The sequence below is a fragment of the Actinokineospora pegani genome (genome assembly GCF_009745975.1).
Lineage (GTDB): Bacteria > Actinomycetota > Actinomycetes > Mycobacteriales > Pseudonocardiaceae > Actinokineospora > Actinokineospora pegani.
In genome coordinates, this window is sequence record NZ_WHOL01000039.1 from 1 (window position 1) to 56,426 (window position 56,426).

The following is a 56,426-nucleotide window of genomic DNA, read 5'->3' on the forward strand; positions in this document are numbered from 1 at the left end:
TTGGCGGATTCGGTGCCGCTACGCGGTGACGGGGCTCAGTCCACCGGGTCGAGGGGCGTCACCGGGGGCTTTCCCACATAGGGCCCGGAGCAGACGCTGTCGTAGCGGTAGCAGGTGAAGTATTCGAGGCCGTCGTAGGGATCTGCGCTGGTCATCCAGACGTTAACCCGGGTGGACCCGCCTTCGACGTCTGCGTCGAGGGGAAGGGATGCGGGCCCGGACCTGTCGGTCCAGGTGCTGGAACTGTTCCAGTCCAGCCAGGTCCTGCCTGACCACGCCTGCGCGTAGATCCGCCGTTCCCCGACGGCCTTGAACGCCCCGTCGACGCCGACCGACCGGTTGTACCAGGTGACCGTGCCTTTGTAGTAGCTCGCTCCGACCTCGATCGAGAAGGTGCTGGTGGGGTAGGCGGTGGTGGTGGCGGTGGCGGGCGCCGCCGCGAGAACCATCCCGGCAACCGACGCGACCGCGGCCACGGCCACGCCGACCTTTCTCGTTCGGTCTTTCGCCGGCGTTCTGTTCTGCGGACTCACCATGAAGACCACTCCTGATTCTCCCGGCAATGGGTGTCCGGAGGCTCCGGCCCCGCCACCGACACTCGCCTGGCGCGTCGTCTTTGTTGAGTGCTGGACGGTGAGTTCACTCGGATGCGCGACTGGTTCATACGCGCGACGGCAGGGGCACGGCTGCCACCCAGCCCGACAACTCGACACCATCACCGACAACCAGGTCCGGGCACCGACAAGTTCGGCCGGGCAGGACATCCTCGTCACCGCGGCCCACGGCACCCCTCTCCCGCCCTCGCCGCTCTCCTGGCAGGCTTCCACCGGCCCGGCCACCACCGACACCCCTGCCCCGCCCTCGTCGTCAGCGCGAAGGCGACCCGGCGACACCCCGCGCAGACCAGGCGGCCACGCGCCTGCCCCGCCCTGGGACGTGTCCTCGGCTACCCCAAGGTGGCCCCACGGAGCAGCAGGAAGTCGGCGACGAAGCACCCGATGGCGTCGGCGTCGGTGAAGCAGGCATTGCCGGAGTCGACGCCGAAGCCGTGGAACCGGTCACCGGACAGGGGGCGCGGTCGTCGCCGGGGCGCAGGGCGGGTTCCCAGGTGGCGACCGGGTCGGGCGCGATGACCAGGCGGGCGGCGGCGACCCCGGCGAGGTCGGGGTTGGCGGTGAACCGGACCACCGCCAGCTCCACCCGGTACTCGCCGGGCTCGACGGTGGCCAGGAACGGCTTGGCGCCGGAGAGCCAGCCCGGGTCGTCGACCACCACCCGGCCGCTGCGCAGCCGCACCACCCCCGCCGGGACCACCTCGCTGACCACCTCGTGCCCGTCGTCGGGCAGCACCCACCGCAGCCCGGGCCGCAGCACCTCATCGATGTTGCTCGGCCCCAGCGGCAGCGGCACCGTCCACGGTGCGGGGGCGGTCTCGTCCACCTCCGGGTCCACCCCGTCGACCACCTCGTCGTCCACCAGCGCCGACCAGTCGCCGAACCGCAGCGGCGCCTGGGTCAGCGTGGCCAGGTCGACCTGCCGGTCCCATGAGCGGGCCCCACCCCACCGGCCCGAGGGGGAACTGCTGTTCCTGACGCGGCCGCCGCCCCTGTGCTCCACCTCGATGAGCCCGGCCCGCTCGTCGTCCAGCTCCGCGGTCTCCGCGTCCGGGTAGGTCCACTCCCGCATGCGCACGAAGTACAGCAGCCCCTTGTGCTCCCGCCACTCCACCTCGCGCCGCCTGCGGCCCACGTCGTCCACCCGCCAGCAGCGCGCGAAGCCCGCCGCCAGCTCCAGCACGGCCTCCACCCGCTCCCCGTCGAGCAGGCACACGGCGTACTGCTCCCCGCGTTCATGGCGCGCGCGGGCACTGGCGGCGGCCATCCGCCCGACGACCTCCCCGGTCCCCGGATCGCGGCCCTCGCAGTACACAGCGGTCAACGACTTCGTCATGCCGAGGACGTTAGTGGCCCGGCCCAGAACGTTCACCCCGTCTCGACCCGCCCGCGACGCGCCTGACCGAGTTGCCGAAACGACCGAGTACATCCAGTACGCGATCGTTTCGGCGCCCCGCCCAGACACGCCGATACACGGCGAACGCTCTGAGCCGAGCCACTAGCGCCAGGCACCGACAATTCGGGGATTCCCGAGGTCAGCCCACGAGCGCCACTTCCGCGGGCGTCTTGCGCGAGGACGGCGCGGGGGTCACCGGCCCGTCGCCCCGGTCGGTCACCATCGGCTCCCGCACGACGTTCGTGCGCACCTCGGAGTCCACTGTGAACACATAGGCCCCGGTGTACCCCGCGTGCGACTCGCCGGAGAAGGCGAACGGGGTCATCCCAGGGCCCTCGAGCTTCCCGGACTCGAACGCCGCCAACAGCTTCGAGCGCGTCAGGTCGCGCCCGGCCTCCTTGAGCGCCTGCGCGAACGTGTAGGCCTGCGCCATGCCGAAGACCACCGTGTCGGTCAGCGCGACGTCCGGGATGTACTTGGCGTGGATCTCCTTGAACAGGGTGGTCCACGGGTCGTCGGAGTCCACGTCGGGCAGGTACCCGGCGCCGACCATGCCCGAGAGCAGCGCGGGCACCGACACCTCCGCCCCCGCGCGCTTGCCGAAGTCGGCGAGCAGCCCGGTCAGCGTCGTGACGTCGGCGCCGATGCTGCTGACGACGAACTGCGGCTTGTAGCCCAGCCGGGCGGCGGTGAGGATCGCCAGCGCGGTGAAGGCGGGCACGCACTCGCACACCACGACCTCCGCGCCGGACTGGCGCAGCGCGGTCAACTGCGGCAGCACGTCGGCGTTGGCCGGGTCGTAGGGCTGTCGGGAGACGATGGCGTCCTTGATGACCCGGTCCAGCCCGGCCATGCCGTCGCGGCCGACGTCGTCGTTCTGGTGCAGCACGCCGACCTTGCGGCCGGGCATCGCCTCGGCGATGTGGGTGCCCAGGATCTTGGCCTCGCGGGTGTAGTCGACCTGGAAGCCGAAGGTCATCGGGCTGCCCTGCGGGTCGTCCCAGGCCAGCGCGCCGGAGGACACCAGCACGTCGGGCACGCCCTCGGCGGTGAGGAAGTCGACCACCTTGCTGTGCGTGGGGGTGCCCAGGCCGCCGACGAGGGCGAAGACCTTGTCCTGCAGGACGAGCTTCTTCACCACCTCGACGGTGCGCGTGGGGTTGTAACCGTCGTCCTCCACCCGGTAGTCGATCTTGCGCCCGTGGATGCCGCCCCCGTCGTTGACGTAGGAGTACACCGCCTGCGCGCCCTTGCTGATCGTCGCGTACCCGGGGGCGGCGGGCCCGGTCAGCGGTTGGTGGGTGCCGATCAGCACGGACGTGTCGGTCACGCCCGCGGTCTCGTTCCGCACCCCCGCCGCCGAGTCCCCGCTCTCCCCGGCCCCGCCACAGCCCGCGAGCAGCACCGCCACCACGCCTAGCGCCAAGATCCTCATACCGTGCTTTCCTTCCGTCGCCGGGAGAACTTCCGGAGCACCCCGTGCACGCCGTTGGGCAGCACGAGGACGACCACGATCAGCACCACGCCGTAGACCGCCTGCGGCAGGAAGTTGGCGACGTCGGTCGGCAGGTCGAACCCGTGCGCGAACTCCTCCGCCCCGGCCTGCAGGTAGACCAGCGCCACCGCGCCCCACAGCGCGCCCCACAGGCTCCCGGTCCCGCCCAGCACCACCGCCGCCAGCAGCGCCAGCGACAGCGCGGGGGTGAACGACCCCGGCGCCGCGGTGCCCAGCAGGAACGCCTGCAACCCGCCCGCGAGCCCGCCGCACACGGCGCTGATCAGGAACGCCAGCACCTTCGTCCGCCCGACCCTGACCCCGGCCAGCGCCGCGGACACCTCGTCGTCGCGGACCGCGCGCATCTGCCTGCCCAGCGGGCCAGTGGTCAGGTTGGCCAGCACGACCAGCGCCAGCAGCGCCGTCGCCCACACCACCCACGCCTGCCACCGCGTCGTCGGCACCACGCCGACCAGGCCGGGCGGCAGGCTGGACACGGTGAAGCCCAGGCCGTTGCTGCCGCCGAGCAGTTCGGGGAAGCGCTGGGTCACCGCGGGCAGCCCGACGGCCAGCGCCAGCGTCGCCCCGGCCAGGTAGGGGCCGTGCAGCCGGGCGGCGGCGGCCCCGGTCAGCGCGCCCGCGATCCCGCTGACCGCCGCGGCGGCGAGCAGGTCGACCCAGATCGGCAGCGCGGGGGCGTGGATCACCAGCAGGCCGACGGTGTAGGCGCCGAGGAACAGGAACGCCCCGTGCCCCAGCGACACCTGGCCGGTGAGGCCGGTCAGCACGGTCAGCCCGGCCACGGCCAGCAGGTAGTAGCCGACGCTGGCCAGCCGCACGTTGGTGAACGGGTCGATCACCAGGCTCAGCGCGACGACGAGGACGAGGGCGAGCAGCGCCCACAGCAGGTGGCGCACCAGGGCGGGCATGTCAGACCCTCCTCGCGACGCTGCTGCCGAACAGCCCGTGCGGGCGCAGCGACAGCACCAGGACCAGCACCGCCAGCGCGGCCAGCGTCACCAGCTCCGGCCCGAGCAGCCCGGACACGAACGACAGCGCCACCCCGAGCACGAACCCGCCGAGGATCGTGCCGACCGGGTTGTCCAGGCCGCCGATGACCGCCGCGGTCAGCGCGTAGACGAACACGGTGTCCAGCACGGTCGGCGACAGGAACGGCGGCGCGGCCAGCACCCCGGCCAGCGCGCCGACCACCGCCGCCAGCACCCAGCCGATGGTCAGCATCAGCCCGACCCGCACCCCGAGCAGCCCGGCCACGTCCGGCCGCAGCGCCGCCGCCCGCAGCCGCAGCCCCAGCGGGGTCGCGCCGAACAGCAGCAGCACCGCCCCCGCGACCACGACCACGGTCACCACGACGAACACCGAGGCGGGGGAGAAGGCGCCCCGGAAGTCGAAGGCGTAGGGGAACGAGCGCGGCTCGGCCGACCAGATCATCCCGCAGACCGCCTGCAGCACCAGGAGCAACCCGAGCGTGACGATCACCGGCGCCAGCTCGTTGCCGCGCGAGCGCAGCGGCCGGATCAGCAGCCGCTCGGTCAGCGCGCCCAGCACCGCCCCCGCGACCAGCGCCACGAGCAGGCCGAGCCAGTAGCCGCCGGTGGCCCGGTTGACGGTGAACGCCAGGTACGCGCACACCAGGGCCAGCGCCGGCTGGGCGAAGTTCACCACCCGGGTCGCCCGGAAGATGATCACCAGGGCCAGTCCCAGGGCGGCGTAGACCGCCCCGTTGGTCAGGCCGCCCATGGCGAGGGTGAGCAGGTCGGGCATGGGTTCTCCCTGCCTAGAAACCGAGATACGCGTGCCGGAGTTGATCGTCTGCGAGCAGGGTGTCCGCGTCCGCCGAGGCGACGACCCTGCCCTGGGCGAGCACGTAGCCGTGGGCGGCGACAGCGAGCGCGCCGCGCGCGTTCTGCTCCACCAGCAGCGCGGTCAGCCGCAGCTCGCGCAGGGTGGTGAGGATGGCGGCGGTGACCGTGGGGGCCAGGCCGAGGGAGGGCTCGTCGAGCGCGAGCGCCTTGGGCTCGCTCATCAGCGCCCTGCCGATCGCCAGCATCTGCCGCTCCCCGCCGGACAGCGTGCTGGCCTGCCTGGGCAGCCTGCCGGCCAGCGGCGGGAACAGGTCGAGGACCTCGCCGTGCGAGCGGCGCTGGTCGGCCTTGGGCCGCCACAGCCCGCCCAGCCGCAGGTTTTCCGCGACGGTCAGCTCGGCGATCACCCCGCCGTGCTCGGGCACGTGCGCCAGGCCGCGGCGCACGACCCGGTCCGGCGGCCAGCCGGTGATGTCCTCGCCGTCGAACACCACCCGCCCCGCCTCGGGCGCGACCAGGCCGCTGATGGTGCGCAGCAGCGTGGTCTTGCCCGCCCCGTTGGCGCCGAGCACGGCGGTGACCACGCCCCCGGCCGCATCGAGGTCGACGCCGTCGACCGCGGGGACCGGCCCGTAGGCGGTGACCAGACCCGTGACCGTGAGCATGCTCAGCCCGCCGTTCCGAGGTAGGCGGTGAGGACCGCGGGGTCGGCGCGCACGACCGCGGGCGGGCCGTCTGCGATCACCCGGCCGAAGTCCAGCACGGTGATGTGGTCGCAGACCCGCATCACCATGTCCATGTGGTGCTCCACCAGCAGCACCGAGGTCCGGTCGGTGAGCCCGCGCAGCAGCGCGACCAGGTCCTCGATCTCCACTTCGGACAACCCGGCGGCGGGCTCGTCGAGCATCAGCAGCTCCGGCTCGGCCACCAGCGCCCGCGCCAGCGCCACCCGCTTGCGCACCCCGTGCGGCAGCACCCCGGGCAGCGCGCCGCGCCACCGCGCGATGTCCAGCTCCGCCAGCACGGCCTCGGCCCGCTCGGCGAGCCGCCGCTCGTCCCGCGCCGAGCCGGGCAGCCCCAGCAGCGCGCCCAAGGCCGACGACCGCTGGTGCCCGCGCGCGCCGACGAGCACGTTCTCCAGCACGGTCAAACCACCGAACAGCCCCAGTCCCTGGACCGTCCGGGCGATGCCGAGCCCGGCCAGGTCGTGCGGGCGGGTCCTGCGCAACCGCTTGTCCCGCAACATGACCGCGCCCTCGGCGGCGGGCACGAACCCGCACACGACGTTGAACAGCGTCGTCTTGCCCGCGCCGTTGGGCCCGATGACCCCGTGCACGGTCCCGGCCGCCACGTCCAACGAGACGCCGTCCAAGGCCGTCACGCCGCCGAAGCGGACCGTGACCCCCTCGACGCCGAGCAGTCGTGCCGAACTGGCGCGCATAGCGGCTCCCACCGGACTTCGTCGTCCTGTCGGTCTGCAACATTTCGCCGATCTGTTGCAGATCTTCCGGTCAGCCCGTGCGAACGTCAAGGGGCCTTTCGGCCTACCCCCTCCTGGTGGCGTGTACGGGGCAGTAGTGCCTCGGGTCGTCGTGGTCGCGCGGCAGGAAGCGGGTCGGTGTGTGGATGAGCGGGGTGGACTCCGGGATGCGTCCAGATGCGCGATCAAGGCCGTCGCGCGCCCTGGGGTGCTTGCGCATCCGTTGCGGCACCAGGCGGAACGCGGTGGCGATGGTTGACCCGACGACCCGGTGGACCCGCTCGTCGCGGGCCGACCAGGTGTAGCCGAGCAGGTCCCGCACCGACTGGTCGTACATCCCGACCGTCAGCCAGACGAACCCCTTGGCGATCCCGGCCCGCAGCGGCCGCCACGCCCAGTCCGGCAGCCACCGCGCCCGCGGCGGTCGCGGCAGCGTGGTCAGGTCCAGGACTTCGCGGGTGGCCTTGTTGTCTTCCAGGACTTCCCGGCACGTGCGGTCCCAGTACTCCTGGAAGTCCTCCCAGGTCTCCGGGACGGGGCGCATGCTGACGCCGTAGCGGGCGTACCAGTCCCGGTGCTCGTCGAACAGCCGCCGCTTCTCGGCCTCGCTGATCCCGCCGCAGAAGTTCTGCGCGGTGAGGATGGTGCCGACGAAGAAGGTCGCGTGCGCCCAGTAGAAGACGTCGGGGTCGAGCGCGTGGTAGCGCCTGCCCTGGCTGTCGACGCCCCTGATGTCGCGGTGGTAGTCGCGCACCTCGCGCCCGGTCCGCTCGGCCAGCGCGCCGTCGAAGACCACCCCGCCGATCGGGTAGAGGGACCGGAACAGCCGCGCCCACCGCTCCTCGAAGAACTCGGAGTGCTCCTCGACGGCGGCCCCGAGCTTCGGGTGCATGTTCTGCATGGACCCCGCCCACAGGCCCTGCAGCATGCCCCGCCAGTCGCCGAAGTACTTCCAGGTCACCGATCCCGGTCCGATCCGGTCCATGGTCCGCCCCTCACCTGCGCTGACAACGGATGTTGTCACAGTAGGAATTGACAACGGTTGTTGTCAATTCCTGCCTGACGGCCGGATAGTTCAGCCTTGGCTGTAATACAGTGTTCGCTGTATGGTTTCGCCCATGCTGAAGTGTGAGGTGCGCGGGGACGCGCTGGCCCGGCTGGGAAAGGCGTTGGCCGACCCCACCCGCTGCCGCATCCTCGTGGCTGTGCTGGATGGGATCACCTACCCCGCCCAACTCGCCGAGCACCTGGGCCTGACCAGGTCGAACGTGTCCAATCACCTGTCCTGCCTGCGTGGCTGCGGCCTGCTGGTCGCCGCCCACGAGGGTCGCCAGGTCCGCTACGCCCTGGCCGACGCCCACCTGGCGCGGGCGCTGGGCGAGCTGGTCGAGGTCGTGCTCGCCGTGGAGACCGCCGAACCGTGCCTCAACGACCGCGACGGGCAGCCCGCGACCACCCCGACCTCGGCCCAGGTGCTCAGGTGAGCACCGACCACGGCCGGATCGACCTGCCGCTGACGTCCGCGACCGCTCCGGGGCCCGCCGGGGACGGCTGCTCGGACGGGTGCCGCGCGACGGCGGGCACCGACGAGCCCCCGCCTTCTCCACAGCGGCACGCGGTGCTCACCCGCTGGGTGCGGTTGCTGGTCGCCGCGACGATCGCCTACAACGTGGTCGAGGCGGTCATCGCGATCACCGCCGGGAGGATCGCCTCGTCCGCGGCGCTGGTCGGCTTCGGCCTGGACTCCGTCATCGAGGTCGCCTCCGCCACGGCGGTGGCCTGGCAGTTCGCCGGCCCCGACCCCAAGGCGCGCGAGCGGACGGCGCTGAAGGTCATCGCGGTGTCGTTCTTCGCGCTGGCGGCCTACGTCGCTGTCGAGTCGGTGCGGTCGCTGCTGGACGCGGCCGAGGCCGGGCACTCCGCGGTGGGCATCGTGCTGGCGGCGGTGTCGCTGCTGGTCATGCCGGTCCTGTCGGCCGCGCAGCGCCGCGCCGGGCGGGAACTGGGTTCGGCCAGTGCGGTCGCGGACTCCAGGCAGACCCTGCTGTGCACCTATCTGTCCGGTGTCCTGCTGGTCGGCTTGGGGCTCAACTCCCTGTTCGGCTGGTCCTGGGCCGACCCGGTCGCTGCCTTGGTCATCGCCGCGGTCGCGGTCAGGGAGGGCCACCAGGCGTGGCGGGGCGAGCTCTGCTGCTGAACCGCGCCGCTGCACCCCCCGCTCCGCGGCGTCGCGGCGGCAGCGGTGCGGATGGGTGACAATGGGCCGATGGGGACGACGTTGGCCGACCGGCGGGCCTCGCGGCGGGTGGCGCTGGTGGCGGCCGGGATCGCGCTGCTCGGCGACCCGGCGCGGCCCGGTGTCTCGGTGCGGGCGGTGTGCAGGCTCGCGGGGCTGACCGAGCGGTACTTCTACGAGGGGTTCGCCGACCGCGACGAGTTCGTGCGCGCCGTCTACGACGAGGTGGGGGCGCGGGCGCACGCCGCGTTGTCGGCCGCCGCCGGGTCGCCGCGGGGGGCTGTGGAGGCGTTCGTGGACGTGGTGGTGGGGGAGCCCGCCGCCGGGCGCGTGCTGTTGGTGGCCCCGCTGACCGAGCAGGCGCTCAGTGGGCGTGGGCAGGAGTTGGTGCCTGCTTTCGTGGCGCTGGTGCGTGCGCGGCTGCCCACCGATGACGAGGTGGAGCGGCAGATGGTGGCGCTGGGGGTCGTGGGCGCGTTGACCGCCGTGTTCATCGCGTACCTGGACGGGACGCTGGTGGTGTCGCGGGAGCGGTTGGTGGAGCACTGCGTCGGGCTGGTCACCGCCGCTGTGCGGGGCTGACGCGCAGGAGGGCCGCGGGGCCCCGGGTGAGGTGCGCGGTGTGGAAGAAGCGGCGGAAGGCGTTGTCGTCGAAGGGGATCAGGGCGTCGAGGCGGTCGAGTACCACTGCGCGAGCCGGGCGGGCAGGGGAGTGGGCCGGGGGTCCCAGAACGCGTCGGCGGTGGCGGCCATCGCCCACGGCAGGGCGAGGGCGCGGGCGATCCCGCGCTGGAAGCGGGCCTCCAGGCCGCGCGGGAGGTCGGCCTGGGTGGCGGCGACGGTCATCCCCTGGCCGTAGACGGGGTTGAGGGTGCACACGGCGTCGCCGAGGGCGAGCAGGCGTTGCGGCCAGCGCGGCATGCGGTGGTAGAGGGTCCAGTGGCTGTCCAGGCGGGCCATGCGGTGGGCCGGGCCGCGCGGCGGCGACCAGGTCGGCGAAGTCGGGGCTGAGCAGGGTGCGCGCGTAGTCGAGGAAGCCCTCGTCGTCGGTCGGGGCGCGGTGGCCGTCGCATCCCATCAGAGTCACCAGCTCGTCACCGGTCTCGGTGACCAGCATGACGCCGCCGCGCGGACTGCCCGGCGCGCGGGGGAACTCGGCCAGTGTTGTCCACTTCGGACTGACCAACGGCCGGAACACGCGTGAGGTGTGGACGCAGCCGCCGACCACGGAGATCCGGTCGGGGCGGGGGAAGTTGGCGTCGCGCAACCAGGTGGGCAGCTTGCTGGTGCGACCGCTCGCCGCCACGACCAGGTCCGCGTCCATCTCCTCGCCGTCCCCGGTCACCCCGACGACCGTGCCACCGGCGCGGACCAGGCCGTCCACGGTGGTGGGACGCAGCTCCGCGCGCTCGACGACCCGCCGCCGCGGTCGGGGTCCGGCACCGCGCCACCTCGCCGAAGTCGCCGCGTGCGACCAGCTCGGCGCCGAGGCCGGGGAACAGCGAGGCCAGGAGCTGCGACCCCCGCGCCAGCAGTGCGTGCGCGTGGTGCGATTGCGGGGTCCCGCGCCGGTGCCGGGTCTGCGGGCCCACCTCATCGCGGTCGAGGACAAGGACCTCGGCGTAGTGGTCGGCGAGCACGCGGGCGGCCAGACCCCCGCCGATCACGACCGCTCGCATCTCCCCAGCCTGACACCTCGCGGCCGCCAAGTGTGACCCGCGCCACCCGGGCAGAGCAAGACGGCGGTACCTCGAGTACCGGCGCCTCGTGGACCGCTAGCCCGCGAGCAGCCCCGTCGGCTCGGCGAGGGCGGCCAGTGCCTTCTCCACCGTCTGCGCCGACACGGCGACCTCGTCGAAGCTGGCGGTCAGCTCCATGTGGTCGCGGGTGCGGACGGCGAAGACGGTGATGCCCTCCGGGCCGGTCGACGGGCTGAAGCCGAAGAAGCGCTTGGGGCCGGTGTCGAGCCAGTTGAGCTCGGCGAGGCCGGGCAGCGTGGGCATCGAGTTGAAGGTCAGCACGATCTCGTCGGTCGGGGCGGAGTGCGGGCTGGGCGGGCGCGGGGTGCGCACCGCGCCGGTGACGGCGCCGACGACGGTGGCGGGCAGGGCGCGGCCGGTCGTGCGGGCCCGCTTCATCGCGGCCTCGACGGCGGCCGGGTCGGTCAGGTCGGCGGTGAGGAACAGGCTCTTGGACAGGTTGCCCCACCGGGGTCCCCCGTCGCCGAGCAGGCCGCGGATGTCGATGAGGGCCCAGGTGCCGCCGGAGTGCAGGGGCACGCCGTGGGCGGTGAGGGCGCGGTGGGTCAGCGTGGTCAGCACGCTGGTGATGGACACGCCCTTGGCGTTGGCGTTGCGCCACTTGGTGATCTGGGCCAGCGCGGGCCTGCCGATGACGGTGCCGGTGAACGCCGGGCGGGCGGGCTGGTGGTCGGCGACCTCGCGCACGGTCGGCGGGCCGGTGCGGTTGCGCAGGTAGTCGGCCCACTCGCGGTGGTGGGCGGGCAGGCCCGCGCGCAGGGCGCGCAGCGTCGACCCGATGCCCGCCCGAGTGGCCAGCGCCTCCAGTTCGGCGGCGTCGGCGCTGCTGAGCGCCATCGCGAGCCGGGTGAAGGTGGACGCGTCGCCCAGGGCGTGGTTGATGCCGGACAGCACCGAGGTCGGGCTCACCGCCACCCACACCGGCAGGTCGGGGGCCTGGTCGAAGTGGGCGCGCACGTGCCCGGCCAGGTCGTCGAGGTCCGGGTCGGGGGCCTCGACGACCACCCTGGCCGCGTGCGCGGCCCGCTGCGACCTCGGCACCGGCAGCCACCGGCCGTGGACCGGGTCCAGCCTGCAGGCGATCGGCGAGTCCGGGTGCCGGTCGAGGAAGTCGGCGAACGCCGCGCGCACCGCGTCGAGGTCCGCGGCCACCGGCGCGGCCAGCATCACCGAGTGCTGCCCGAGCCACGGCCGGTCGAGCGGGGCGACCCGGCGCGGGCGGTGGGCCGATCCCGCGCCGGGCGCGTGGACGGGACGGGGGGTCGTGGTCATGGCGGTGCCTCCTGGGGTGCGGTGCGCGGCGCCTGTTCCCCCGAGGGCGGCGCGGTAGACGGCGATGGTGTCCTCGGCGATGCGGCCCCAGTCCGGCACGTCGGCGCGGGCGGGGCCCGGCTCGGCCAGCGCGGCGCCCACCGCCGCGGCGACGGCGGCCGGGTCGTGCCCGGTGACCAGGCGGGTGCCGCGGTCGAGGTGGCGCGCGGCGAGTTCGCGGTGGGCGGGGATGTCGCTGAGCACGGCGTGCGCGCCCGCGGCGGCGGCCTCGGCCGGGGCCATGCCGAAGGCCTCGTGCTCCGACAGCGACACCAGCGCCGACGCGGTGCGCAGCCACCGGCGCACGGCCTCGTCGTCGACCCCGCCCGCGAACCGGACCCGGTCGCCGACACCCAGGTCGGCGGCCAGCGCCCGCAGCGACGCCGCCGCCGACCCGGTGCCCACCACGACGACCTGGACGTCGGCGGGCAGCAGCGGCACGGCGCGCACCAGCGCGTCGACCCGCTTGTACGGCTCGAGCCTGCCCAGGCTCAGCACGGTGCGCGGCTCGCCGGGGAACGGCTCCGCCGCGCGGATCGCGGCGACGTCGACCCCGTTCGGCAGGATGGTCACCTTCTCGCGCGCGTGCGGGAAGTCGGACACGAGGGCCGCGCTCTCGGCCGCGGACACGCAGATCACCGAACGCGCGGCGCGGAAGATCGCCCGGCCGACGAACCGGTAGGCCACGTGCAGCGCCGAGGCGCCCGCGGTGTGCCCGCCGCCGTGGTAGTGCGGGGTGAACACGACAGGCCCGGAGAACCCGCGCAGCGCCGCGAACCCGCAGGCGGCGTGGTAGCTGTGCACGTGCACGACGTCTGACCCGCGCACGCGCAGGCCGTCGAGCAGCAACCCGGGGGAGACCGACAGCGCCGTGGTCGACCAGGCCGGGTGCACGCGCACCGGGACGCCCTCGCGCACCTCCTCGACCGGGCGGCGCAGCCCCCGGCGCGCGGTGCGCACGCGGACGTCGACCCCGCGCGCGGCCAGTTCGCGGGCCAGGCTGCCCACGTGCGCCTCGACCCCGCCGCGCACGGGCGGGTACCCGGGGGTGACCAGGGTGACCCGCAGGCCCGTCCCGCTCATGGGCGCCTCACGCGATGTGCGCGGCGCGCACGACCCGCTCGGCGATCAGCGTGTGGCCGTGCACGGTGGGGTGCACGTCGCCGACCGAGCAGAAGTGGGTGAACTCGCACGCCTTGGCGACCGCCTGCGGGACGACCCCGTGGGCCGGGTCGGTCGTCGTCGCGTCCAGGGGGGTGTACGCGCCGGTGGCGGCGGTGATGTCGACGAACTCCGCGCCGACCTCGGAGTACTCCTCGCGCAGCGCGGTGTTGAGCCGGTCGCGGAAGACGCCGACCGACGCCGCGGCGATGTCCTTGCCCCGCTGGCCGTCGCGCAGCCACGCGCCGAGGAGCATGTCCGGGTAGGTCAGCCCGATGATCGGCACGTCCGGGCCCGCGGCCGCGCGCAGCTCGGTCAGCAGCTCGGCCAGGTTGCCGCGCAATCGCGAGACCGCGTCGTCGACGCAGTCCAGGGCGTCGTCGCGCAGCGGGGCGCCGATGGGCAGGCACGGGCGGATGTCGTTGCCGCCGACCACGACGGTGATCAGCCCCACCCGGCCCCGGTGCTCGGCGACGAACCGCGTCGCCGCCCGCGCCTGGGGGAGCCCGCCGTAGTCGGCCGGGTCCGGGCCCAGGGCGGCCGGGTCGCAGCCCGGCTCGTCGAGCACCTGCCCCGAGGTCACCCCGGAGCAGCCGAAGTTGGCCAGTCGCATGGGCACGCCGTGCACGCGGGTCTTCTCCGCGACCTGGTAGGCGAACCCCTCGGTGGAGGTGGTGCCCGAGGTCGCCGAGGTGGGCTGGTAGCCCGCGGCGTACGAGTCACCGATGGAGACGTAGTACCGCTCACCTGACTCGGCCGGACTGCCCGTGGTCGAGCAGCCCGCCACCGCGGCGAGGGCGGCGAAAGCCGCCACGACATGGCGGATCGTCAACCGGCACATCCCTTCCGACCTCCGGTGCGGCGGACGCCCCCGGGGCGACAGATCAGTCGGCGCACATATCGGACATCGATTCACATTTGCATTGAGTTCGCTGGTCGCAGCGTACTACGAACTTCCGGCGGAGTAGTGCCGCCAACCACTGTGAACCTGTTTACAGTCCGGAGTGGACATTCTTGTCAAGCCGAATAGACCGCTACCGGCTACATTGCAGTACGTAAAAGCTCCAGCTAGAAATCACTCTGCGACGTGAGTCACCCCCGCTCAAAACTGCTCAGATACGTCTAGATTGCACACAGAGTATGTATACGTCCCGAAAGTTCTGGGAACGGTCACCGTAGGGTGACATAGTGCTGGTGTCACTCGAACGAGTGAAACAGCGCACTTTGCAATGGCCACGGGTAACGCCCGTCAGCTCTAATCCGAAATGTTGTTCGTAGCGCGCAAGCGATGCTGTGATGAAGTGGGAGAACAGATGGTGCACCTCTCCATCGTGATGCCGGTGTACAACGAGAGCGCGACCATCAGATCCGCCATCGAGCGTGTGCTTTCCGTCGACTACCCGTGCCCGGTCGAGCTGATCGTGGTCGACGACGGCAGCACGGACGGCACGCTCGACATCCTCGACGAGCTGGCGGCGCGGGGACCCCGCGTCGTGGCCCACCCGCGCAACCTCGGCAAGGGCGCCGCCGTGCGCACCGGAGTCGCCGAGGCCAGGGGCACGCACATGATCATCCTCGACGCCGACCTCGAGTACACCCCGCACGACATCCCCGCGATGCTGCGCCCGGTCGTCGACGGCCGCGCCGACCACGTCTTCGGCGCCCGCGTCTTCGGGCTCAACACCCGGTACCAGTCGTTCCGCTTCGCCGTCGGCGGCCGCGCGCTGACCCTGGCCGCGAACGTGCTCTACGACTCCTGCCTCACCGACATGCACACCTGCCTCAAGCTGCTGCCGGTCGCCGACTTCCGCGCCCTGTCCCTGCGCGAGAACGGCTTCGGCCTCGACACCGAGCTGACCGCCCGGCTCATCCGCGGCGGCGTGCGCCCGTTCGAGGTGCCGGTCAGCTACGTCGGCCGCACCTTCGCCGACGGCAAGAAGATCGGCTGGCGCGACGGGCTGCGCTGCCTGTCCATCCTGACCAGGGTGCGCGCCGAGCGCCACCCGCAGGAGCTCTCGCACGCCACCGCCACGCGCGTCCCGCACGTCCCGCTGCCCGCGGTCGTCCCGGCGGTCGGGGACGAGCAGCTCGCCGTGGCCGCGACCCACCGCGTCCTGCCCCGCCCGGTGCAGGCCGTCGGCGGTGACGAGACCCCGGTGGCGATTTGAGCATGGCCGGTGATCCCAGCGCGCCGGGGCGCAAGCGCGTGTGGCTGGTCGGCCCCGGGTTCGAGTTCCTCAGCGGGCTGTCGGTGTACACGTGCAGGCTGGCCAACGCGCTGGCCGAGGACCACGACGTCTCGGCGGTGCTGCTGGGCAAGCTGATCCCCGCCCGGCTCTACCCCGGCGGCGCGCGCGCGGGCGATGACCTGACCAGCCTGAGCTACGACAGCCGGGTCCGACTCGTCGGCGAGGTCGACTGGTACTGGGGCGACCGGCTGCGCCGGGTCGTGCGCGCGCTCAAGCGCGAGCGCCCCGACGTGCTCGTGCTCCAGTGGTGGACCGCGGCGACCCTGCACACCTACCTGGCGCTGGCCCGCGCCGCGCGGCGGGCCGGGGTGCCGGTGGTCATCGAGTTCCACGAGGCGCAGGACACCGGGGAGGCGGCGGTGCCGCTGGTGGCGGGCTACTGCCGCCGGGTGCTGCCCAGGCTGCTGGCGATGGCCTCCGGCGCGCTCGTGCACAACCAGCACGACCTGGACCTGCTGCGCTCGGCGCACGGCCCCGCCTTCGACCACCTCGCCGTCGAGGTCGCCCCGCACGGCCCCTACGACCACCTGCCCGAGCCCGCCGCGGTCGCGGCGGGAGAGCCGGAGGTGACGCGGCTGCTGTTCTTCGGGCTGATCCGCCCCTACAAGGGCGTCGAGGACCTGGTCTCGGCGTTCAACGCGCTCACCCCGGAGCAGGCGTCCCGGTTCCGGCTGACCGTGGTCGGCGAGACCTGGGAGGGCTGGACCAAGCCCGCCGAGCTGATCGCGGCCAGCCCGCACGCCGACCGGGTCGAGTTCGTCAACCGCTACGTCAGCGACGCCGAGGCGGGCGCGTTCTTCGCCGCCGCCGACGCGCTCGTGCTGCCCTACCGCCGGGGCTCGGCGAGCGGGCCGCTGCAGATCGCCATGAGCCGGGGCGTGCACGTGCTGCTCTACGCCGTGGGCGGCCTGGTCGAGGCCGTCGCCGACTACGCGGGCGCCCGGCTGCTGCCCCCCGACGACGTCGACGCCCTGCGCGCGGCGCTGCTGGAGTTGGCCCCCCGGCGCGGCGAGCGGTTCGCCGACCCGCACTCCTGGTCGGCGACCACCGCCGCCCTGGGCGCGCTCGCCGTCCGCGTCGGCAGGCCCGCGGACCTCCCGGCCGCCGCATGACCGACGCCCCCACACAGCGGATCGCCCGCGTCACCGACGAGGCGCCGACCGAGCGCATCGACCTCGGCGCGGCCGAGACCCAGGTCATCGAGCCGATCCGCGAGTCCACACCGGACGTCCCGGAGCCGCCGCCCGCCCGCGTGCGGTGGTGGACGTCCTGGCCGTTCATCGTGGCCACCTCCGCCCTCGGCATCCTCGTCGTCGGCCTGTCCTACCGGCTGGCCGAGGAGGGCGGGAACGCCAACATCCGCTACGGGGTGTTCTGGGCCGGGATGCTGCTGGCCGCCATCCCCGTGACCGCCCGCGTCGCCACCGGCGACCGGGCCGGCGGGGCGTGGGGCGTGGCGCTGCTGGGCGTGCTCACCTACGTCCCGAAGTTCCTGCGCAACCCGGACGGCCCCGCCTACCACGACGAGTACGCGCACTGGCGCCAGGCGCTCGACGTGCTCGGCTCCGGGCAGTTGTTCCGGCCCAACTCGATCATCCCGATCGTCCAGTACTACCCGGGCACCTCCGGCATCACCGCCGCCGTGCACGAGCTGACCGGGCTGTCGGTCTTCTCCGCGGGCCAGTTGGTCCTGTTCACCTCGCACATGCTGGTCCTGTTCGGCATCGTCGTGCTGGCCCAGGTCCACCTGCGCTCGCCGACGGCGGGCGCGCTGGCGGCGCTGGTCTACGCCCTCAACCCGTCGGAGATGTACTTCGACACCCAGTACGCCTACGAGGGCATCGCCATCGCGCTGTTCGTCTGGGCGCTGGCGCTGACCAGCATCGCCGCCAGGAGCACCGGCAGGCGGCGGGTCGCGGCGCTGGTCACCGCCCTGCTGTGCACGGCGGCCTGCCTGGCGACCCACCACCTGACGACGCTGTTCATGGTGCTGCTGCTGGTGGTCGTCGTGGCCGTGGTGTCGGTGCGCGGCTGGCGCACGCGCCGCCGCGAGGGTCGGGTGCCCGAGGGCGTCGCGGTCTGGTGGATCCTGTTCGGCGGCACGGTCGGCATGGGCGCGCTGTGGACGACGTTCGTCGCCACCCCGACGCTGACCTACCTGTCGCCGTACTTCGGCGGGTCCGTGGAGCAGCTCTCCGACATCAACACCGAGCAGGACACCAGCCGCGTCGTGCTGGCGCCCTCGCCGCAGCCGCTGTGGGAGCGCGGGCTGACCGCCCTGGCCCCGGTGGTCGTCGGGATCATCTGCCTGGCCGCGATCCTCATGCTGCGCAAGGTCCTCAAGCAATGGCGCGCCGACACGCTCGTGCTCATGGCCTATGGCCTCATGTACTTCCCCGCCGTGCTGTTCCTGCTCGCGCCCTCTGGCGCGGAGGGCGCGCGCCGGTCGTGGGCGTTCACCTACCTGGGCATCGCGCTCATCGCCGCGTTCGTCATCCCGCGCTGGCGGGCCCGGCGGCCCGTCCGCTGGTGGTCGCGCGGCCCGGTGCTCACGCTGGCGTTCGTCGTCGTGCTCGTGGGCAACGTCGGCGGCGGGCTCAACGACCCCTACCGGTTCCCCGGCCCGTTCCGCTGGGGCACCGACACCAACTCCGCCAGCGCCGAGGCGCGCACCGTCGGCGAGCAGCTCGCCGCCCGCGCGGGCCGGGTGCGCGTCGTCGCCGACCGGTACACGGCCCTGCAGCTGGTGGGCTACAGCGGCCTGCGGGTCGCCGCGCCGTCCGAGGGCTTCCCCGCGTGGGAGCTGGTGCAGACCGGCGCGGACCCCAACCCCAGGCTGGCGGCCGACCTGCGCGGGTCCGGGTTCGACTACCTCGTCGTCGACACCCGCATGGCCGAGGAGGCGTCGTTCATCGGCGACAACTACGGCCCCACCGACCCGCTCATCGGCCAGGCCACCCCGCGGGAGAACCTCGACCGGCTCGACCGCGTCCCGTGGGCGAGCCGCATCATCACCACCGAACACCTGCGGGTCTACAAACTCGACCTGTTCCTGCTCGGCGCCAACCTGGTCGAGGACGGACCATGAGGACTTTCCTGCGCGGGGTCACGCCCGCGCTGCTCGCGGGTGTGCTGATCGCCACCGCGCTCGTGCTCTTCCAGGCGCCCGCCCCGGTGCGCGTCCTAGCCTTCGCCGTGCTCGCGCTGGCCGCGGGGCTCAGCGCGTCCCGGATCGTGCGGGGCCGCGCGGGGCTCACCGACGACGACGCCGACGTGGGGTACTCGCTGCCCGGTGTCGTCGTGCTGGTGCTGATGCTGGCGGTCGTGCTCGCGCTGTCCGTGCTCGGCATCGCCATCGACACGCCGGGGATCGCCTGGGCCACCGGCGCCTCGGCGTTCGCCCTCGTCGTCGTGGCGCACGTCGTCGCCGGTCCGCCCGCGTGGCCGACCGCGCCGCGCCGGGCGCTCGGCCCCGTCCTGGCCGTGGTCGTGCTGTGCGCGGCCGTCGCGGGCGCGGCGGCCATGCGGCCCGCGCAGGTCGAGCGGTACACCCAGTTGTCGGTGGACGAGACGCCCCCCTCGGTGGGCGGCGGCGAGCGGGTCTCCCTGGGCTGGACGCTGTTGGGCTACGGCTCGGCGCTGCCCGCGGCCGAGCCGCCGGTCGAGGTCGTCATCGGCGGCAGGCGGTTGCCCGAGGTGGACGCCGAGACCGGCGCCGTCACCGCCACCGGGGTCCAGGGCGCGGTCGACCAGCGCCGCGGCACGGTGGCCTTCACCGCCCCCGACGGCGCCGGGATCTACGACGTGCACGTCAAGGTCGGCGCCGCGGACTGGTCCGAGATCGTCGTGCGATTGGTCGTGAACCAGTGACCACGAGCCCGGCGGCCACGGCCCCGCGGTCGCTGCGCGAGCGGCTGGCGGGCGACACGATGCTGCGCAACTCCATCGCGATCATGGCGACCACCGTCGTCACCTCCGTGCTGGGCTACGCCTTCTGGCTGGTGGTGGCCCGCACCTCCAGCCCCGAGGTCAGCGGCGCGGGCGCGGCGGCCACCTCGGCGCTGCAGGCCGCGGCGCTGTTCGCCGCCGTGGGCGCGGCCGCCGCCATGGTGGAGTGGTTGCCGCGCAGCGCCTCCACGGCGCAGTGGCGCACCAGGCTGACCGTCGGCGTGGCCGTCGCGGTGGTCGGCGGCGTTGTCGGCGGGCTGTTCGTGGTGGTCCTGCTCGGGCACCTGCTGGGCACGCTCCCCGCGCTCACGACACCGGTCGGCGCGGTGCTGTTCTGCCTCGGCACGGTGTTCTTCGCCGTGGGCACCGTCTACGACTACGCCGCCGTGGCCGAGCGCCACGGTGTGATGATGCTGGGCCGCAACGCCCTGTTCACCGGTCTGCGGCTGCCGCTGGTGGTCGTGCCGTGGCTGCTGCCCGGCACCGGCGACCAGATCCTCACCGCGTGGGCCGCGGGCGCCGGGCTGTCGCTGCTGCTGGCGCTGGTCGGCTTCCGGCGCAGCACCCACGGCCGCCACCTGCGCCCGTCCACCGCGGGCTTCGGCGACGCGCTGCGGCAGATGCGGACCTCGCTGCTGGGCCAGCACCTGATCACCGTCGCGGCGATGATGGGCGCCTACCTGCTGCCGATCCTCGTCGTGGCCAGGGTGTCGGCCGAGGCCAACGCCTACTTCTACGCCACCTGGATGCTCGGCTCGGTGTTCTTCATGGTCAGCCCGGCCGTGTCCACCTCGCTGTTCGCCGAGGCCGCGGGCTCGCCGCGGGCCGCGGCCGCGGCCGCCACCCGCAGCCTCAAGATCATCGGCGCGCTGCTGGTCGTCCCGGTCGTGGTCTACCTGCTCGGCGGCGGGCTGCTGCTGTCGCTGTTCGGCCAGGACTACCCCGGCCAGGGGCGGCTGCTGCTGGTCCTGCTGACGCTCTCGGCGATCCCGGACGCGCTGACCAACATCGCCGTCGCCGTGCTCCGCGCGACCGAGCGGATGCGCGCCGCGCTGTGGCTCAACTCGGCGATGCTCCTCGCGGCGCTGATCGGGTCGTGGCTGCTGCTGCCCTCGCTCGGCATCGTCGCCGTCGGCTGGTCCTGGCTGGGCGCGCAGACCATCGGAGCACTGTGGACAGTGGTGTGCTGGCGCCGGATCACGGCGGCCTGACGTGCGCGTCCTGCAGGTCACCGACAACTACGCGCCCGCCACCGGCGGCCTGGAACGGGTCGTCCAGCTCCTCTCGCACGAGCTGTCCGCCCTCGGCCACACCGTCTCCGTCGCGACCCTGGACCGCCCGGACGCGCCCCCGACGTCGGTCGACGGGGACGTGACCGTCCACCGGCTCGCGGGCCTGACCCGGCACCTGCGCCGCTTCTCCGCCGACCCGCAGCACCAGTTCCACCCCACCGCCCCCGACCCGGTCCTCATCCGCAGGCTGCAAGAGCTGGTCGACCGCACCCGGCCCGACATCGTGCACGCCCACAGTTGGATGCTGCACTCCTGCCTGGCCCTGCGCCTCCCGCCGGGCAGCAGGCTCGTCGTGTCCATCCACGACTACGGCCTCGTCTGCGCCAAGAAGACCCTGGTCCACGACGAGACCCTGGACACGACCTGCTCGGGCCCGTCGCCGCGCAAGTGCCTGTCCTGCGCCTCCGGCTTCTACGGCCGCGCCAAGGCCACCGCCCTGGTCCTGGGCCTGGCCGCCACCCGCTTCGACAAGGTCGACCTGTTCCTGCCCGTCAACGAGGCCGTGGCCCGCGCGACCCTCCCCGGCGTCGCCCCCACCCGGATCCGCTGCGTCCCCTCCTTCGTGGCCGACTCCATCGTCTCCACCGGCCCCCGCCCGGACTTCCTGCCGGACGACGCCTTCATCCTCTTCGTCGGCGCCCTGGGCGAGCACAAGGGCCTCGGCCTCCTGGCCACCGCCCACCAGCGGATGACCACCGCCGTCCCCCTGGTCGCCATCGGTCCCCGCCGCGCCGACACCCCCGCCCTCACCGGGACCCCCGAGCGACCGGTGTCCGTGCACGACCCGGTGCCCCACCCGTCCATCATGGCCGCGTTCGCCGCCGCCGCGGCGGTCGCCGTCCCGTCGCGCTGGCCGGAGCCCCAGGGCCTGGTGGTCACCGAGGCGATGGCCGTGGGCGCCCCGGTCGTGGCCTCGTCGATCGGCGGCCTGCCGACCCTGGTCGAGGACGGGGTGACCGGGTCGCTGGTGCCCCCGGGCGACGCGGACGCGCTCGCCGCCGCCCTGGACTCGCTGCTGGCCGATCCCGCCACGCGGCAGCGGCTGGGCGCGGCGGGGCGGGTGGCCGCCCGCCGGTACTTCGCCAGCGCGGTCGTGCCGGAGGTCGTCGACGCCTACGACTCGGTGCTGGCCCGCCCCCGGGCGTCCGCCGCGCGGTGACGGCCGCCTGCTCGCCATCGCGGGGACTCGGCGCGCCACCAGGCAGCCACGGCTCCGGGTCGCTGCTCGCGCACACCCGTGAACGCCTTGACCGCGGCTCATCGAAAACCGGTCGCGGGCGCGGTCCCCGGCTGCTCCTGCTGAGCGCCTGCGGCGGCGAGGTGGCCGACCTCTCCGACGCCGCGGGGGGTGCGTCGAGAATCGGCGCCTACCGCTTGCTGGCGGCCCGAGCTCGGGTGTAGGCCATGCGGTGGGCCGGTGGCGTGCCGGCCGCGGTTTCGAGCCGCGTGCGTCTCGACGCCCGGCTGGTCCCCCTGGGCTCGCGCCGGCCGCGTGGGTCTCGTACGCGTGGTGTGCCCACGCTGGCGCGGCGACGAGGTGGTCGTTTCCGCCGCGCGTCTGGGCTCACGGGCCGGTGGTGGCCCGAGCGTCTGCCATGCGGCGCCGGAGGTCGGCGGCGCCCTGGTCGCGGCCCTGGGCCTCGTACATCCCCAGGGCCCGCTGCCACGCCCGCGCCGCCCCCGCCGCGTCGCCGAGCGCCGCCCGCGTGTCGCCCACCGCCTCGTGCACGTCCGCGGCCTGGTACGGGATCTCCAGGGCCTCGAAGCCCGCGATCGCCAGGCGGTGGTGGTGCAGGGCCCGCGGGAAGTCGCCGGTGTGGTGGGCGATGAGGCCGAGGGAGGCGTGGGCGTCGGCGATGCCGGTGCCGTGGTCGTGCAGGCGGAACAGGCGCAGGGCGGCGGTGCACCGCTCGCGGGCCTGGGCGTACTGGCCCAGTCGTGAGTGGAACACGCCCGTCGCGTTGAGCATGTCGGCTTCCAGCACCGGTTCGCCCAGGGCGCGGTAGGACTCGCGCAGCCGCTCCAGGTGCTCCAGGGCCTCGGCCAGGCGGCCCTGTTCGCCGAGCGTCCAGGCGATGATGCGGCGGGTGTCGGCCTCGACGCGGTCGTCGTGGGCCCGCTGGGCCAGGGTGAGGCTGGTGCCCAGGTGGCGCAGCGCACCGTCCAGGTCGCCCAGCCTGCCGTGGGCCTGGCCCAGGCAGCGGTGCGCCAGCGCGCGGTCGGCGGTGGCGGCGACCTGGTCGGCCGCCTCGACGCCGAGGGTCCAGCAGGCCAGCGCGTCGTGCGTGCGGCCGAGGCGGAAGTGGTGGGTGTCCAGGGCCCAGGCCAGCGGCCAGACCACCGCGGGCATGCCGGTGCGCGCGGCCCACTGCTGGACGGCGAGCACGTTGGCGTGCTCGGCGGCGAACCAGCGCATCGCGTGCGCCTCGTCGGCGGGCTGGGTCGGGCGCACCAGCGCGGCCCGCGCGGGCAGCACCACGGGCCTGCGGTGCGCGGCCAGCATCCGCTCGCACGCCCAGGCGCTGTGCAGGTAGAACTCAGCCACCCGGCGCAGCGCGGGCCGGGCGTCGTGGCTGCCCGCGGTGCGCGCGTACTGGCGCAGCAGGTCGTGCATCCGGTACCGGCCGGGCGCGTCCTGGCTCAGCAGCGACGCCTGCTCCAGGCCGCGCAGCAGCGTCGTGGCGTCCGCCGGGGCCACCCCGAGCAGGCTCGCGGCGGCGGGCAGGCCGATGTCGACCCCCGGCGCGGCGCCGAGCAGTTCGAACGCCGAGGCCTGCGCCGGGGTCAGCAGCCGGTACGACCAGGACAGCACCTTGGGCAGGCTCGCGGTCGGGTCCTCGTCGTCGAGCGCGCCGAGGCCGGTGTCGCGCAGCTCGGCGGCCAGGTCCGCCAGCGGGGTCCGCGGCCTGATCCTGGCCCGCCCGGCGATGATGCTCAGCGCCAGCGGCAGGCCCCCGCACAGCTCCACGATCTCGTCGGCGGCCGCCCCGTCGTCGTCGGCCACCCGCCGCGCGCCCAGCCGGTCGACCAGCAGCGACCGCGCCTCGGTCTCGGGCAGCGCCGCCACCGCGACCGGGTGCGCGGCGTGGCCGGTGACCAGCCCCAGCAGCGGCGCCCGGCTCGTCACCAGCACCGCGCACGTGTCGCTGCCCGGCAGCAGCGGCACCACCTGGGCGCTGTCGACGGCGTTGTCCAGCACCAGCAGCATCCGCCTGCCCGCGAGCTGGCTGCGGAACAGCGCCGCGCGCGCGTGCGGGTCGGTCGGCACCCGGTCGGCGGGGGTGCCCAGCGCCTCGAGGAACCCGCGCATGGCCACGTCCGGGCTCATCGGCGCCTCGTCCGGGCTGAACCCGCGCAGGTCGACGAAGAGCTGCCCGTCGGGGAACCGGCACAGCTCCCGGTGCGCCCAGTGCAGCGCCAGCCAGGTCTTGCCGATGCCGCCGGTGCCCGCGATGACCGCCGTCCCGCCCCCGCCGAGCGCCGCGTCGAGCTCGGCGAGGTCGGCGTCGCGGCCGGAGAACGGGGCGGGCCGGGCGGGTAGCTGCCTGGCCACCCCCTGGTGCGGGGACAGCGCCGGGTCGTCGGTGAGGATGTGCTCGTGCAGCTTGCGCAGCGCCGGGCCGGGGTCGCAGCCCAGCTCCTCGGCCAGGCGGGCGCGCAGCCGCTCGAAGTGCGCCAGCGCGTCGGTGGGGCGCCCGGCGCGGTGCAGGGCGAGCATGTACTGCCCGGCCACCCGCTCGTCGACGGGGTGCTCCAAGACCCGGGTGGACAACGCCGTCAGCAGCTCCGGCAGGCCTGAGCCCACCCGCAGCCGGGCGTCGGCCAGGTCGCACTCGGCGGCGAACCGCAGCCGCCCCAGCCGGGCCCGCTCCTCGGCGGCCCACTCGCCGTCCACCCCGGTCAGCGCCTCGCCCGCGCACAGCGCCAGCGCCGCCGAGAGCAGCTCCACGGCCCGCTCGCCGCCCGCCCCGCGCGCCTGGTCGCACAGGTCGCCGAAGCGGCGCAGGTCCACGGCCAGGTCCTCGCCCAGCAGCACGAACCCGCCGGAGCGCCGGACGATGTCGGTCCCGGTGCCCTTGAACACCTTGCGCAGCCGCGACACGTAGCTGGCCAGCGTGTTCGCCACCCGCGCGGGCGGGCGCACGCCCCACACCCGGCCGATCAGTTGCTCGTCGGGCACCACCCGGCCCAGGTCCACCGCCAGCGCGGCCAGCACGCACCGCTGCTTGGCCGCCCCGACGTCGACCGCCGCACCGCGCACCCGGGCCGCGATCTCCCCGAGCAGGTCGACCTCGACGCCCACCCCGGCCCCCAGACGGTCGATCACCACCGTAGGGATACCAACGTGGACTGGTCCGCGCAAACGCGCCACCCTGAATCACACAATAAGACGCACAACGCCCGGTCCGGCGGACCGCTCAGCGCAGGCCGTTGCGGCGGGCCACCGCCACCAGCAGCGCGGGGTCGTCGCTGATCAGGCCGGTGACGCCGAGATCGATGACGCGCTGCATCGTGGCCTCGTCGTTGACCGTGTACGGGACCACCTCGAGCCCGTACCGGTCCCGAAGGGTGGACACGTCCGGGCCGGAGTAGTAGGCGGGGTCCGTCCGCAGGTACCAGTCGTCGTTCGCCGACTTGGCCTGCGCCGGGTCGTGCACCTGCCAGTTGGCCGCCACGGTCGAGGCGCCCGAGGCCCGCACCAGGGCGCCCAGGTCGCGGTACCGCCACCAGTCCAGGCCGCCGGTCCACGGGCTCTTGACCCCCGGGTCGCCGTAGACCGCCCGCAGCGAGCACTCGTCGGCGAGCGCCCGGCACTCCTCGGGTCCGTACTGCCAGACCAGCGCGACCGTCTCGATGCGCGGGTCGAGCACCTTGGCCAGCCGGATCGTGCGCCAGTCGAAGGACTGCACGGTCGCCCGCCCGGCCATGCCCGACAGGTGCAGCGCGGACACGAGCTGCACGGTGAACTGCTGGTACGACGCGGTGTCCCGGGCGGTCGGGCTGAGCTTGGTCTCGATGTTGAGCCGGACGTCGTCGCGGCCGCTGCGCTTGACCAGGGCGAGCACCTCGGCCAGCGTCGGGATGCGCGCACCGGGCACGGGCCGCTGCTGGGGCAGCTCCGGCAGGACCTTGCTGCCGCAGTCGAGCGTCTTGACCTGCGCCAGCGTCAGCTCCCGCACGGTCTTGCCGACGTAGGGGAACCGCGGGTCGCCGGGGCGCACCGGGGCGGTGTCGAGGCAGTGCGAGCCGTTGACGGTGCGGTCGTGCGTGACCACCACGCGGTTGTCGCGGGTGATGCCGATGTCCATCTCCAGGGTGGAGATGTCCCTGTCCGCCAGCGCGTTGGCGAACGCGGCGAGGGTGTTCTCCGGCAGCACCGCGCGACCGCCGCGGTGGGCCTGGACGTCGAAGGGGGGGGCGTACGCGCGGGGCAGCGCCATGCCGCGCCGGGCGAGCACGGTGCGCAGCCGGTCGGGGTAGTCGGTGATCAGGCCGTCCACACCGTCGTCGACCAGCTTGGCCATCGTCGCCGGGTCGTTGACCGTCCACGGGACGACCTTGACGCCCTTGGCGTGCGCGGCGCGCACCATGTCCTCGGTGACGTAGGGCTTGTAGTCCGGGTCGCTGACCTTGCCGCCCTGCGGGGACCCGTGCACGGGGGAGAAGGCGTTGGCGCCGAAGGACTTCACGGCCGCGATCGGGTCGCCGCCGAAGTCGTCGACATCGATCCCGCCCAGCCACGGCGAGCGGCCCGGCTGTCCGGTCTGCAGGAAATCGATGTTGGTCAGGGCGACGATCGGCAGCCTCGGCGAGACCTGGCGCATCAGCATCAGCGCGCCCCAGTCGAAGCTCTGCACGCTGACCCGGTGGCCCACGCCCGCGTCGGCGATCTCCTGCGCGGTGACCTGGACGAACTGCTCGCGCGGCGCGGTCTCGTGCGGCGCGCCCGCCTCGACCTTGGTCTCCACGTTGAACCGCACGTCGTCGGCCCGGTAGCGCTTCACCAGGTCGAAGACCTCGCGCAGCAGCGGCATCGTCGAGCCGGGCGCGAGCACCTGGCCCGGGTGCTCCGGCAGCGCGCTCGACCCGCAGTCGAGGGTCTTGACCTGCGCGAGCGTCAGGTCCTTGACGAACGAGCCGACGTAGGGGAAGCGCGGGTCGCCGGGGGTGGCGGGCGCGGTGTCGCGGCACTTGCGCGCGTCCACCCTGCGGTCGTGGGTCACCACCGCCTGCCCGTCCGCGGTGATCTGCACGTCCAGCTCCAGGGTGCTCACCCCGACGCGCAGGGCGTTGCCGAACGAGCTCAGGGTGCTCTCCGAGCGCAGCCCCAGCCCGCCCCGGTGCGCCTGCAGGTCGAAGGCCCGGCCCGCGGGCCCGGCCTGCGCCGTGGTCAGCGGGACCAGGACCCCCGCCGTCGTCATCGCCGCCAGCAGCGCCACTCCCGCACGTCTCATACCGGGGATGCTGCCAACCGGCGCACACCGCGAGAACGGCTCACGGCGAGCGTTCACCCAGCCTTCCGCCGCTGGTCACCGCCATCCGCCGCTGGTGCACCACCCCGTAGCCGACCAGCGCCAGGAACGCCCCGGTCACCGCCCCGATCGAGGCGAAGACCAGCCCGGCGTGCACCTGCCCCGGTGTCGGGTCGGCGACGCCCGCGGCCATCACCCGGCTTACCCCGACCAGCACCGGCTCCTCGCCGGTCCCGGTGATCCCGCGCAGCGCGTTGCCCACCGCCAGCGCCCCGGACACCACCACCACGGCCAGCACGGGCAGCCACGGCCTGCGCGCCGGGGCGAACCTCCCGGGCACCGGGCGCGGCCGTGCCCTGACCAGCCACCACACCGACCACAGCGCGAGGGCGGCCAGCCCGACGCCGGTCAGGGCCATCTGCAGGAAGTGGGTGGTCGGCACTCCCGGGGAGACCTCGCCCCGCAGGGCGGGGATCAGCGCCACCATGAGCCCGTCGGAGTGGGTGAACGAGTCCAGGAGCAAGTGCGTCATGCCGCCGACCAGGACCGAGACCACGACCCACAGGTCCGCCTTCGGCGGTTCGGCCACCGCGGCCAGCCGCTCCCTGACGAACCCGGGTGCGAGCGCGAGCACGGCCGGGACGACGAAGGCGTGGAACACCAGCAGCAGCACCAGCGACACGGCCAGGTCGACGGTGACCAGCCCGGCCCAGGAGTGGGTGAACTCGCTTTCCAAGGGGCGCAGGGCGGCGAAGTAGCCCAGGTCCGGCGACATCGAGCCGATCGCCAGCGCGGACCCCGTCAGCGGTGCGCGGGCCAGCGGCAGCACGGCGGCGATGTGCGAGATCGTGAACGGCATGATCCCGACCATCCCGAGATCAGTGCAGCTCTGCACGGCTGAATCGGTCCAGCTTTCCGCTCATTACCGCGCCGGCGCTGGTCAGCGCGCGAAAACGATCTTCGAGATACCGGGGGTGTTCCCACTCTGCGGACCGGCGGGTTGTCCACCCGCGGCTGTTGCGCATCGTCGAAATCGGACCGCTTGCGGTTGAACAGAAGTGCGCGTCCTCGACTGGCCTCAGTGGACAGAGCGGGCGCGCGACGACGTGCCCCGCCAGCGCCCTGCGCTATTCTGCGCCGTGCGCACGCTCCTGGTCGACAACCACGACTCCTACACCTACAACCTGTTCCACCTGCTGGCCCGGGTGAACGGGTCGGAGCCCGACGTGCGCGCCAACGACGACACCCGCCCGCTCGACCTGGCCGCCTACGACAACGTCGTGCTCTCGCCCGGCCCCGGCCACCCCGGCCGGGCGCGCGACTTCGGCCTCTGCGCCGACGTGCTCGCCCGCGCGCGGGTCCCGGTGCTGGGCGTCTGCCTCGGACACCAGGGGATCGCGCTCGCCCGCGGCGCGGACGTGGTGCGCGCCCCGCGACCCAGGCACGGGCACATCGATGTCGTGCGCCACTACGGCGACCCGCTGTTCGCGGGCATCCCCGCCGAGTTCGAGGCGGTGCGCTACCACTCGCTGTGCGTGGCCGAGCCGCTCCCGGACGGCCTGGTCGTGCTCGCCCGGTCCGCGGACGGGGTGGTGATGGCGCTGCGCGAGGTCGACCGCCCGCGCTGGGGCGTGCAGTTCCACCCGGAGTCGGTGGCGTCCAGCTTCGGCCTCGAGCTGATCGCCAACTTCCGCGACGCGACACCCGCCGCCGCCACCGCCGCCACCGCGGAACCGATCGCCCCAGCGGCACCGGCAAGCCCGCCCCGCTACCGGACCAAGGTGGCCGTCCTCGACGCCGCCGTGGACACCGAGTCCGCCTTCGGCAGGCTCTACGGCGACTCGCCCACCGCGTTCTGGCTGGACAGCGCCCGGGTCGAGCGGGGGACGTCCCGGTTCTCCTTCCTCGGCGACGCCTCCGGCCCGCTCGCCGAGACGCTGACCCACCGCGTCGACGAGGGCCTGGTCCGCGTCGACGGCGTCCCCGTCGGCGGCGGCTCGGTGTTCGACCACCTGCGCGCCGAGCTGGCCCGGCGCACCGTCGAGGTCCCCGACCGCCTGCCCTTCGACTTCGTCGGCGGCTACGTCGGCTGGTTCGGCTACGAGCTGGGCTCGGCCACCGGCCGTCGCGCCGCCACCCCGGACGCCGCCTGGCTGTTCGCCGACCGCTTCGTCGCCGTCGACCACGAGGCCGACCGCACCTACCTGGTCGCCCTGGCCACCGGCCCGGCCACCGAGGCCGCCGCGGTGGACTGGCTGGCCGAGACCGCCGCCGTGCTCGCCCTCCCGCCGGAGCCGTCGCGGGTGGACGGCGGTGGCGCTAGCCGCGCCGGGGCGGGCGCTGGACCACCCCGATCACGGCTCGCACCGAACGGACTCCCGGAACACGGCCTGGCCCGCACCAGGGCCGACTACCTCGACGACGTCCGCGCCTGCCAGGAGCTGCTGCGCGCGGGGGAGAGCTACGAGCTGTGCCTGACCACCGAGGCCCGCGTACCCGCCACCGAGCCCGCCCTGGACACCTACCGCAGGCTGCGCAGGATCAACCCGGCCCCCTACGCGGCGTTCCTGCGCCTGGGCGGGGCCGAGGTCGCCTGCTCCTCGCCCGAGCGCTTCCTGCGCGTCGGGGTCGACCGGGTGGTGGAGACCAAGCCGATCAAGGGCACCGCCCCGCGCGGGGCCACCCCGGCCGAGGACGCCGACCGGCGCGCCGCGCTCGCCGCCGACCCCAAGGCCCGGGCGGAGAACCTGATGGTCGTCGACCTGCTGCGCAACGACCTGGGCCGGGTCTGCCGGGTCGGGTCGGTGCACGTGCCCAGCCTGATGGCCGTGGAGACCTACGAGACCGTCCACCAGCTCGTCTCCACCGTGCGCGGCGAGCTGCGGCCGGGGCAGGACGCCGTGACGTGCGTGCGGGCCTGCTTCCCCGGGGGCTCGATGACCGGCGCCCCCAAGGTCCGCGCGATGGAGCTGCTCGACGCCATCGAGGACCGCCCGCGCGGGGTCTACTCCGGCGCGCTGGGCTGGCTCAGCGCCACCGGGGCCGCCGACCTCGCCGTGGTCATCCGCACCATGGCCCTGGTGGACGGCCACTGGCACATCGGCGCGGGCGGGGCCGTCGTCCTGGACTCCGACCCCGCCGCCGAGTACGACGAGATGCTGCTCAAGGCCGCCGCGCCGATGTCCGCGCTCCCACCCGGACACGCCGGGCGGCGCCGGTCGGACGAGCGCTCGGCGCCCGTCTCCGGGCCGGGTCACCCGCCGCTGTCGTGAGTCCCCTCGGGCCCGCCGCGCTGGCGCAGCCCGTCGCTCATCGTCCGCGCCAGCCACTCGGCGGCCTCCCCGGCCACCTCCTGCCCGGTCGCCCCCGACACCACCCGCACCCCGGCCCGCCCGGCCATCGCGGCCGCCGCCGTCCGGTTCAGCTCCGCCACCGCCGGGTCGACGCCGTCGACGAGCATGAGCACCGGCGACCGCACCTGCTCCACCGGGTGCCTGGCCAGCTCGGGCCGCCCGTTGACCGACACGACGGCCGAGACCGTCGGGCTCTGCGCGGCCACCGACAGCGCGGCCCCGGCCCCGATCCCCTCGACCAGCAGCCCCACCGGCCCGACCGTCATCTCCTCCCGCACCCACGTCACCGCGGCCGCCAGCCGGTCGGTGAGCAGGGTGACGGCGAAGCGCCGCTCGGCCTCGGCGTGCGGGTGCACGTCCGCGACGACCGTCGCCAGCCCCTCGCCGTGCAACGCCGCGATCAAGGCCTGGGTCTCCGGCCCGTGCCGCGTCCAGGTCGCCCCCGGAACCACCACAACCACCGCGCGAGCGCCCTCGGGCACCCACACGTCCGCCGGGCACTCGGTCCCCGGCACAGTCACCGTCGTCGTCGACATGCTCACCACGTACCCCGCCCGCATCCAGTTCGGACACTGGTCGCCCGATCGAGATGCCCAGTGTGTGTCATCTATTGACTATGCCCTATCTGGAAATACCGCGGATAGGTTTATCGCGGTTCCGCCTCCCGGGCGGCAGGGAGGAACAGCGCGCCGGCGCTAGCGGCGGCGAGGATCGCGGCGATCGCCAGGAACGCCGCCCCGTAGTCCGTTGTGCTCGACGCGATGGCCGCCAGCCCGAGCCCGGCCCCCGTCTGCTTCGCCGTGGCGAGCAGCCCCGAGGCGGCCCCGGTGTCGGCGGGCCGCACCCCGGCCAGCGCGGTGGCCGTCAGCGGTGTGTTCAGCAGCCCGCTGCCCAGCGCGATCACCACGGCGGGACCGGCGATCCCCGCCCAGTAGCCCGCGCCGGGGTCCAGCGCCGACTGCCAGACGAAACCCGCCGCCGCGGTGAGCGCGCCGATGACCACCAGCGGGCGCGCGGGGAACCGGTCGAGCAGCCACGGGGTGAGCCGGACGCCGACCACGACGCCCAGGACCGTGTGCGGCAGCAAGCCCAGCCCCGTGCCCAGCGGGCCCAACCCCAACTCGTCCCGCATCGCCAGTGCCAGGTAGAACCACATCGGGTTGAGCGCCGCACCCGCCAGCAGCACCACCACGTTGCCGACCGCCACCGACCTGGTCCGCGCCACCCCGGGCGGCACCAGCGGCGCCCGGGCCCGCGTCTGCCACACCGCGAACGCCCCGATCAACCCCGCCCCCGCCGCCGCGACCACCCAGTCCCGCGAGATCCCGTAGCCGAGCGCGCCCAGCCCCGTCGTCGCCATCACCGCGCCCAGCACGTCCACCCGCGCCGCCCCGTCGCGCTCCCTCGGCAGCCCCCGCGCCCACCAGAGCGCGACCACGCCGACCGGGACGTTGACCAGCAGGGTCGACCGCCACCCCAGCGTCTCGGTGAGCAGCCCGCCGACCAGCACCCCGGCCGTCCCGCCCGCCGTGGCGACCGCGGTCCAGGCCGCCAGCGCCCGGGTCCGCCCCGCGCCCCGCCCGGACGCGACGATCGCCAGCGTCGTCGGCGTCACCACGGCGGCGCCGAGGCCCTGGGCCGCCCTGGCGGCCACCAGCAGCGCCGCCGAGTCGGCCATGCCGCCCACCGCGCTCGCGGCGGTGAACAGGCCGACCCCGCCCACCAGCGCCGCGCGCCGCCCCAGCACGTCGCCCAGCCTGCCGCCGAGCAGCAGGAGCCCGGCGTGGGCGAGGGCGTAGGCGTTGACGACCCAGTGCAGGTCGGCGTCGGAGAACCCCAGCGAGGAGCGGACCGCGGGCAGCGCGACGTTCACCACCGACACGTCCAGCACGACCATGAACTGAGCCGCGCAGGCCAGGGTCCGGGAGCGCACGATTTTCACTGTACAGATGTATAGTGAAAACATGCCACGGGTGGTCGACCACGAGCAGCGCCGCGCCGGACTCGCCGCGGCGGTGGTGCGCGTCGCCGCCCGCGACGGGCTGCACGCGGCGACGATGCGGTCCGTGGCGGCCGAGGCGGGAGTGTCGTTCAGCCTGGTCCAGTACTACTTCGACACCAAGGCCGCGCTGCTGCGCGCCGCACTGGACCACCTCGAGGCCGAGGCGGTCCGGCGCTGGGCCGACCGGTTGGCCGCGCTGCCCGAGCGGTCCCCGAGGGCCGTCGTCGAAGCGTTCCTCGACGAGGCGCTGCCCACGACGCCGGATTCCCGGGCGCACCACGTGGTGTGGACCGCCTACGCCGCGCTGTCGATGACCGGGACGGGGCTGCCCACGCACGCGGGACCGGACCGCCGGGAGCGCGAGCTCGCCGGGTACCTCGAGGGCGCCGTCGACGACCCGGGGCTGGAGGCTGCCCGGTTGCTCGCGCTCGCCCACGGCCTGGGCACCTCTGTGCTGATCGGCCGGATGGGGCCGCCGCGGGCACGGGCCGTGCTCGCGCTGCACCTGGACGCGATCTTGTGAGGGGCGCCGCCCCCGACCGGCGGCAGGGTCAGACCGTGGCGAGGACGCGCTCGGCGAAGGTGCGGCCGGTGGTGGCGGCGAGTTCGTGGGCCGCCGTCTTCGACTGCTCGGCCAGGGGGATCAGGTCGGCCATCGACGGGTTGGCCGCGGCCATGGTCAGCTCCGCCTCGACCACCGTGACGTCGCCGCCCCAGACGTCGCCGAGGATGCGGCGGAGCCAGCCCGTGGCGTGGTCCCAGCCGTGGCGGGGGGTGCCCTCGGCGTAGCCGCCGCCACGGGCGACGACCAGGGCGACCTGCTTGCCCGCGAGCGGCGCGGCGCCCGGGGCGAAGCGCTCGTCGAGGATCAACAGGTCGATCCAGGCCTTGAGGAACTGGGGGACGCCGAAGTTGTACAGCGGCGCGCCGATCACGACGGCGTCCGCGGCGGCGAGTTCGTCCGCCGCGGCGGCGACCAGGGCCAAGGCCTCGGCCTGCTCGGGGGTGCGCTGGTCGGCCGGGGTCTGGCCCGCGCCGATGGCGGTGGTCCACGCGGTGGCCGGGATCGGGTCGGCGGCCAGGTCGCGGCGCTCGACGGCGCCCCCGGGGTGGGTCTGCCGCCATCCCGCCTCGATCGAGTCGGCGACGGCGCGGCTGACCGAGCCCTCGGTGCGGATGCTGCTGTCGACGCGGAACAGGCTCACAACTTCTCCTATGTGATGCGAACAAGATGTTCTGCCGTGCAGACTATCTCATCATCAGAGGATGTGTCCTGTCCAGGCGTCCCCTATATTGGGACGCATGCGGGCGGAAGCGGTCGAGGCAGACCTGGGCTGGGCCCTGGGCACTGTCTTCCGCGGCTACCTGCGTGCCACCGAGGAGGCGCTCGCGGGGCTGCCCGGCGGCCCGCGCGGCTACCAGGTGCTCACCTCCGCCGCCCGGTGCGAGCCCACCCGCCAGTTGGTCATGGCCCAGCACCTCGGTGTCGACCGCACGGTCATGACCTACCTGATCGACGACTTGGAGAACGCGGGCCTGGTCGAGCGGCGCCCCGACCCGGCCGACCGCCGCGCCCGGCTGCTCTCGGCCACCGAGCGGGGCCTCGCCCGCCTCGTCGAGGCCAATCGCGCGATGCGCGCCGCGGAGGACCGCGTCCTCGGCGCCCTCGACCCCCGCGAGCGCGACCGCCTGCGCGAGCTGCTGCGCAAGGTAGCCATGGCCGACGCCGCCCCGGACAACCCGTGCGCGGTGGTCCAGGAGGCCGCCGCGCTCGACGGCACTTGCTGATCAAGGTCACGATCCACTCCCGACCGCGGACTCCGCTCGTCCCGCGGTAACGCCTTCCCATCGACGCCGATGTAGTGGCGACAATCGCGTATTCCTGGGGAGTGGTTATCAATGTGGAACTCATCGTCCGGTTTGGCCATGACGGCGGCCGAGGTGGCCGTGACCGTGACGCGGGAGGAGCACCACCAGGACGTGCTGTCCCGGTGGGCGCACCTGGCGGGCTCGCCCGAGGTCGTCGCCGCCGAGCTGGGCTGGTGCACCATCGCCGCGGGCAAGTACCGCGGCGAGAAGGGTGTCGAGGTGCTTGTGGACGGTCGGCGGGTGGGGGAGCTGACCTACCTGATGTCGCGGCGGTACGCGCCGCTGGTGTCCAAGGTGCTGGTCGCGGGCGCGCGCCCGGGGTGCGAGGCGTTCGTCCACCACGGCAGCCGCGGCCTCGAGATCACCTTGCGCCTGCCGAAGGACCCGGACACCGTGGCCGCGCTCCCGATGCTGCCCGCCCCCTCGCCCACCCCGCGCCGCGCCGCGATCCCGCCCCAGCCGACGTCCCGCCCCACCCCCCAGCGGGTTGCCGCGGTCGACGCCACCCCGCGGCCCGTGGCCCCCGCCGCGAACTCGACCAGGAAGCCCCTCCTGGTCGGCGGCGGCATCTTCGCGGGCCTCGCCCTGCTCATCACCATGGTCAGCTGCGGCAGCACCCCCGACACCCCCGTCGGCGCCTCCTCCGCTTCGGCCACCAGCACGGCCATCACCACCACGGCCCCCACGACCTCAACCACCACCGAGCCCCCGGCCGGCACCACGACCACCGAGGCCCCGGTCGTCGCCGCGCCCCCCGCCACCCCCACGACGACGACCACCAAGAAGGTCACCCGCACCACCGAGGCGCTCCCGCCCAAGCTGACGCGGACCACCGCCGACAAGCCTGCCGCGGCGGGCTGCAACGCCAACTACAGCCCCTGCGTCCCCACCGCCAGCGACGTCGACTGCGAGGGCGGCAGCGGCAACGGCCCCGCCTACGTCAAGGGCCCGGTCACCGTGACCGGCAAGGACGTCTACGGCCTCGACCACGACAAGGACGGCGTCGGCTGCGAGTGACTTCACCCGGGTCGCCTCAGTCGGAGACGGCCTGCGGCACCGGGGCTTGCACGTCGCGGGCGCGGGCGAGCTGCGTGACGCCGTAGGCGGCGATGGTGGCGCAGGCCAGGGCGATGACCACCTCCACGTGCGAGGTGGCCAGCTCCTCGCCGAGGAACACGACGCCGATGGCGGTCGCGCTGGCGGGGTTGACCAGGTTGGTCACGGCCAGCGGGGCGCCGAGGCCCTGGCGGTAGGAGCGCTGGGTCAGCACGGTGGCGGCCATGGCGAAGGCGACGATCGCCAGCACGGTGAGCAGCGACGGCACTTCGATGAGGACGTCGGCGCCCTGGGTGTCGATGTTGCGCACCACGGTCTGGCACAGCGCCGAGCACACCGCGAACGCCAGCCCGCCGCCGACGGCCTCCCACAGCGGGGACGCGCCGCGGCTGAGGCCCTTGAGCGAGAGCAGGCCCACCAGGACGGTCGTGGCGATGAGCAGGCCGGTCAGCTCCGGGCCGGTCAGGGTGTCCGAGCGGCCGCCGGTGGTGATGAGCATGGTGAGCCCGGCCAGGCCGACGACGGTGCAGGCCATGCCGGTGGCCTCGAGCCGGGTGACCCGGCGGTGGGCGGCGACGGCGGTCAGCGGGACGGCGATGACCAGGGTCAGCACGCCCAGCGGCTGGATGAGCGACAGCGGCCCGAAGTTGAGCGAGAGCACGTGCAGACCCGCGCCGACGACGTTGAGCAGTTGCGCGAGCCACCACACCGGCACCGACAGCAGTGAGCGGACGGTCATGTGCCCGTGCCTGGCCTGGATCAGCGCGGCGATGGCGTAGACAATGGCCACGAGCACGCACAGCGCGATGGTGATGATCAGGTCTGTCACAGGCGCCGCCCCAGTTCCCCTCGCCCGGCTTTGCGCCGAACGATAGCGGTTCACCCACTGTGACCGGGCGGTTCCAGCGAAACCGCCGAGCCGCCCGTCCCCGGCGGCTCGGCGGGAGTGCGCCTAGGCCGTGTTTCGGAAGCCGCTGTTCGCGATAGCCGCGCCGGATGCCACCCCGATCACGACTCTCAACGAACGAGACTCCCGAAACACGGCCTAGCCCGCCTGGTAGGTCAGGCAGTTCGCCGCGTGGTCGTCCTGGCCCGCGCCGATGCGCACGCCGCCGGATGCGGTGCACTCGAGGTTGGCGTTGAACGTGCAGTCGGCCCGGGAGCAGGCGCCGACCTGGGCGACGACCTTGGGCAGGCCGCCCTTGGTCGACAGCGGGACGAACGTGCCGCAGTCGGCGGAGCCGTTGGACCCGCCGACGGTGATCGCGAAGGCGTGGCAGCCGTCGTGGTTGTACGAACAGCCCGTGACGGTGCAGGAGTGCACCGCGGGCATCTCCATCGTGGTCATGTCGTTCTCCTCGTGGTGGGAGGGCTTCGGTGGGTCGACGCTCTCACCGGCCCACGGGGGGCCGCAACCGGATGGCGATAAGGGCAGGCTAACCTCTAAACCGTTGTGGCAGAAGGAAAGCCCTGTGTCGCAAGGGGATCGTCCGGGGCGGGCTCAGGCGGCCGGAACCGGAGTTGACCCGTTCGGGGAACGCGCCAGCAGCGACACCCCGGCCACCGCGAGCCCGGCGACGCTGAGCGCCACCCCGACCCACGCCGTGGCGGTGTAGCCCCAGCCCGCCGCGATCGCCAGCCCGCCCAGCCAGGCGCCCGCGCCGTTGGCGACGTTGAGCGCCGAGTGGTTCGACGACGAGGCCAGCGACGGCGCGTCCGGGGAGGCGTCCATCAACCGCACCTGCAGCGCCGAGGCGAGCAACTGCGAGACGAACCCGATCAGGAGGACGAAGGCGAACAGCGCCACCGGGTTCGACGACGTCAGCCCCAGCAGCGCCAGCACCACCGCCATCGCGCCCAGCGAGCCGAACACCGAGCCCATCACCGACCGGTCGACCAACCGCCCGCCCAGACCCGCGCCGACGGTCATGCCCAGGCCGAAGGTGGCCAGCACCCACGGCACCACCCCGCCGGGCAGCCCGGCGACCTCGGTCGTCAGCGGGGAGACGTAGGAGTACACGGCGAACATGCCGCCGAAGCCGACCATGCCGACCAACAGCGCGAACCACACCTGCGGGCGGCGGAACGCGCGCAGCTCCGCGACCATGCTCGCGCCCTCGGCCGCGGGGATGCGCGGCAGCCTGCCCGCCAGCGCCACGGCGGTGACACCCGCGATGACGGCCACCGCCAGGTACGCCGCGCGCCAGCCGATCTGCTGCCCGGCCGCGGTCGCCACCGGCACCCCGACCAGGTTGGCCACCGTCAGCCCGATCATCACCCTGGCCACGGCGGTGCCCCGCCGGTGCGGCGGAACCAGCGACTGCGCCACCACCGCGGCGATGCCGAAGTAGGCGCCGTGCGGCAGCCCGGCCAGGAAGCGCGCGGCCAGCAGCGAGGTGGTGTCCCAGGCCAGCGCCGAGAGCCCGTTGCCCAGCGCCAGCGCGATCACCAGCGAGATCAGCAGGCCCTTGCGCGCGACCCTGGCGGCCAGCCCGGCGATCAGCGGCGCGCCCACGACCACGCCGAGGGCGTAGAGGGTGATCGCGTACCCCGCTGTCGGGATGGAGATGTCGAAGGTCGCCGCGACCTGGGGCAGCAGGCCCATCGTGGCGAACTCGGTCGTCCCGATCGCGAAGCCGCCGAGGGCGAGGGCGAACATCGCCCCGGCCAACGCCCCCCTGGACAGGGCGGGCGTGGCGGACTGCTCGGCCACCGCGGTCATCGACACGCTCCCTAGATCGATCCAGCAGAGGTCTGCCAGACGACCACAACACCCCGGGCCATGTCGCGATTCCGCGCGTGGGCGTGCCAGGTGTCACAGCTCAGCTGTGGAAGCGGTCCAGCCCCACCAGCACCAACCCGATCACGGCGACCGCCGCGCTGGTGAAGGTGACCAGCCCGGACTCGGTGGCCGCCCCGCCCCACAGCGCGGGCTGCAGAACCGGCAGGACGGCGGCGGCCAGCGCCACCACCGCCCCGACCGCCAGCATGATCACACCGACAACCCCTGTCTTGCCCATGGACCCGAGGCTAGAGCACGGTGATCATCACAGCGTCGACGATCACCGCCCCCGCCGCCGGGGTGACGATCACCGGGTTGAGGTCCACCTCGGCGACCCGGTCGTCCGCGGCGAACCACGCGGCGAACGCCACCGCCAGCCTGACCAGCGACTCGGTGTCGTGGACGCGGCCGCGGGCCCCGTCGAGGACCCGGCCGACGCGCAGCCCGCCGAGGGCGGCGCGGACCGCGTCCGGGGTGGTCGGGCACGGCAGGAAGACGACATCGTCGAGCAGGTCGGTGAGCACGCCGCCCGCGCCGAGCATGACCAGCGGCCCGAACGCCGGGTCGCGCAGCGCGCCCAGGATGACCTCCGCGCCGGACACCTGTTCGGCCACCAGCACCCGCGACACGTCCGGCTCGGCCAGCAGTTCGACCGCCGCCGCGGCCACCTCGGCGGGCCCGGCCGTCCCGAGCCGGACCAGCCCCCGGTCCGACTTGTGCACGACCCCCTCGGCCAGTCCCTTGAGCACCACCGGCCACCCCAGCGCCCCCGCCGCGGCGACCGCCTCGTCCGGCGACGCGACCACGGCCTCCCGCGTCACCGGCAGCCCGGCCGCGGCCAGCACGCGCTTGGCCTCCGCCTCGTCCAGCACCCTGGTCGGCCCCGCCGCGACCGGCCCACCCAGCTCGACCGGACCAGGCGGGAGCTCGTTCCAGTACCGGTGCGCCCCGGCCAGGGCGGCCACCGCCGCGTCCACGCTCTCGAACGACGGCACCGACGACCCGCGCAGGATGCGGCGCACCGGCTCGGTCAGGTCGTCGGCCCGCCACGCCGAGACCACGGCGGGCTTGCCCACCCGCGCGGCCGCGGCCAGCATCCCCGGCAGCAGGTGCTCGGCGTCGCGCCCGCCCCAGGTCGGGATGGACAGCAGCACCTGGTCGAAGACCTCCTGCCCGGCGAACACGCCGAGCACGTCGTCGAGCAGCGCCGCGTCGCCGATGACCTTGCCGGTGGCGTCGAGCGGGTTGCCCGGCACGCCCAGCGCCAACATCGCGGCCAGCTCGGCGCGGGCGGGCTCGGGCAGCTCCGGCAGCTCCAGGCCGACCGCCCCCGCCCGGTCGGCGGCGTAGCTGTTGTCGCCGCCGGACGGGGAGAACACCCCGAGCCGGTTGCCCGCCGGGCGCACCCCCGAGGCCAGCAGCCCGGCGGTGTCGACCAGCTCGTCGACCGTGTCCACCAGCAGCACGCCCAGGTGGCGCATCAGGTCGGCGAAGACCCGGTGCTCGCCCGCCAGCGCCCCGGTGTGCCCGGCGATGCTGCGCCGCGCCGCCGCCGACCGCCCGACCTTGAGCGCCAGCACCGGCTTGCCCGCCGCCCGCGCCCGGCCCGCCGCGCGGGCGAACCCGGGGCCGTCGCGGAGCTGCTCGACGAACAGCGCGACGACCGAGGTGCGCGGGTCGTCGACCAGGGCGTCGACCAGCTCCCCGACCTCCACATCGGCCTCGTTGCCGGTGCTGACCATGGCCCGCACGCCGATCCCGCGCCCCTGGGCCCGGTTCAGGATGGTGACGCCCATGCCGCCGCTCTGGCTCAGGATCGTCACCCCGCCCGGGGTGAACGCCGTGGTCACGTTGAACGTCGGCACCGCGACCACGTTGTCGACGACGTTGAGCACGCCGATGCAGTTGGGCCCGACCATCCGCGCCCCGGCCGCCCGCACCCGCGCGCGCAGCGCCGCCTGCTCGTCGGCGCGGCCCAGCTCGGCGAACCCGGAGGTGCACACGGTGATGACCTTGACCCCGGCGTCGAGGCACTCGTCCACCGCGGCGGCGACCTTCGCCGCGGGCAGCAGCACGTACGCCGCGTCGACCGGCCCGGGCACCGCCCCGATCGACGGGTGGCAGACCAGGCCGTCCAGCGAGGTGTGCCGGGGGTTGACCGGGTGCAGCTCCCCGGCGTACCCGGTGCGGCGCAGGTTGGCCAGGCAGCGGCCCGCGTGCCCGGCGTCGCTGGCCGAGGCGCCGATGACCGCCAGGGACTTCGGGGCGAGCAGCGCGCCCAGGTCGACGGTCACGCGTCCGCCCCGAGGTGGGGCAGGACCTCGGTGCGGAACAGGTCCAGGGTGCGCAGCACCTGCTCCTGGGGCAGGTCGTACCACTGCGCGCGCAGGATGACCCGGTTGACGCCCAGCCCCGCCAGCGCGTTGAGCTCGGCCACGGCGGTGGCCGGGTCGGTGAACAGGTAGGACTCGTCGGCCACGTCGGTGGCCGCGGCGTCGCCGCCGAGGTGGCGGTAGGCCTCGGTCTTGTCGGGGGCGTTGTAGGCGCCGTACGCGCGGGTCAGCGCGCCGCGCGCGGTCAGGCCGATGTGCCGGGCGCGCTCCGGGTCGTGGTCGAGGACCAGCTCCCGGCGCAGCACCACCTCGAACGGCCGGTCGCCGCGCACCTCGCGCACCGTCGCCAGCATCCGCCGCAGCCGGTCGGGGGCCACGTGCGGCGGCACGATCCAGCCGTCGCCCAGGGTGGCCGCCCGGCGCGCCCCGGTCTTGTGCGCGCCCGCGCCGACCCAGACCCGCGGGCCGCCGGGGCGCACCGGCGGCAGGCTGATCCGCTCGCCGTCGAGCCGGAAGTGCTTGCCCGCGTGGTGCACCCGCTCCCCGGACCACAGCGCGCGCACCAGCCCCACCGACTCGGTGAAGCGGTCGACCCGCTCGTCCATCGGCACGCCGAACGCGGCGAACTCGTTCTCCCGGTACCCCATGCCGAACCCGGCCACGGCGCGCCCGCCGGTGAGGTGGTCGAGGGTGGAGAACGACTCGGCGACCTCCACCGGGTGGCGCAGCGGGAGGATGAACATGTTGGTGCCCACCTCCATCCCGCCCGCGTCGCCCGACAGCGCCGCCAGCGTGGGCAGCGGTTGCAGCGTCGGCATGTTCCCCAGGTAGTGCTGCAGCATCCACACCGAGGAGAAGCCGCTCTCGGCGGCGAAGCGCACCTGCTCGCGCAGGGCCGCGACCCGGTCGGCCGCGACGGTCCCGGGCGGGAAGTCGTTCATGATCGCCAGTCCACAGCGCACTGTCGCTCCTAGTTCTCTAGTGGTGACGGGGAGTCGGCGAAGCGCCCGGCCGCGCGGTGCAGCCACGCCTCGTAGTCGGCGCCGCGCAGCGCGATCTCCTCGCGCGTGCGGGGTTTGGTGGTGGCCAGGGCGCGATCGGACTCGATACCGTCCAGGAAGGCCGCCGCCGCGACCTCCGGCGGGTCGGCCTCGGCCCGCGCCGCCCTGGTGTAGGGGTCGTCGGCGGCCATCGCGGCCAGCATGGGGGTGCGGATGCCGCCAGGGCAGAAGCAGGTCACGCTCAGTCCCCGTCCCCGGTACGCCGCGCCCAGCCACTCGGCGAGGGCGAGCTGGGCGTGCTTGGTCACCGAGTACACCGCCGACTTCGGGTTCGGCGCCACCGCGGCGGTCGAGGCCGTCACCCCCAGGTGCACAGGACGCCCCGTCCGGGTGAGCTCCTGGGCCGCCCACGCCACGGAGAGCACGTGCACCCGCCACGCCAGGTCCCACTCGGCGTCGGGCGCGTGCACTGTGGACCGCCGCATGACCCCCGCGTTGGCGATGAACACGTCCACCGGTCCCAGCGCGTCGCCGACCGTGCGCAGCGCGTGCCCGAACGAGTCCGGGTCGGCGACGTCCGCGGTCACCCCGAGCCCGCCGACGCGCTGCGCGACGGACCGAGCGCCCTCGGTGTCGAGGTCAAGCACGGCCACGGCCGCCGCCCCCCGATCGTGTGCGCCAACGGCCAGCGCGGCGCCCAAACCGCTTGCGCCACCGGTGATGGCGACGACGCGCCCACGCAGTCGCATGGCTCCTCCATACCTCGAATCAGTACGCATGATTCGCTTGATTCAAGCCTGTCCAGCCTTGACAAATCAAGGTTAATGATTAAACCTCTGTGGAGGAGATCACAGTCTTCCCGCTTTTCCGGCCCGACCGCCGTGCCGCCCCAGGCACCGGAGTCAAGGACGACTCAATGCCCACTCTCACCACCCGCCGCAAGTTCGGCGCCCTGGCCCTCTCCGCCGTCCTCACCGCGTCGCTGTCGGGCTGCTTCGCCTCCGACACCGACGCCGCCGCCGGCCCCGAGTCCGGCTTCGACGCCATCCAGACCGCGGCCAAGGGCGAGGGCACCATCACCTGGTACACCTCGATCCCGGAGGCGGTCTCCACCGCCGCGGCCAAGGACTTCACCGAGCAGCACGGCATCCAGGTCGAGACGATCATCCTCACCTCGGGCCTGCTGACCACCCGCTACTCCACCGAGCTGTCCTCGGGCAGCTCACCGGCCGACGTCGTCACCGTCGCCGACCCGCTGTTCTTCGCCGACGCGCTGAGCAAGCAGTGGATCGCGGAGTTCACGAAGGGCGACACGCCCGCCCTCGACGCCTGGCCCGCCGACTACACCAAGCAGAACGCCTACGCCCTGGTGAACATCCAGCCCATCGGCGTCAGCGTCGACACCACCAAGGTCGACGTGGACAAGCTCAAGGCGTCCTGGGAGCACCTGCTCGACCCGGCCTTCCGCGGCCAGATGTACCTGGTCAACCCGACGAACGTGCCCAACTGGCTGGCGCACATGAACCTGCTGCGCTCCACCTACGGCGACGACTTCCTCAAGCGCCTCGGCGAGCAGCAGCCCAAGCTGGTCGACTCCTCGGTCCCCGGCACCCAGCAGGTCGCCGCGGGCGCGGGCGCGCTGGTCTACCCCGGCCTGTTCTCGGTCTCCAAGCCGCTGAGCGACAAGGGCGCCACGCTCGACACCGTCTTCCCGAGCCCGACCTCCGGGGTCGAGCAGTACGCGGCCATCTCCAAGGGCGCGCCGCACCCGAACGCCGCGCGGCTGTTCCTGGACTACCTGCTCACCGAGCGGGCGCAGAAGATCATCAACAAGGGCACCGGGTCGTCCCCGCTGGGTCCGCTGGAGGGAACCCTCCCGCTCCCCGAGGGCTACGTGACCCCCGACATCGCCGCCGCCCTGCAGGTCAAGGACGAGATCCTGGGCTTGATGAGCCTCAACTGAGCCCCCGCCCCGCACGCCCGGCCCGGCGTGGCGGGGAGGGCGCCACCGAAGCGAAGCCGTCGCGAACAGCCACATGAGAAACCGAGGGAGTCGAGCATGACCAGGGCGTCCACCCACACCCGGCCGCGCACCGAGCCCGGCCAGGCCCCGGCTGGCATCGAGGTCCGCGCGCTGGGCAAGTACTTCACCGACGACCGGGGCGACCGGGTGGCCGCGGTGGACGACATCACGCTCACCGTCCGGCGGGGTGAGTTCCTGGTCCTGCTCGGCCCCAGCGGCTGCGGCAAGACCACGCTGCTGCGCTGCCTGGCGGGCCTGGAGACGCCGGACACCGGTGCGATCGACATGTCGGGCCGCACCGTGTTCGACGCCGCCGCCAAGGCCGACGAGGCCCAGCGGCAGGTCGGCATGGTGTTCCAGAGCTACGCGCTGTGGCCGCACATGACCGTCGAGCAGAACATCGCCTACCCGCTCACCACCGGCCCGCGCTCGTCGCGGCCGTCCAAGCCCGAGGTGACCGCGCGGGTCCAGGAGATGCTTGCGCTGATGCGGCTGACCGAGCAGGCCCAGCGCCGCCCCGGCCAGCTCTCCGGCGGCCAGCAGCAGCGCGTGGCCCTGGCCCGCGCCATCGCCGCGGGCAACGACGTCGTGCTCTTCGACGAGCCGCTGTCCAACATCGACGCCAAGGTCCGCGAGGCGCTGCGGCTGGAACTGCGGGTCATGCAGCGCAAACTCGGCTTCACCGCCGTCTACGTCACCCACGACCAGACCGAGGCCCTCGAGCTGGCCGACCGCATCGCCATCATGCGCGACGGCAAGGTCGTCCAGTTGGGCACCCCGGAGGACATCTACCGCGCCCCCGCCACCCGCTACGTCGCCGACTTCGTCGGCACCTCCAACCTGCTGACCGCCACCCGCACCACCACCCCCGGCACCGTCGACACCGCCCTGGGCCCCATCGTCGCCACCGCCGTCCCCGACGGCGAGGCCCCGCTGACGGTCACCTCCCGGGCCCACGCCTGGCGGGTCGCCCGCACCGACCCCGGCGGCCCCAACTCCTGGTGCGCCACCATCGTGGGCCGCGCCTACCTGGGCTGGTACACCGAGTTCGTCGCCGAGGTCGACGGCGTCCGCCTCCGCATCTGGGACGACCACGCCCCCGACGTCGCCGAGGGCGAGCAGGTCTGGATCTCGGTGGCCCCCGAGGACTGCCTGGTGGTGATCGAGGATGACTGACCTCCCCACCCCCACCATCGGCACAGCCATCATCGAGGCCTGCCGCACCGCGTCGGCCACCAGCGCCCGCGCCCGGGTCCCCGCCCCGCGCCCCCCGCGCACCGACCCGGCACCACACCCCGACCAAGATCATCCGGCCCTGGGGACCCCCGAAATCCACGCTACCCAGCGGGACCGACAATCCCGGCGAGTTGTCCACAGCCCGCGTCCCGCCCAAGCCCCCCAGGGCACACCGAACCCGGTCGCCCCCATCAAGACCGACGATCCGCCCGCGCCCGCCCCGCACTCGGCTGCCTGGCCCGCCGAAACGAGCGGCCCGCAGACCCCCTCCACCCCGGCCGACCAAAATCATCCGGCGCCGGGGACCCCCGATTTCCACGTTACCGAGGGGGACCGACGATCCCGGCGAGTTGTCCACAGCCCGCGTCCCGCCCAAGCCCCCCAGGGCACTCCGAACCCGGTCATTCCCCTCGAGGCCGGCAACTCGCCCGCGCCTTCCCATACCCCACACCTGGCCGCGGACTCCGCGAGAACAAGCGCCCCACCAGCCACCTTTCGCGTCCCACAAGCACTTCCAGCTCCGACTGAGCAAGATCATCCGGCGCTGGGGACCCCCGATTTCCACATTACCCAGCGGGTCCGACAATCCCCGCGAGTTGTCCACACCGCCCAAGCTCCCGAAGGTGGCGAGCGATGACCGACCTCCTCGAACGCCCCGCCCCCGCCGCGGAGCCCGCCCCGGCCAAGTCCCGGCGCAAGTGGCCGACCCCGCTGGTGTGGGTGAGCTGGGCGCTGGCCGCGGCCATGACCTACTTCATCGCCTTCCCGCTGATCAAGGCCGTGCTGAGCCTGTTCGGCGTCGCCACCGCGACCACGGGCGCCGCCGACTCCACGTTCCTCAGCGTCGTCACCAGCGGTGAGACGCTGCAGGCGCTGCTCAACACCGCGATCCTGGTCGTCTGCGGCGGGGCGTTCGCGATCCTGGTCGGCGCCGGGTTCGCCTGGCTCAACGAGCGCACCGACGCCCGGGTCGGCTGGCTGGCCGAGGTGCTGCCGCTCGTATCGATGTTCGTGCCGTCGCTGGCCGCGGCGATCGGGTGGGTGTTCCTGCTCGACCCCGACATCGGCCTGCTCAACAGCCTCATGCGCACCGCGCTGGGCTGGGTCGGCATCGATGCCGCCAGTGGACCGCTCGACATCTACAGCTGGTACGGGCTCATCTGGTGCTACGGCGTGTTCCTCGTGCCGTTCGCCTACCTCGCCATCTCCAACGGCCTGCAATCGCTCGACCCGTCGCTGGAAGAGGCCTCCCGGGTCTCCGGGGCCGGTCCGGTCAAGACGTTCTTCAAGGTCACCCTGCCCGCGCTCAAGCCCGCCCTGGGCAGTGCGGTCATGATCGTCATCGTGATGGGCATGGCGCTGTTCTCCATGCCGGTCATCATCGGCACCCGCGCCGGGATCGACGTGCTCCCGGTCAAGATCGTCGAGGACGTCACCCAGACCTACCCCGTCGACCAGGTCTCCGCCCTGTCCCGCAGCGCGATGCTGCTGGTGATCGTGCTCATCGCCGGGTACGTTCAGCGCAGGCTCGTCGGCGTCGGCAAGGGCAAGGGCCAGGCCTTCGCCACGATCGGCGGCAAGGGCAGCCGGGGCGGCGCGGTCAAGCTGGGCAAGCTCAAGGCCCCCGCCCGCGTGCTGATGTTCGGCTACCTCGCCGCGGCCGCCATCCTGCCGTTCCTGGGCCTGCTGTTCGTCTCGCTGCAGACCTTCTGGTCCTCCGCGGTCGACTGGTCCGGCCTGTCGCTGGACGCCTACGACGCGCTGTTCGAGAAGCCGATCCTGTCCGAGGGCCTGAAGAACAGCATGCTCCTGGCCGCCGGTTGCGCCACCGTGGTGGTCCTGTTCGCGATCATCATCACCCACTTCACCGAGGTCAAGGGCGGCAAGTCCGCCCGGGCGGTCGACGGTGTGCTCAAGACCCCGGCCGCCATCCCGCACATCGTGTTCGCCATCGCGCTCATCGCCGCGTTCGGCGGGCCGCCGTTCGGGTGGAACGGCACCGCGCTGATCCTGGCCGCCGCCTACGTGGTCATGTACTTCCCGCAGGCCGCCATGTACTCCTCGGCGGCCGTGCACCAGATCGGGCGACCGCTGATCGAGGCGTCGCACGTGTCCGGGGCGGGCGACGCCAGGACGCTGCGGCGGGTGCTGGTGCCGCTGATGACCCCCGCGCTGATCTCCGGCTGGGCGCTGATCTTCGTGCTCATGGCGGGCGACATCACCGCATCGGCCATGCTGGCCAGCACCAACACCCCGGTCGCCGGGTTCGTGATGCTCGACCAGTGGTCGCACGGCAGCTACCCGACCATCGCCGCGCTGGGCGTCGTGCTGACGCTCATCTCCACCTGCGTGGTCCTGGTCGCGCTGCGGGTCCGCAACAAGTTCCGGATCAACCGTTGATCGTCGACTCGCACGTCCACCTGTGGTCCCTCGACTCCCGACCGCAGCCGTGGATCCCCGCGGGCGACCTGCTCGACCGCGACTTCACCCCGGCCGACCTGGGCAGCGCCGCCCAGGCGGCCGGGGTGGGGCGGGTGGTCCTGGTCCAGGTCCTCAACCGCGCCGACGAGACCGCCGAGCACCTGGCCCTGGACGACCCCCTGGTCGCCGGGGTCGTCGGCTGGGTCGACCTGGCCCGGCCCGGCTCCTTCGCGGGCCTGGTCGGCGTGCGCCACCAGGCGCTCGCCGAGCCCGACCCGGCCGCCTGGGTGCTGCGCCACGACGTGCGCGCGGGCATGGCGCAGTTGGGCAAGCTCGGCCTGGTCTGCGACCTGATGCTGCGCCACCAGCACTTCGCCGCCGCCGAGGAGACCCTGCGGTCGGTCGACGGCGCGCGGTTCGTGCTCGACCACGCGGGCAAGCCGCCGATCGCCTCGGGCTGGGGCTCGGCGGAGTCGGGGGAGTGGGCCGCGGCGGTCACCTCCATCGCCCGCCGCCCCAACGCCCTGTGCAAGCTGTCCGGGCTGACCGTGCTGGCCGGTCCGGAGTGGACCGTCGCCGACCTCAAGCCCTACGCCGAGCACCTGCTGTGGGCCTTCGGCCCCCGGCGGCTGCTGTTCGGCTCGGACTGGCCGGTGTGCCTGCGCGCGGGGTCCTACCAGCGGACCGTGGACGCCGCGCTGGAGCTGGTGTCGGGGCTGTCGTCGGCCGAGCGGGCGGCGGTCATGGGTGAGAACGCCGTCGCGGTCTACGGCCTGTGACGACCCTGGGCTCGCGGCGCGGCGGCAGCGAGCGGGCCCTGCTGGTGGTGCTGGTCCTGGTCGTCGTCGTGGTGTCGCTGGTCAGCAGCCTCGGCGCGCCGCTGGTCCCGCTCATCGCCGCCACCCACGGGGTCTCCCTCTCGGCCGCCCAGTGGACGCTGACCGTCGCGCTGCTGGCGGGGGCCGTCGCGACGCCGGTCCTCGGCCGCCTCGGGGACGGGCGGTTGCGCCGCCCGGTCATCCTCGGGACGCTCGTCGCCGTTGTCGTCGGGTGCCTGCTGGGGGCGATGCCGCTGGGGTACGTCGGCCTGCTGGTCGGCCGCGCGCTGCAGGGTGTCGGGTTCGGCCTGATGCCGCTGGCGATGACGGTCGCGCGTGGACACCTGTCACCCGACCGGGTGCGCGGGGCGGTGGCGCTGCTGTCGGTGACCACGATCGCCGGGGTCGGGGTGGGCTACCCGATCAGCGGGGCGCTGTCGCTGTGGGGCGGGGTCCCGGCCAGCTACTGGTTCGGCTTCGGCCTGGGGCTGGCGGTCCTGGCCGCCGCCTACTGGGTCCTGCCCACCGCCGAGGTCCCGCGCCGGGGGCGGCTCGACGTCGTGGGCGCCGTGCTGGTCGGGGTCGCGCTGACCTCGGTGCTGCTGGCCGTGGGGGAGGGGCTCTGGGTCCTCGGCGCGGTCGGGGCCGTGGTGTTCGGCGTGTTCGTGGTGTTCGAGCTGCGGGCGGCGCGCCCCTTGGTGGAGCTGCGCCTGCTGCGCCGCCGCCGGGTCCTCGTCGCCGACCTGACCGGCCTCGTCGCCGGGGTCGGGGTCTACCTGCTGATGTCGGCGGCCACCCGGGTCCTGCAGGAGCCCGGCGGTCTCGGCGCGTCGGTGCTGGTCGCCTCCTGCGCCATGGTCCCGTTCTCCGTCGTCAGCCTCCTGGCCTCCCGCCTGTCGGGCCTGCTCCGCGTGGACCAGGCCGTGCTGCTGCCGGTCGGCTGCCTGCTCTTCGCCGCCGCGATGGTCCTGTTCTGGTCCCAGCGCGACGCCGTGTGGCTGATCTTCGTCGTCCTCGGCGTCGCGGGCGCCGGGGCGGGCTGCACCTTCGCCGCCATGCCCGGCCTCATCGTCGACTCCGTCCCCACCACCGAGGTGGGCAGCGCCATCGGCGTCAACCAGGTCGTCCGCACCATCGGCTACTCCGGCGGCAGCGCCCTGTCCGCCGCCCTGCTGGCCCAAGGCGGCTACGACACCGTCGCCGCGGTGGGCGTCGCCGTCATGCTCACCGCCGCCGCCTTCAGCGCCTGGGCCGTGCTCCCCAGGTCAGCGGGCCCCCGCCCACCCCGCGACGAGCTGCTGGTGCTCGACCAGTGAGCTTTGTCCGACCCCGTCGCTATGCTCCTGTCCATGGCGGTGGACAGTGCGGCGCTCCTTCGGCTGGTAGACACCTTGGCCGAGGTGGAGCACGCCCAGAACGACAAGTACACCTCTTTCGCCGTCCGCGGCCGCAAATTCGGCTACCACTGGCCCCGCACCCGCACCGCGGGCCTCAAGCAGACCCTCACCGAGCAATTGGCCCTCATCGCCGAACGCCCGGACGTCTTCGAGGAACAGTTCACCTGGGGCGGTTTCGGCTGGGTGGTGGTCCAACTCGACCTCATCGACCCAGACGAACTAGCCGAACTCCTCTACGAGTCCTGGCGCCTGACCGCCCCGCCAGACCTGGTCGAGGAATCCCCGGACTGGGCCACCACCCCACCCCAACTCAGGCCAACCCCATGACCCCCAGAACCACCACCCGGGTAGACCGCTGGCTCTGGGCAGTCCGCCTCACCAAAACCCGCTCCGACGCCGCCGCCGCCTGCCGGGGCGGCCACGTCCGAGTCAACGACCGCCCAGCCAAACCCGCCACCCCGATCTCCCCCGGCGACACAGTCCGAGCCCGCATAGGCGACCGCACCCGCCTGGTGGAGGTCGTCCGCGTCATCGAGAAACGCGTAGGCGCCCCCGAAGCCGCCCTCTGCCTCATCGACAACTCACCACCGCCACCGTCCAAGGACCCGCTGCAGGCGCCGATCGCGCGCCGCGAACGCGGAGCCGGCCGACCCACGAAGCGCGAACGGCGAGTGCTGGACCAGTTCCGCGCTGGCTGGGAATAGCAAGGCAGGCCCGTGGACTCCAAGCCCGCCTCGGACACGATCCGCAGCCCCGACTGAGCGGGTCAAAATCCATCTCGGTCCGAAGCGAATCTCTTTTCGACATGTTGCGAGCATCGCCGGATAGGGGAAAGACCCCGGCAGTGTAGAAATGGGAAAGGCCTTGGAATCGCGTCCTGGTTTCGTATCAAATCAGGACGGCCCACCTGTCCCGGCTTGCGCCGGGCGGGGTGTTGCGCCGCGTCAAGCTGACGCCGCGGGTCCCCGTTCCTGGCGCGGTGGGCGTTGTTGTGCGCGTCGGGTCGTAAGTGGGTGGGGTTTTTGATGGAAGGTGAGGGTGTTGCGATGTGCGCCTGATCGGTCGTTGCCCAGGTCTCGTTCGCGCTGCTAGCGTCGTCGGGCGGTCGGGGATTCGCTTTCTGTGCAACCGATTTCTGGGGACTGGGGCAAACACGTGAAGATCTTTGGCGACCGTGCGAGACGGGGTCTCGCGCTGAAGTCGGTGCTCGGCGCGATCGTGGTGGGGACGGTCGCGGGCGGCGTCTACTACACCAGCACGTCGGCGACGGCGAATGAGCCCGTGGTGGCCTCTTCGTTCGTGTGCGGGGTGCCGGGGGGTGCGGAGGCCGCCGTGCCGATCGAGTTCGGGGTGGTCGCGCCGGAGTCGGTGGTTGTCGGGGTTTCCGCCGTTGTTCGTCCGCGGGCGGTGATCACGGTGCCTGCTGAGTTGGTGGGGCGGTTGCGGGGTTTCGGCGAGAGCCTGGATGCGACCGTCGTGCCCGAGCTGACGCTGATCGAGGGGGAGGCGGCGACGGAGCTGGGGGCGCGGCCGTTGGCGGTGCGGTCCATGGGGGTGCCGGGGTCGGGGGAGTTGGTCCTGGACATCCCTGGTGCGCCGGTGTCGTTCACGCCGAAGGCGCGGGGGACGGCCAGGGTCGAGCTGACCGGGTTGGCGGCGACGATCACCGTCGGTGCCGCCGAGGTGCCGTGTCGGGCTGTTTCGCGGTCTGTGGCGTTGGGGACGTTCTCCGTGGCGGCGGATGACACGGTGCAGCCGCCGCGGGTGCTGGCGGAGCCCGGTGGCGAGGTGTCCGCCAAGGCGCTCCCGCCGCTGCCCGAGGGCAAGCGCGTTCGGCACCGGTTCGCCATGGAGATCACCACCCGGCTGGCGAAGGTGGGCGCGGAGGTGCGGCTCACCGGTGAGTTCGTCTCAACCATCTACACGGAGGGTGAACTCGAGGGGCGGTTGCGGGGCCAGATCACCGTCAACCCCGCCGACGTCTACCTCGTCGTCTTCCGCTTCATGCCGGTGACCAACACCATCGCGCTGGACCAGCGCGAGTACGCCACGGGGGAGGCCGACATCAAGATCGACCCGGTGACCGGGCTCTACGCCGCCGTCCAGACCAGGGCCGCGCTCTACGTCAAGGTGTCCAACGTGCTGCAGGACGGCGTCCCGCTGGATGTCGGGGCGGGCTGCGAGACGGCGTCGCCCCTGCTGCTCGATCTCGCTGGTCGGGTCAACCTGGGCCAGAAACACCCGGTCTCGAACCTGGAGGGCCTGGCCACCATCCCGGCGTTCGCGCCGTGCGGCGTCAAGGAGAACGTCGCGCCGCTGCTGAGCGGGCTGGTCTCGGGGCCGGGCAACAAGGTCAGCGTGAAACTCACCTACATCGACGTCATCCCCTGACCCGCGGCGGGAGACCCGCGGCGACGGTGAAGTCCTCGTGGACCGGTCGGCCAGGCCCGAACCACGGCCTGGCCGGCTGGCCCGGGGGGACGCCAGGAGGGCGTGACGGGCATCCTCACCGCGGGACCGCGTTCTCGGCCAGCTCGGCCAACTGGCCGGTGACCAGACCCCAGCCCTCGGTGAAGCCCAGCTCCTCGTGCCGCGCGCGGGCCTCCGGGTCGCCGTGTCGGACGACCACGCGGTAGTCGGTGCCGTCCGGGTGGTCGCTCAGGGTGATGGTGGTGGTCATCGCGACGGGGGCGGGGGTCGCGGGACGCCACGTGCCGGTGACCGCGTTGGTGAACACGATCCGTTCGAGTTCGTCGACGGCGAGCAGGCACGCGTCCAGGTGCGGGGTGAACTCGACCCCGTCGGCGCTCAGGCTCGTCACGAACGCCCCGCCGGGCCGTAGGTCCAGGCACTCCACGCGGCAACGGGTCGGCGCCGGGAGCCACCACCGCTCGAGCCTGCGCGGGTCGGTCCAGGCGTTCCACACGGTCGCGCGGGGGGCGCGGATGATCCGCTCCAGGCCGAGGTCGAGGTCGGGGTTCACTGCTTGTTCTCCTCCTGGTCGGTGACGAACTGTTCGAGGCGGTCGGTGCGTTCCGACCAGATCCGGCGCTGCTCGGCGAGCCAGCCGTCGAGCAGGGCGAGCCGGTCGCGGTTGAGCACGCAGGTGCGCACCCGGCCGGTCTTGACCGTGTGGATGAGCCCGTTCGTCTCGAGTGCGCGCACGTGCTTCATGAACGAGGGCAGGGTCATCGGGAACTCGCGGGCGAGGGCGCCGACGCTGCTGGGCCCGCGGCCGAGGTGGCGGACGACGGCTCGACGGGTCGGGTCGGCGAGCGCGAGGAGCACTCCGTCCAGGTGCGCCGAATGCTGTGCCATGTGGCTAAGTATTGCCGAGTCTGACACTTAGCGCAAGGGCTAAGTGTTGCCCGCTCGACCGCGACCTGGCCGACCGTCGTGCGCCGGAGACCACGTCCCGCTTCGGGGGCCGCCGCCGCGCTCCTTCCGCGGGCATGTCGGCGGCTAGACTGGCCGCGATGCGTCGTTACCGGTGGCAGTTGTCCGCGCTCTTGCTCGTCGTCGTCCTGGCGGCCTCCTTCGTGTTCCTCGGCGGTCCCGACGACCCGCCCGCGCCCCGGCCGCCCGACGGGGCGCCCCGGGTGCTGGTCGCGCTGGGTGACAGCACAATCTCCGGCGAGGGGGCCGGGGACTACGAGCCCGGCACCGATGGCGAGGACGGCGACTGGTGCCACCGGTCGGCCAACGCCGCCATCCACCGGACCGGGGTCGGCGACATCGCCGAGACGATCAACCTCGCCTGCTCCGGGGCGCCGTCGGAACAGGTCGGCCTCGGGGACGTGGAGCAGTACACCGAGGGCTCGCAGGCCAGGCGGCTGGGCGAGATCGCGCGCGACAAGCGCGTGGTGGCGATCCAGTTGGCGTTGGGCGCCAACGACGAGCCCAAGTTCTCCCACGTGCTCGACGGGTGCGTGCGGGCCTGGTTCGACCAGGGCCAACCCGGCTGCGGCGCGGCCAACGGCGACTGGGCGTCCAGGGTGGACGCGATGGTGCCCAAGGCCGTCCGGGCCATCGGGGACATCCGGTCGGTGATGCTCGACGCCGGGTACCAGGCGGGCGACTACCAGTTGATCCTCCAGTCCTACGCCGCGCCCGTCGGTCCGGGCGCGCGGGCGGAGCTGCTCAACCTCAACGGGTGCCCGCTGCGGTCGGAGGACCTCGACTGGGTCAGCGAGACCGCCGTGCCGGTGATGACCGAGGGTGTGCGGCGGGTGGCGCGCGAGACCGGGGTCCGGTTCCTCGACCTGTCCCGGGCCGGGATCGGCCGGGAGGCCTGCTCGCGGGAGGACCCGGCGCAGGAGTGGTTCGCCCGGCTGGCCGTGCGCTGGGAGGACCTGGGCCACGAAGAGCGGTTCTCGCACGCGCTGCAGGAGTCCTTCCACCCCAACGCCGCCGGGCACGCCCAGATCGGCCGCTGCCTCGGCGAGTTCATCGGCTCGGCCGACCCCGCCGCCGCCTGCCTGGTCGGCGGCGACGGGAACCTGCACGCCGCGCCCAGCCGGGACGCCCCCCGGTCCTGACGCGGGCGCTGTCCCAGTCCGCCGGGTTCCGGCATCGGTGCGCGCGCGGACGCGGGTACCATGGGTCGGCTCGGGGCGGACGGGGAGGCGCTGGATGACCCAGAACACCGGAACGGGCTTGGCCCAGGCGGGCGACGACGGGTTGGCGTCCCGGCTCGCGCCGCTGACCGCCGCCCTGCTCGAGGCGCGCACCGTGGGCGAGGTCCTCGACCGGGTGTGCGAGACGACCGCCGTCGTCATCCCCGGCGCCGACGTCGTCTCGGTGACCCTGCGGGCCCCGGACGGGCGGTTCCACACCCCGACCGGCACCGACGAGGTGGCCATCGCGCTCGACCTGCTGCAATACGAGGCGGGTGAGGGCCCCTGCGTCAACGCCGCCCGCGACGGCGGCCCCGGGCACGTCCACTGCGCCGACCTGGCCCTCGGCGAGCACTGGCCGGTCTTCGGCCCCGCCGCCGCGGCCGCCGGGTTCCGGGCCGTGCTCGCGACCGCGCTGGTCGTCGGCGGCGCCCTCAGCGGCTACCAGGGCGCCCTGAACGTCTACACCCGCGGCGTGGTCGACTCGAGGCAGGCCTGCGACATCGCGCTCATCCTCGCCGCCCAGGCCTCGCTCGCCCTGGCCTCGGTCGTCACCGCCGAGCACACCCTGCTGCGCGAGACCCAGTTGCGCGCCGCCATCGACTCCCGCGACCTCATCGGCCAGGCCAAGGGCATCCTCATGCAGCGCAGGGGCATCACCGCCGACGAGGCGTTCACCGTCCTGCGCGAGGCCTCGCAGCGGATGAACGTCAAACTCGCCGAGGTCGCGGCCAGGCTGACCGGGGGCGGGTAGTCGGTCACGATTCGCCGGACGCCGGGACAGCCCGGCGCGACTCCCGGCATGATGGCCGCGTGGCCCCAGCGGACCGGGAAGGTGACTGCCGGTGACCTGCCCGTTCTGCCAGGAGGACATCCGCGGGCGCGAGCGGTCCGGCAACAAGTGCGGCAAGTGCGGCAAGGTCTACGTCTTCGACCCCAAGACGAACCCGCTGGGCCTGCACGACCTGCGGGTGCGGCGGCACGTGGACAAGCTCCGTGCGGGGCGCGGGCTGCGGTTCACCACGAGCCAGTTGTGGCTGTCGCTGGCGCGCAAGCAGGTCGCTGAGCCGACGACGCCGTTCGCGTATTTCGGGTGCTACCTCGGGTTGGTCGTCGGCGCGGTCATCATCGCGGTCTCGGGGTGGGCGGCCTACGTCCACGCGGTGCCGACCGCGGTCGCGTCCATGGTCGTGGTGACGCTGATCGTGCGGCGGTTCGTCCGGCCCGGTGCGGCGCGCGGGCGGCTGGTGTCGGTCGCCATGCTCCTGGACGCGTTCGCGGAGCAGCTCTGGGGTGTCTGGCCGCGACTGCACGGCGGTCCGGTCGAGGGCCTGGTCGACGACAGCAGGCCTGCCGGGCACCGGCTCGCCCGACCGGAGCGCGTGCTGCTGTGCCCGGTCAACGCCGCGACGGCCTGCCTGGTGGCCAACGGGGTCCCGCAGCGGCTCAACCTGCACACCGCCCAGCGCCTCGACCAGGTGCCGCCCGGCCTGCCCGTCCTCATCCTGCGCGACGCGAGCGTGGTGGGGCAGCGCTTCGCCGCGCGGGCCGTGGCCGCGCTCGGGCCGCGTGCGGTGGATCTCGGGCTGACCCCGGCGCAGGCCAGGGCCGACCGGCACCTGCCCCGGCTCAAGGGGGCCCCGGTCGCGCCGGAGACCCTCGGCCACCTTGGCCTGTCCGAGGCCGACACGGCGTGGCTGGCCGAGGGGTGGTGGGTCCCGCTGGCCTCGGTCCGCCCCGCCAAGCTCATCGCCGCTGTGGAGAAGAGCGTCGCCCGCACGGACCCCGACCACGCGGCCGCCGCGGCGGTCGGGTTCCTGACCTGGCCGGGGAGCGCGCGGTGACCTGCTCGCGTGAGCGGCGCTCGTTCCGGACGAGTGCGCACCGCGAGAGGAAGTTCGTCTTCGAGCCCAAGCGCACTAAGGTGCGCGTGCGCGACCTGCGGGTCCGCGAGCTTGTCGAGCGGCTGTCCGGGCCGGACGGGGTGTTCGCCCGCCTGCCCGTGACGGTCCTGCGCGACACCAGCGTCCCCGGACTGCGCCTGGCCGCCCGCGCCGAGGCGACGCCTCGCCCCGCGAGGGCCAGGGGGATGACCGCGGTGCGCGGGCAGCGGTACGACCCCGCCGACCCGCGCAAGCCGCTCGCCGTGGTCGGCCGGGCCGAGCCCGCCCACCGCCAGGCCGCGGCGCCGGGGTTCCGGACCTGGCCGGGGCAGGCGCGGTGATCCTCGCCCGAGCGTTGCGCGCAGCCGCCCGGCGCGCGGCCGAACCCGGCGGTC

General features: G+C 73.7%; 53 protein-coding genes and 1 pseudogene (1 of these 54 running past the window's edge). 27 read left to right on the plus strand and 27 right to left on the minus strand.

From position 1 onward, the window contains the following. Positions 1-35 precede the first annotated feature (35 nt). The 8 genes from GCL84_RS02085 to GCL84_RS02120 all read right to left on the minus strand — a co-directional run bounded on the left by GCL84_RS02085 (position 36) and on the right by GCL84_RS02120 (position 7,796). The gene (locus GCL84_RS02085) at positions 36-545 is read right to left on the minus strand and encodes a hypothetical protein (protein WP_156753605.1); all 510 of its coding nucleotides are present in this window, start codon (positions 543-545) and stop codon (positions 36-38) included. A 322-nt stretch (positions 546-867) separates the two neighbouring features. Further along, a complete protein-coding gene (locus tag GCL84_RS02090) occupies positions 868-1,950 on the minus strand; it encodes a DUF4241 domain-containing protein (protein WP_156753606.1) in 1,083 nt (360 codons plus the stop codon). A gap of 199 nt (positions 1,951-2,149) precedes the next feature. Further along, entirely contained in the window at positions 2,150-3,445 is a 1,296-nt protein-coding gene (locus GCL84_RS02095) for an ABC transporter substrate-binding protein (RefSeq protein WP_156753607.1), read from the minus strand. After that, positions 3,442-4,434: a branched-chain amino acid ABC transporter permease gene (locus GCL84_RS02100; RefSeq protein ID WP_156753608.1), complete on the minus strand. Its 993-nt coding sequence runs from the start codon at positions 4,432-4,434 to the stop codon at positions 3,442-3,444. The genes GCL84_RS02095 and GCL84_RS02100 overlap by 4 nt, the downstream gene beginning before the upstream one ends. A gap of 1 nt (position 4,435) precedes the next feature. Then, positions 4,436-5,290, minus strand: a complete 855-nt coding sequence (locus tag GCL84_RS02105) for a branched-chain amino acid ABC transporter permease (protein WP_156753609.1) — start codon at positions 5,288-5,290, stop codon at positions 4,436-4,438. Positions 5,291-5,303: 13 nt separating this feature from the next. Further along, positions 5,304-5,996, minus strand: a complete 693-nt coding sequence (locus GCL84_RS02110) for an ABC transporter ATP-binding protein (RefSeq protein ID WP_156753610.1) — start codon at positions 5,994-5,996, stop codon at positions 5,304-5,306. Between the two features lie 2 nt (positions 5,997-5,998). Beyond that, positions 5,999-6,772, minus strand: a complete 774-nt coding sequence (locus GCL84_RS02115) for an ABC transporter ATP-binding protein (RefSeq protein WP_156753611.1) — start codon at positions 6,770-6,772, stop codon at positions 5,999-6,001. A gap of 103 nt (positions 6,773-6,875) precedes the next feature. Beyond that, positions 6,876-7,796: an oxygenase MpaB family protein gene (locus tag GCL84_RS02120; protein WP_156753612.1), complete on the minus strand. Its 921-nt coding sequence runs from the start codon at positions 7,794-7,796 to the stop codon at positions 6,876-6,878. Between the two features lie 133 nt (positions 7,797-7,929). On the opposite strand from GCL84_RS02120, the gene cmtR reads away from it, so the two are divergent. The 3 genes from cmtR (at position 7,930) to GCL84_RS02135 (ending at position 9,629) form a co-directional block, all read left to right on the plus strand. Next, a complete protein-coding gene (gene cmtR / locus GCL84_RS02125; RefSeq protein ID WP_156753613.1) occupies positions 7,930-8,295 on the plus strand; it encodes a Cd(II)/Pb(II)-sensing metalloregulatory transcriptional regulator CmtR in 366 nt (121 codons plus the stop codon). Positions 8,296-8,324: 29 nt separating this feature from the next. Next, positions 8,325-9,008: a cation transporter gene (locus tag GCL84_RS02130; RefSeq protein WP_407924351.1), complete on the plus strand. Its 684-nt coding sequence runs from the start codon at positions 8,325-8,327 to the stop codon at positions 9,006-9,008. Positions 9,009-9,077: 69 nt separating this feature from the next. Beyond that, positions 9,078-9,629 carry a TetR/AcrR family transcriptional regulator gene (locus GCL84_RS02135; RefSeq protein WP_235925936.1) on the plus strand — a complete coding sequence of 184 codons (552 nt, stop codon included), beginning with the start codon at positions 9,078-9,080 and terminating at the stop codon, positions 9,627-9,629. A 78-nt stretch (positions 9,630-9,707) separates the two neighbouring features. Here the strand turns inward: GCL84_RS02135 and GCL84_RS02140 are convergent, their stop codons facing one another. Continuing rightward, positions 9,708-10,007, minus strand: a complete 300-nt coding sequence (locus GCL84_RS02140) for an FAD-dependent monooxygenase family protein (protein WP_156753616.1) — start codon at positions 10,005-10,007, stop codon at positions 9,708-9,710. A gap of 320 nt (positions 10,008-10,327) precedes the next feature. Between GCL84_RS02140 and GCL84_RS02145 the strand changes: the two genes are divergently transcribed. Continuing rightward, positions 10,328-10,762, plus strand: coding sequence for a hypothetical protein (locus tag GCL84_RS02145; protein ID WP_156753617.1), 435 nt, complete (start codon positions 10,328-10,330; stop codon positions 10,760-10,762). Positions 10,763-10,822: 60 nt separating this feature from the next. Here GCL84_RS02145 and GCL84_RS02150 read toward each other — a convergent pair whose 3' ends face one another. Together GCL84_RS02150 and GCL84_RS02155 are read right to left on the minus strand one after the other, a co-directional pair. After that, positions 10,823-13,201 (minus strand): glycosyltransferase family 4 protein, encoded by a 2,379-nt coding sequence (locus tag GCL84_RS02150; RefSeq protein WP_156753618.1) that lies wholly within the window; start codon positions 13,199-13,201, stop codon positions 10,823-10,825. A gap of 7 nt (positions 13,202-13,208) precedes the next feature. Continuing rightward, the gene (locus tag GCL84_RS02155; protein ID WP_197522963.1) at positions 13,209-14,111 is read right to left on the minus strand and encodes a GDSL-type esterase/lipase family protein; all 903 of its coding nucleotides are present in this window, start codon (positions 14,109-14,111) and stop codon (positions 13,209-13,211) included. 481 nt (positions 14,112-14,592) lie between these two features. Here GCL84_RS02155 and GCL84_RS02160 point away from each other — a divergent pair, with 481 nt between their 5' ends. Genes GCL84_RS02160 through GCL84_RS02185 form a run of 6 tightly spaced genes read left to right on the plus strand, consistent with a single transcriptional unit; the run spans position 14,593 to position 21,927 of the window. After that, a complete protein-coding gene (locus tag GCL84_RS02160) occupies positions 14,593-15,447 on the plus strand; it encodes a glycosyltransferase family 2 protein (RefSeq protein ID WP_197522964.1) in 855 nt (284 codons plus the stop codon). A 2-nt stretch (positions 15,448-15,449) separates the two neighbouring features. Further along, positions 15,450-16,640: a glycosyltransferase gene (locus GCL84_RS02165; protein WP_156753620.1), complete on the plus strand. Its 1,191-nt coding sequence runs from the start codon at positions 15,450-15,452 to the stop codon at positions 16,638-16,640. Continuing rightward, positions 16,637-18,616: a hypothetical protein gene (locus GCL84_RS02170; protein ID WP_156753621.1), complete on the plus strand. Its 1,980-nt coding sequence runs from the start codon at positions 16,637-16,639 to the stop codon at positions 18,614-18,616. The genes GCL84_RS02165 and GCL84_RS02170 overlap by 4 nt, the downstream gene beginning before the upstream one ends. Beyond that, positions 18,613-19,398, plus strand: a complete 786-nt coding sequence (locus GCL84_RS02175; RefSeq protein ID WP_156753622.1) for a hypothetical protein — start codon at positions 18,613-18,615, stop codon at positions 19,396-19,398. The genes GCL84_RS02170 and GCL84_RS02175 overlap by 4 nt, the downstream gene beginning before the upstream one ends. After that, positions 19,395-20,687 (plus strand): hypothetical protein, encoded by a 1,293-nt coding sequence (locus GCL84_RS02180; protein ID WP_156753623.1) that lies wholly within the window; start codon positions 19,395-19,397, stop codon positions 20,685-20,687. Before GCL84_RS02175 ends, GCL84_RS02180 begins: the two co-directional genes overlap by 4 nt. 1 nt (position 20,688) lies before the next feature. Continuing rightward, on the plus strand, positions 20,689-21,927 hold the full coding sequence (locus GCL84_RS02185; RefSeq protein ID WP_156753624.1) for a glycosyltransferase family 4 protein: 1,239 nt from the start codon (positions 20,689-20,691) through the stop codon (positions 21,925-21,927). Positions 21,928-22,332: 405 nt separating this feature from the next. On the opposite strand, the gene GCL84_RS02190 is transcribed toward GCL84_RS02185, so the two are convergent. The 4 genes and pseudogenes from GCL84_RS02190 to GCL84_RS02200 form a co-directional block, all read right to left on the minus strand. After that, positions 22,333-25,095, minus strand: coding sequence for an AfsR/SARP family transcriptional regulator (locus GCL84_RS02190; RefSeq protein WP_235925937.1), 2,763 nt, complete (start codon positions 25,093-25,095; stop codon positions 22,333-22,335). A 91-nt stretch (positions 25,096-25,186) separates the two neighbouring features. After that, positions 25,187-26,209: a glycerophosphodiester phosphodiesterase family protein gene (locus GCL84_RS29755; RefSeq protein WP_235925948.1), complete on the minus strand. Its 1,023-nt coding sequence runs from the start codon at positions 26,207-26,209 to the stop codon at positions 25,187-25,189. After that, positions 26,189-27,223 (minus strand): annotated as a pseudogene (locus tag GCL84_RS29760) (glycerophosphodiester phosphodiesterase family protein); the annotation flags it as partial. The gene GCL84_RS29755 and the pseudogene GCL84_RS29760, both read right to left, overlap by 21 nt. A 40-nt stretch (positions 27,224-27,263) precedes the next feature. Beyond that, positions 27,264-28,100, minus strand: a complete 837-nt coding sequence (locus GCL84_RS02200; RefSeq protein ID WP_197522965.1) for a DUF4184 family protein — start codon at positions 28,098-28,100, stop codon at positions 27,264-27,266. A 280-nt stretch (positions 28,101-28,380) separates the two neighbouring features. Here GCL84_RS02200 and pabB point away from each other — a divergent pair, with 280 nt between their 5' ends. Continuing rightward, positions 28,381-30,513, plus strand: coding sequence for an aminodeoxychorismate synthase component I (pabB, locus tag GCL84_RS02205; protein ID WP_156753627.1), 2,133 nt, complete (start codon positions 28,381-28,383; stop codon positions 30,511-30,513). Here pabB and GCL84_RS02210 read toward each other — a convergent pair. After that, positions 30,495-31,130, minus strand: a complete 636-nt coding sequence (locus GCL84_RS02210) for a dienelactone hydrolase family protein (RefSeq protein WP_197522966.1) — start codon at positions 31,128-31,130, stop codon at positions 30,495-30,497. The two genes, pabB and GCL84_RS02210, sit on opposite strands and share 19 nt — an antisense overlap. A 110-nt stretch (positions 31,131-31,240) precedes the next feature. Further along, positions 31,241-32,527, minus strand: coding sequence for an MFS transporter (locus GCL84_RS02215; protein WP_235925938.1), 1,287 nt, complete (start codon positions 32,525-32,527; stop codon positions 31,241-31,243). 31 nt (positions 32,528-32,558) lie between these two features. On the opposite strand from GCL84_RS02215, the gene GCL84_RS02220 reads away from it, so the two are divergent. Further along, complete coding sequence (locus GCL84_RS02220) at positions 32,559-33,119, plus strand: TetR/AcrR family transcriptional regulator (protein ID WP_156753630.1); 561 nt, start codon at positions 32,559-32,561, stop codon at positions 33,117-33,119. A 28-nt stretch (positions 33,120-33,147) separates the two neighbouring features. Here the strand turns inward: GCL84_RS02220 and GCL84_RS02225 are convergent, their stop codons facing one another. After that, positions 33,148-33,801, minus strand: a complete 654-nt coding sequence (locus GCL84_RS02225; RefSeq protein WP_156753631.1) for an FMN-dependent NADH-azoreductase — start codon at positions 33,799-33,801, stop codon at positions 33,148-33,150. A gap of 97 nt (positions 33,802-33,898) precedes the next feature. Here GCL84_RS02225 and GCL84_RS02230 point away from each other — a divergent pair, with 97 nt between their 5' ends. Together GCL84_RS02230 and GCL84_RS29105 are read left to right on the plus strand one after the other, a co-directional pair. After that, entirely contained in the window at positions 33,899-34,384 is a 486-nt protein-coding gene (locus GCL84_RS02230) for a MarR family winged helix-turn-helix transcriptional regulator (protein WP_156753632.1), read from the plus strand. Positions 34,385-34,522: 138 nt separating this feature from the next. After that, on the plus strand, positions 34,523-35,482 hold the full coding sequence (locus GCL84_RS29105) for a hypothetical protein (RefSeq protein ID WP_197522967.1): 960 nt from the start codon (positions 34,523-34,525) through the stop codon (positions 35,480-35,482). Positions 35,483-35,498: 16 nt separating this feature from the next. Here the strand turns inward: GCL84_RS29105 and GCL84_RS02240 are convergent, their stop codons facing one another. The 7 genes from GCL84_RS02240 to GCL84_RS02270 all read right to left on the minus strand — a co-directional run bounded on the left by GCL84_RS02240 (position 35,499) and on the right by GCL84_RS02270 (position 42,386). Continuing rightward, positions 35,499-36,350, minus strand: a complete 852-nt coding sequence (locus tag GCL84_RS02240) for a DMT family transporter (protein WP_156753633.1) — start codon at positions 36,348-36,350, stop codon at positions 35,499-35,501. 216 nt (positions 36,351-36,566) lie between these two features. Continuing rightward, positions 36,567-36,869 carry a DUF1540 domain-containing protein gene (locus GCL84_RS02245; protein WP_156753634.1) on the minus strand — a complete coding sequence of 101 codons (303 nt, stop codon included), beginning with the start codon at positions 36,867-36,869 and terminating at the stop codon, positions 36,567-36,569. 153 nt (positions 36,870-37,022) lie between these two features. Next, positions 37,023-38,243, minus strand: coding sequence for an MFS transporter (locus tag GCL84_RS02250; protein WP_156753635.1), 1,221 nt, complete (start codon positions 38,241-38,243; stop codon positions 37,023-37,025). A gap of 100 nt (positions 38,244-38,343) precedes the next feature. Beyond that, the gene (locus GCL84_RS02255; protein WP_156753636.1) at positions 38,344-38,541 is read right to left on the minus strand and encodes a hypothetical protein; all 198 of its coding nucleotides are present in this window, start codon (positions 38,539-38,541) and stop codon (positions 38,344-38,346) included. Between the two features lie 10 nt (positions 38,542-38,551). Beyond that, positions 38,552-40,597 carry an acetate--CoA ligase family protein gene (locus tag GCL84_RS02260; protein ID WP_156753637.1) on the minus strand — a complete coding sequence of 682 codons (2,046 nt, stop codon included), beginning with the start codon at positions 40,595-40,597 and terminating at the stop codon, positions 38,552-38,554. Continuing rightward, entirely contained in the window at positions 40,594-41,664 is a 1,071-nt protein-coding gene (locus GCL84_RS02265; protein WP_328618754.1) for an LLM class flavin-dependent oxidoreductase, read from the minus strand. The genes GCL84_RS02260 and GCL84_RS02265 overlap by 4 nt, the downstream gene beginning before the upstream one ends. Next, positions 41,607-42,386 carry an SDR family NAD(P)-dependent oxidoreductase gene (locus GCL84_RS02270; RefSeq protein WP_197522968.1) on the minus strand — a complete coding sequence of 260 codons (780 nt, stop codon included), beginning with the start codon at positions 42,384-42,386 and terminating at the stop codon, positions 41,607-41,609. Before GCL84_RS02270 ends, GCL84_RS02265 begins: the two co-directional genes overlap by 58 nt. A gap of 167 nt (positions 42,387-42,553) precedes the next feature. Between GCL84_RS02270 and GCL84_RS02275 the strand changes: the two genes are divergently transcribed. The 8 genes from GCL84_RS02275 (at position 42,554) to GCL84_RS02310 (ending at position 51,923) form a co-directional block, all read left to right on the plus strand. Next, on the plus strand, positions 42,554-43,600 hold the full coding sequence (locus GCL84_RS02275) for an ABC transporter substrate-binding protein (RefSeq protein ID WP_156753640.1): 1,047 nt from the start codon (positions 42,554-42,556) through the stop codon (positions 43,598-43,600). A gap of 96 nt (positions 43,601-43,696) precedes the next feature. Next, positions 43,697-44,836 carry an ABC transporter ATP-binding protein gene (locus GCL84_RS02280; protein ID WP_156753641.1) on the plus strand — a complete coding sequence of 380 codons (1,140 nt, stop codon included), beginning with the start codon at positions 43,697-43,699 and terminating at the stop codon, positions 44,834-44,836. Positions 44,837-45,529: 693 nt separating this feature from the next. Next, positions 45,530-47,296, plus strand: a complete 1,767-nt coding sequence (locus tag GCL84_RS02285; RefSeq protein ID WP_156753642.1) for an ABC transporter permease — start codon at positions 45,530-45,532, stop codon at positions 47,294-47,296. Next, a complete protein-coding gene (locus tag GCL84_RS02290) occupies positions 47,293-48,096 on the plus strand; it encodes an amidohydrolase family protein (RefSeq protein ID WP_156753643.1) in 804 nt (267 codons plus the stop codon). Before GCL84_RS02285 ends, GCL84_RS02290 begins: the two co-directional genes overlap by 4 nt. Next, entirely contained in the window at positions 48,093-49,451 is a 1,359-nt protein-coding gene (locus GCL84_RS02295) for an MFS transporter (protein WP_156753644.1), read from the plus strand. The genes GCL84_RS02290 and GCL84_RS02295 overlap by 4 nt, the downstream gene beginning before the upstream one ends. Positions 49,452-49,484: 33 nt before the next feature. After that, entirely contained in the window at positions 49,485-49,859 is a 375-nt protein-coding gene (locus GCL84_RS02300) for an MmcQ/YjbR family DNA-binding protein (protein WP_156753645.1), read from the plus strand. After that, positions 49,856-50,236, plus strand: a complete 381-nt coding sequence (locus GCL84_RS02305; protein WP_156753646.1) for an RNA-binding S4 domain-containing protein — start codon at positions 49,856-49,858, stop codon at positions 50,234-50,236. Before GCL84_RS02300 ends, GCL84_RS02305 begins: the two co-directional genes overlap by 4 nt. A gap of 499 nt (positions 50,237-50,735) precedes the next feature. Next, positions 50,736-51,923: a hypothetical protein gene (locus tag GCL84_RS02310; RefSeq protein ID WP_156753647.1), complete on the plus strand. Its 1,188-nt coding sequence runs from the start codon at positions 50,736-50,738 to the stop codon at positions 51,921-51,923. A 115-nt stretch (positions 51,924-52,038) separates the two neighbouring features. Here the strand turns inward: GCL84_RS02310 and GCL84_RS02315 are convergent, their stop codons facing one another. Together GCL84_RS02315 and GCL84_RS02320 are read right to left on the minus strand one after the other, a co-directional pair. Then, positions 52,039-52,515, minus strand: coding sequence for an SRPBCC domain-containing protein (locus GCL84_RS02315; RefSeq protein ID WP_156753648.1), 477 nt, complete (start codon positions 52,513-52,515; stop codon positions 52,039-52,041). Next, on the minus strand, positions 52,512-52,850 hold the full coding sequence (locus GCL84_RS02320; RefSeq protein ID WP_156753649.1) for an ArsR/SmtB family transcription factor: 339 nt from the start codon (positions 52,848-52,850) through the stop codon (positions 52,512-52,514). The genes GCL84_RS02315 and GCL84_RS02320 overlap by 4 nt, the downstream gene beginning before the upstream one ends. A 158-nt stretch (positions 52,851-53,008) precedes the next feature. Here GCL84_RS02320 and GCL84_RS02325 point away from each other — a divergent pair, with 158 nt between their 5' ends. The 5 genes from GCL84_RS02325 to GCL84_RS02345 all read left to right on the plus strand — a co-directional run. Continuing rightward, a complete protein-coding gene (locus GCL84_RS02325) occupies positions 53,009-54,070 on the plus strand; it encodes a GDSL-type esterase/lipase family protein (RefSeq protein ID WP_156753650.1) in 1,062 nt (353 codons plus the stop codon). A gap of 94 nt (positions 54,071-54,164) precedes the next feature. Continuing rightward, the gene (locus GCL84_RS02330; protein WP_156753651.1) at positions 54,165-54,902 is read left to right on the plus strand and encodes an ANTAR domain-containing protein; all 738 of its coding nucleotides are present in this window, start codon (positions 54,165-54,167) and stop codon (positions 54,900-54,902) included. Positions 54,903-54,993: 91 nt separating this feature from the next. After that, positions 54,994-55,992, plus strand: a complete 999-nt coding sequence (locus GCL84_RS02335; protein ID WP_156753652.1) for a hypothetical protein — start codon at positions 54,994-54,996, stop codon at positions 55,990-55,992. Beyond that, positions 55,989-56,372 (plus strand): hypothetical protein, encoded by a 384-nt coding sequence (locus GCL84_RS02340; protein ID WP_156753653.1) that lies wholly within the window; start codon positions 55,989-55,991, stop codon positions 56,370-56,372. Before GCL84_RS02335 ends, GCL84_RS02340 begins: the two co-directional genes overlap by 4 nt. Further along, a protein-coding gene (locus tag GCL84_RS02345) for a hypothetical protein (protein WP_156753654.1) crosses the window boundary here: on the plus strand, positions 56,369-56,426 show its 5' portion. Its footprint extends 716 nt past the window's final position; the window shows 58 of its 774 coding nt (coding positions 1-58); its start codon is at positions 56,369-56,371; its stop codon lies off the right edge, out of view. The genes GCL84_RS02340 and GCL84_RS02345 overlap by 4 nt, the downstream gene beginning before the upstream one ends.

Bases quoted from the DNA above. Each gene is read 5' to 3' on its own strand.
- GCL84_RS02110 (WP_156753610.1), bottom strand. From the start codon at position 5,996: ATGCTCACGGTCACGGGTCTGGTCACCGCCTACGGGCCGGTCCCCGCG.
- GCL84_RS02320 (WP_156753649.1), bottom strand. From the start codon at position 52,850: ATGGCACAGCATTCGGCGCACCTGGACGGAGTGCTCCTCGCGCTCGCC.
- GCL84_RS29105 (WP_197522967.1), top strand. From the start codon at position 34,523: ATGACGGCGGCCGAGGTGGCCGTGACCGTGACGCGGGAGGAGCACCAC.
- GCL84_RS02105 (WP_156753609.1), bottom strand. From the start codon at position 5,290: ATGCCCGACCTGCTCACCCTCGCCATGGGCGGCCTGACCAACGGGGCG.
- GCL84_RS02210 (WP_197522966.1), bottom strand. From the start codon at position 31,130: ATGTCGACGACGACGGTGACTGTGCCGGGGACCGAGTGCCCGGCGGAC.
- GCL84_RS02170 (WP_156753621.1), top strand. From the start codon at position 16,637: ATGACCGACGCCCCCACACAGCGGATCGCCCGCGTCACCGACGAGGCG.
- GCL84_RS02325 (WP_156753650.1), top strand. From the start codon at position 53,009: ATGCGTCGTTACCGGTGGCAGTTGTCCGCGCTCTTGCTCGTCGTCGTC.
- GCL84_RS02100 (WP_156753608.1), bottom strand. From the start codon at position 4,434: ATGCCCGCCCTGGTGCGCCACCTGCTGTGGGCGCTGCTCGCCCTCGTC.
- GCL84_RS02300 (WP_156753645.1), top strand. From the start codon at position 49,485: ATGGCGGTGGACAGTGCGGCGCTCCTTCGGCTGGTAGACACCTTGGCC.
- GCL84_RS02230 (WP_156753632.1), top strand. From the start codon at position 33,899: ATGCGGGCGGAAGCGGTCGAGGCAGACCTGGGCTGGGCCCTGGGCACT.
- GCL84_RS02330 (WP_156753651.1), top strand. From the start codon at position 54,165: ATGACCCAGAACACCGGAACGGGCTTGGCCCAGGCGGGCGACGACGGG.
- GCL84_RS02275 (WP_156753640.1), top strand. From the start codon at position 42,554: ATGCCCACTCTCACCACCCGCCGCAAGTTCGGCGCCCTGGCCCTCTCC.
- GCL84_RS02095 (WP_156753607.1), bottom strand. From the start codon at position 3,445: ATGAGGATCTTGGCGCTAGGCGTGGTGGCGGTGCTGCTCGCGGGCTGT.
- GCL84_RS02175 (WP_156753622.1), top strand. From the start codon at position 18,613: ATGAGGACTTTCCTGCGCGGGGTCACGCCCGCGCTGCTCGCGGGTGTG.
- GCL84_RS02280 (WP_156753641.1), top strand. From the start codon at position 43,697: ATGACCAGGGCGTCCACCCACACCCGGCCGCGCACCGAGCCCGGCCAG.
- GCL84_RS02115 (WP_156753611.1), bottom strand. From the start codon at position 6,772: ATGCGCGCCAGTTCGGCACGACTGCTCGGCGTCGAGGGGGTCACGGTC.
- GCL84_RS29755 (WP_235925948.1), bottom strand. From the start codon at position 26,209: ATGGCGCTGCCCCGCGCGTACGCCCCCCCCTTCGACGTCCAGGCCCAC.
- cmtR (WP_156753613.1), top strand. From the start codon at position 7,930: ATGCTGAAGTGTGAGGTGCGCGGGGACGCGCTGGCCCGGCTGGGAAAG.
- GCL84_RS02140 (WP_156753616.1), bottom strand. From the start codon at position 10,007: ATGGCCCGCCTGGACAGCCACTGGACCCTCTACCACCGCATGCCGCGC.
- GCL84_RS02220 (WP_156753630.1), top strand. From the start codon at position 32,559: ATGCCACGGGTGGTCGACCACGAGCAGCGCCGCGCCGGACTCGCCGCG.
- GCL84_RS02255 (WP_156753636.1), bottom strand. From the start codon at position 38,541: ATGGGCAAGACAGGGGTTGTCGGTGTGATCATGCTGGCGGTCGGGGCG.
- GCL84_RS02165 (WP_156753620.1), top strand. From the start codon at position 15,450: ATGGCCGGTGATCCCAGCGCGCCGGGGCGCAAGCGCGTGTGGCTGGTC.
- GCL84_RS02120 (WP_156753612.1), bottom strand. From the start codon at position 7,796: ATGGACCGGATCGGACCGGGATCGGTGACCTGGAAGTACTTCGGCGAC.
- GCL84_RS02135 (WP_235925936.1), top strand. From the start codon at position 9,078: ATGGGGACGACGTTGGCCGACCGGCGGGCCTCGCGGCGGGTGGCGCTG.
- GCL84_RS02090 (WP_156753606.1), bottom strand. From the start codon at position 1,950: ATGACGAAGTCGTTGACCGCTGTGTACTGCGAGGGCCGCGATCCGGGG.
- GCL84_RS02305 (WP_156753646.1), top strand. From the start codon at position 49,856: ATGACCCCCAGAACCACCACCCGGGTAGACCGCTGGCTCTGGGCAGTC.
- GCL84_RS02150 (WP_156753618.1), bottom strand. From the start codon at position 13,201: ATGAGCGGGACGGGCCTGCGGGTCACCCTGGTCACCCCCGGGTACCCG.
- GCL84_RS02270 (WP_197522968.1), bottom strand. From the start codon at position 42,386: ATGCGACTGCGTGGGCGCGTCGTCGCCATCACCGGTGGCGCAAGCGGT.
- GCL84_RS02160 (WP_197522964.1), top strand. From the start codon at position 14,593: ATGGTGCACCTCTCCATCGTGATGCCGGTGTACAACGAGAGCGCGACC.
- GCL84_RS02250 (WP_156753635.1), bottom strand. From the start codon at position 38,243: ATGACCGCGGTGGCCGAGCAGTCCGCCACGCCCGCCCTGTCCAGGGGG.
- GCL84_RS02200 (WP_197522965.1), bottom strand. From the start codon at position 28,100: ATGCCGTTCACGATCTCGCACATCGCCGCCGTGCTGCCGCTGGCCCGC.
- GCL84_RS02245 (WP_156753634.1), bottom strand. From the start codon at position 36,869: ATGACCACGATGGAGATGCCCGCGGTGCACTCCTGCACCGTCACGGGC.
- GCL84_RS02285 (WP_156753642.1), top strand. From the start codon at position 45,530: ATGACCGACCTCCTCGAACGCCCCGCCCCCGCCGCGGAGCCCGCCCCG.